Origin of the sequence: Litoreibacter janthinus (assembly GCF_900111945.1) — a bacterium.
Lineage (GTDB): Bacteria > Pseudomonadota > Alphaproteobacteria > Rhodobacterales > Rhodobacteraceae > Litoreibacter > Litoreibacter janthinus.
This window is the reverse complement of record NZ_FOYO01000001.1, coordinates 1,780,916-1,835,578: the sequence shown is the minus strand read 5'-3', so window position 1 is coordinate 1,835,578 and position 54,663 is coordinate 1,780,916. Positions and strand designations below refer to the sequence as shown.

Annotated in this window: 63 protein-coding genes and 1 tRNA gene (2 of these 64 only partly in view); 30 read left to right on the top strand and 34 right to left on the bottom strand. The window is 57.0% G+C overall.

What is annotated here, in order from left to right:
• Together BM352_RS09225 and BM352_RS09220 are read right to left on the bottom strand one after the other, a co-directional pair.
• Positions 1 to 210: the 5' portion of an MATE family efflux transporter gene (locus tag BM352_RS09225; protein WP_090215764.1), read on the bottom strand. It extends 1,140 nt beyond the left edge of the window; 210 of the gene's 1,350 nt are visible here — the first part of the coding sequence; its start codon is at positions 208 to 210; the stop codon falls past the left edge of the window.
• A gap of 211 nt (positions 211 to 421) precedes the next feature.
• Positions 422 to 904 (bottom strand): DUF1993 family protein, encoded by a 483-nt coding sequence (locus BM352_RS09220; protein ID WP_090215760.1) that lies wholly within the window; start codon positions 902 to 904, stop codon positions 422 to 424.
• 352 nt (positions 905 to 1,256) lie between these two features.
• Between BM352_RS09220 and BM352_RS09215 the strand changes: the two genes are divergently transcribed.
• Positions 1,257 to 1,532, top strand: coding sequence for a hypothetical protein (locus BM352_RS09215; protein ID WP_090215755.1), 276 nt, complete (start codon positions 1,257 to 1,259; stop codon positions 1,530 to 1,532).
• A 28-nt stretch (positions 1,533 to 1,560) separates the two neighbouring features.
• Here BM352_RS09215 and BM352_RS09210 read toward each other — a convergent pair whose 3' ends face one another.
• Complete coding sequence (locus tag BM352_RS09210; RefSeq protein ID WP_090215752.1) at positions 1,561 to 1,920, bottom strand: hypothetical protein; 360 nt, start codon at positions 1,918 to 1,920, stop codon at positions 1,561 to 1,563.
• 406 nt (positions 1,921 to 2,326) lie between these two features.
• Between BM352_RS09210 and BM352_RS18970 the strand changes: the two genes are divergently transcribed.
• Positions 2,327 to 2,464 (top strand): hypothetical protein, encoded by a 138-nt coding sequence (locus BM352_RS18970; RefSeq protein WP_175500576.1) that lies wholly within the window; start codon positions 2,327 to 2,329, stop codon positions 2,462 to 2,464.
• Positions 2,465 to 2,561: 97 nt separating this feature from the next.
• Here the strand turns inward: BM352_RS18970 and BM352_RS09205 are convergent, their stop codons facing one another.
• Positions 2,562 to 2,915, bottom strand: coding sequence for a hypothetical protein (locus BM352_RS09205; protein WP_090215749.1), 354 nt, complete (start codon positions 2,913 to 2,915; stop codon positions 2,562 to 2,564).
• A 247-nt stretch (positions 2,916 to 3,162) separates the two neighbouring features.
• Between BM352_RS09205 and parE the strand changes: the two genes are divergently transcribed.
• Positions 3,163 to 5,115: a DNA topoisomerase IV subunit B gene (parE, locus tag BM352_RS09200; protein ID WP_090215745.1), complete on the top strand. Its 1,953-nt coding sequence runs from the start codon at positions 3,163 to 3,165 to the stop codon at positions 5,113 to 5,115.
• Between the two features lie 49 nt (positions 5,116 to 5,164).
• On the top strand, positions 5,165 to 5,887 hold the full coding sequence (locus tag BM352_RS09195) for a hypothetical protein (protein ID WP_090215740.1): 723 nt from the start codon (positions 5,165 to 5,167) through the stop codon (positions 5,885 to 5,887).
• Between the two features lie 310 nt (positions 5,888 to 6,197).
• Here the strand turns inward: BM352_RS09195 and BM352_RS09190 are convergent, their stop codons facing one another.
• Positions 6,198 to 6,599 (bottom strand): c-type cytochrome, encoded by a 402-nt coding sequence (locus BM352_RS09190; protein ID WP_090215737.1) that lies wholly within the window; start codon positions 6,597 to 6,599, stop codon positions 6,198 to 6,200.
• 91 nt (positions 6,600 to 6,690) lie between these two features.
• The gene (locus BM352_RS09185) at positions 6,691 to 7,077 is read right to left on the bottom strand and encodes a c-type cytochrome (protein WP_090220042.1); all 387 of its coding nucleotides are present in this window, start codon (positions 7,075 to 7,077) and stop codon (positions 6,691 to 6,693) included.
• Positions 7,078 to 7,184: 107 nt separating this feature from the next.
• Here BM352_RS09185 and BM352_RS09180 point away from each other — a divergent pair, with 107 nt between their 5' ends.
• The 4 genes from BM352_RS09180 (at position 7,185) to BM352_RS09165 (ending at position 9,730) form a co-directional block, all read left to right on the top strand.
• Positions 7,185 to 7,868 (top strand): hypothetical protein, encoded by a 684-nt coding sequence (locus BM352_RS09180; protein ID WP_090215733.1) that lies wholly within the window; start codon positions 7,185 to 7,187, stop codon positions 7,866 to 7,868.
• A 23-nt stretch (positions 7,869 to 7,891) separates the two neighbouring features.
• On the top strand, positions 7,892 to 8,611 hold the full coding sequence (locus tag BM352_RS09175; RefSeq protein ID WP_090215731.1) for an SDR family NAD(P)-dependent oxidoreductase: 720 nt from the start codon (positions 7,892 to 7,894) through the stop codon (positions 8,609 to 8,611).
• Positions 8,612 to 8,689: 78 nt separating this feature from the next.
• The gene (locus BM352_RS09170) at positions 8,690 to 9,103 is read left to right on the top strand and encodes a DMT family transporter (protein ID WP_090215728.1); all 414 of its coding nucleotides are present in this window, start codon (positions 8,690 to 8,692) and stop codon (positions 9,101 to 9,103) included.
• Between the two features lie 102 nt (positions 9,104 to 9,205).
• A complete protein-coding gene (locus BM352_RS09165; protein ID WP_090215725.1) occupies positions 9,206 to 9,730 on the top strand; it encodes a hypothetical protein in 525 nt (174 codons plus the stop codon).
• 1 nt (position 9,731) lies between these two features.
• Here BM352_RS09165 and BM352_RS09160 read toward each other — a convergent pair whose 3' ends face one another.
• From BM352_RS09160 to BM352_RS09145, 4 genes are read right to left on the bottom strand one after another with little or no spacing between them, the layout of a single operon-like run.
• Complete coding sequence (locus BM352_RS09160) at positions 9,732 to 10,715, bottom strand: Ldh family oxidoreductase (protein ID WP_090215721.1); 984 nt, start codon at positions 10,713 to 10,715, stop codon at positions 9,732 to 9,734.
• A 3-nt stretch (positions 10,716 to 10,718) separates the two neighbouring features.
• The gene (locus tag BM352_RS09155) at positions 10,719 to 12,536 is read right to left on the bottom strand and encodes an ABC-F family ATP-binding cassette domain-containing protein (protein ID WP_090215717.1); all 1,818 of its coding nucleotides are present in this window, start codon (positions 12,534 to 12,536) and stop codon (positions 10,719 to 10,721) included.
• Between the two features lie 41 nt (positions 12,537 to 12,577).
• On the bottom strand, positions 12,578 to 13,348 hold the full coding sequence (locus tag BM352_RS09150; protein WP_425434520.1) for a GNAT family N-acetyltransferase: 771 nt from the start codon (positions 13,346 to 13,348) through the stop codon (positions 12,578 to 12,580).
• Positions 13,349 to 13,407: 59 nt separating this feature from the next.
• Positions 13,408 to 13,881: an outer membrane protein assembly factor BamE gene (locus BM352_RS09145; RefSeq protein ID WP_090215714.1), complete on the bottom strand. Its 474-nt coding sequence runs from the start codon at positions 13,879 to 13,881 to the stop codon at positions 13,408 to 13,410.
• A 103-nt stretch (positions 13,882 to 13,984) separates the two neighbouring features.
• Here BM352_RS09145 and BM352_RS09140 point away from each other — a divergent pair, with 103 nt between their 5' ends.
• From BM352_RS09140 to BM352_RS09100, 8 genes are all read left to right on the top strand, one after another.
• A complete protein-coding gene (locus tag BM352_RS09140; protein WP_245780946.1) occupies positions 13,985 to 14,527 on the top strand; it encodes a YceD family protein in 543 nt (180 codons plus the stop codon).
• A 184-nt stretch (positions 14,528 to 14,711) separates the two neighbouring features.
• Positions 14,712 to 14,918, top strand: coding sequence for a 50S ribosomal protein L32 (rpmF, locus tag BM352_RS09135; RefSeq protein WP_073140558.1), 207 nt, complete (start codon positions 14,712 to 14,714; stop codon positions 14,916 to 14,918).
• Between the two features lie 48 nt (positions 14,919 to 14,966).
• Entirely contained in the window at positions 14,967 to 16,058 is a 1,092-nt protein-coding gene (gene plsX / locus BM352_RS09130) for a phosphate acyltransferase PlsX (protein WP_281245110.1), read from the top strand.
• Positions 16,059 to 16,060: 2 nt separating this feature from the next.
• A complete protein-coding gene (locus BM352_RS09125) occupies positions 16,061 to 17,032 on the top strand; it encodes a beta-ketoacyl-ACP synthase III (protein WP_090220030.1) in 972 nt (323 codons plus the stop codon).
• Positions 17,033 to 17,143: 111 nt separating this feature from the next.
• Positions 17,144 to 17,446 carry an integration host factor subunit alpha gene (ihfA, locus tag BM352_RS09120; RefSeq protein ID WP_090215710.1) on the top strand — a complete coding sequence of 101 codons (303 nt, stop codon included), beginning with the start codon at positions 17,144 to 17,146 and terminating at the stop codon, positions 17,444 to 17,446.
• Between the two features lie 24 nt (positions 17,447 to 17,470).
• Positions 17,471 to 18,571 (top strand): MerR family transcriptional regulator, encoded by a 1,101-nt coding sequence (locus BM352_RS19120; protein WP_245780945.1) that lies wholly within the window; start codon positions 17,471 to 17,473, stop codon positions 18,569 to 18,571.
• Between the two features lie 96 nt (positions 18,572 to 18,667).
• A tRNA-Pro gene (locus BM352_RS09105) sits at positions 18,668 to 18,744 on the top strand.
• Between the two features lie 58 nt (positions 18,745 to 18,802).
• Complete coding sequence (locus BM352_RS09100; protein WP_175500653.1) at positions 18,803 to 19,894, top strand: 2'-deoxycytidine 5'-triphosphate deaminase; 1,092 nt, start codon at positions 18,803 to 18,805, stop codon at positions 19,892 to 19,894.
• A gap of 136 nt (positions 19,895 to 20,030) precedes the next feature.
• On the opposite strand, the gene BM352_RS09095 is transcribed toward BM352_RS09100, so the two are convergent.
• The 7 genes from BM352_RS09095 to BM352_RS09065 form a co-directional block, all read right to left on the bottom strand.
• Positions 20,031 to 21,536 (bottom strand): aldehyde dehydrogenase (NADP(+)), encoded by a 1,506-nt coding sequence (locus tag BM352_RS09095; RefSeq protein WP_090215703.1) that lies wholly within the window; start codon positions 21,534 to 21,536, stop codon positions 20,031 to 20,033.
• Between the two features lie 64 nt (positions 21,537 to 21,600).
• The gene (locus tag BM352_RS09090; RefSeq protein ID WP_090215697.1) at positions 21,601 to 22,326 is read right to left on the bottom strand and encodes a ribonuclease activity regulator RraA; all 726 of its coding nucleotides are present in this window, start codon (positions 22,324 to 22,326) and stop codon (positions 21,601 to 21,603) included.
• A 50-nt stretch (positions 22,327 to 22,376) separates the two neighbouring features.
• Positions 22,377 to 23,417 (bottom strand): DUF475 domain-containing protein, encoded by a 1,041-nt coding sequence (locus BM352_RS09085; RefSeq protein WP_217642993.1) that lies wholly within the window; start codon positions 23,415 to 23,417, stop codon positions 22,377 to 22,379.
• Positions 23,414 to 25,045: an ABC transporter ATP-binding protein gene (locus BM352_RS09080; RefSeq protein ID WP_090215690.1), complete on the bottom strand. Its 1,632-nt coding sequence runs from the start codon at positions 25,043 to 25,045 to the stop codon at positions 23,414 to 23,416. Before BM352_RS09080 ends, BM352_RS09085 begins: the two co-directional genes overlap by 4 nt.
• The gene (locus BM352_RS09075; RefSeq protein WP_090215687.1) at positions 25,038 to 25,961 is read right to left on the bottom strand and encodes an ABC transporter permease; all 924 of its coding nucleotides are present in this window, start codon (positions 25,959 to 25,961) and stop codon (positions 25,038 to 25,040) included. The genes BM352_RS09080 and BM352_RS09075 overlap by 8 nt, the downstream gene beginning before the upstream one ends.
• Before the next feature lie 3 nt (positions 25,962 to 25,964).
• The gene (locus BM352_RS09070) at positions 25,965 to 26,879 is read right to left on the bottom strand and encodes an ABC transporter permease (protein ID WP_090215683.1); all 915 of its coding nucleotides are present in this window, start codon (positions 26,877 to 26,879) and stop codon (positions 25,965 to 25,967) included.
• Between the two features lie 62 nt (positions 26,880 to 26,941).
• The gene (locus tag BM352_RS09065) at positions 26,942 to 28,447 is read right to left on the bottom strand and encodes an ABC transporter substrate-binding protein (protein ID WP_090215678.1); all 1,506 of its coding nucleotides are present in this window, start codon (positions 28,445 to 28,447) and stop codon (positions 26,942 to 26,944) included.
• A 181-nt stretch (positions 28,448 to 28,628) separates the two neighbouring features.
• Here BM352_RS09065 and BM352_RS09060 point away from each other — a divergent pair, with 181 nt between their 5' ends.
• Positions 28,629 to 29,546: a LysR family transcriptional regulator gene (locus BM352_RS09060; RefSeq protein WP_090215674.1), complete on the top strand. Its 918-nt coding sequence runs from the start codon at positions 28,629 to 28,631 to the stop codon at positions 29,544 to 29,546.
• A gap of 138 nt (positions 29,547 to 29,684) precedes the next feature.
• On the opposite strand, the gene BM352_RS09055 is transcribed toward BM352_RS09060, so the two are convergent.
• Entirely contained in the window at positions 29,685 to 30,434 is a 750-nt protein-coding gene (locus BM352_RS09055) for a FadR/GntR family transcriptional regulator (RefSeq protein ID WP_090215671.1), read from the bottom strand.
• 367 nt (positions 30,435 to 30,801) lie between these two features.
• Between BM352_RS09055 and BM352_RS09050 the strand changes: the two genes are divergently transcribed.
• The 6 genes from BM352_RS09050 to BM352_RS09030 all read left to right on the top strand — a co-directional run bounded on the left by BM352_RS09050 (position 30,802) and on the right by BM352_RS09030 (position 35,836).
• Complete coding sequence (locus tag BM352_RS09050) at positions 30,802 to 31,776, top strand: TRAP transporter substrate-binding protein (protein WP_090215668.1); 975 nt, start codon at positions 30,802 to 30,804, stop codon at positions 31,774 to 31,776.
• 71 nt (positions 31,777 to 31,847) lie between these two features.
• Positions 31,848 to 32,342 (top strand): TRAP transporter small permease, encoded by a 495-nt coding sequence (locus tag BM352_RS09045; protein WP_090215663.1) that lies wholly within the window; start codon positions 31,848 to 31,850, stop codon positions 32,340 to 32,342.
• Complete coding sequence (locus BM352_RS09040; RefSeq protein ID WP_090215660.1) at positions 32,339 to 33,649, top strand: TRAP transporter large permease; 1,311 nt, start codon at positions 32,339 to 32,341, stop codon at positions 33,647 to 33,649. The genes BM352_RS09045 and BM352_RS09040 overlap by 4 nt, the downstream gene beginning before the upstream one ends.
• Entirely contained in the window at positions 33,636 to 34,844 is a 1,209-nt protein-coding gene (locus tag BM352_RS09035; protein WP_090215655.1) for an AGE family epimerase/isomerase, read from the top strand. Before BM352_RS09040 ends, BM352_RS09035 begins: the two co-directional genes overlap by 14 nt.
• Before the next feature lie 289 nt (positions 34,845 to 35,133).
• Positions 35,134 to 35,322, top strand: a complete 189-nt coding sequence (locus tag BM352_RS19320) for a GFA family protein (RefSeq protein ID WP_483869212.1) — start codon at positions 35,134 to 35,136, stop codon at positions 35,320 to 35,322.
• 109 nt (positions 35,323 to 35,431) lie between these two features.
• The gene (locus BM352_RS09030; protein ID WP_090215652.1) at positions 35,432 to 35,836 is read left to right on the top strand and encodes a hypothetical protein; all 405 of its coding nucleotides are present in this window, start codon (positions 35,432 to 35,434) and stop codon (positions 35,834 to 35,836) included.
• A 59-nt stretch (positions 35,837 to 35,895) separates the two neighbouring features.
• Here the strand turns inward: BM352_RS09030 and BM352_RS09025 are convergent, their stop codons facing one another.
• The 4 genes from BM352_RS09025 to BM352_RS09010 form a co-directional block, all read right to left on the bottom strand.
• Positions 35,896 to 36,618, bottom strand: coding sequence for a DUF4123 domain-containing protein (locus BM352_RS09025; RefSeq protein WP_090215648.1), 723 nt, complete (start codon positions 36,616 to 36,618; stop codon positions 35,896 to 35,898).
• A gap of 36 nt (positions 36,619 to 36,654) precedes the next feature.
• The gene (locus tag BM352_RS09020; RefSeq protein ID WP_139229812.1) at positions 36,655 to 37,530 is read right to left on the bottom strand and encodes a hypothetical protein; all 876 of its coding nucleotides are present in this window, start codon (positions 37,528 to 37,530) and stop codon (positions 36,655 to 36,657) included.
• A 64-nt stretch (positions 37,531 to 37,594) separates the two neighbouring features.
• Positions 37,595 to 38,833, bottom strand: coding sequence for a hypothetical protein (locus BM352_RS09015; RefSeq protein WP_090215639.1), 1,239 nt, complete (start codon positions 38,831 to 38,833; stop codon positions 37,595 to 37,597).
• Complete coding sequence (locus BM352_RS09010) at positions 38,830 to 39,618, bottom strand: hypothetical protein (RefSeq protein WP_139229811.1); 789 nt, start codon at positions 39,616 to 39,618, stop codon at positions 38,830 to 38,832. The genes BM352_RS09015 and BM352_RS09010 overlap by 4 nt, the downstream gene beginning before the upstream one ends.
• 426 nt (positions 39,619 to 40,044) lie before the next feature.
• Here BM352_RS09010 and BM352_RS09005 point away from each other — a divergent pair, with 426 nt between their 5' ends.
• Positions 40,045 to 40,896, top strand: coding sequence for a class I SAM-dependent methyltransferase (locus BM352_RS09005; RefSeq protein WP_217642991.1), 852 nt, complete (start codon positions 40,045 to 40,047; stop codon positions 40,894 to 40,896).
• 126 nt (positions 40,897 to 41,022) lie between these two features.
• Here the strand turns inward: BM352_RS09005 and BM352_RS09000 are convergent, their stop codons facing one another.
• The 7 genes from BM352_RS09000 to BM352_RS08970 form a co-directional block, all read right to left on the bottom strand.
• Entirely contained in the window at positions 41,023 to 41,223 is a 201-nt protein-coding gene (locus BM352_RS09000; protein ID WP_090215629.1) for a hypothetical protein, read from the bottom strand.
• A 36-nt stretch (positions 41,224 to 41,259) separates the two neighbouring features.
• Positions 41,260 to 41,907, bottom strand: a complete 648-nt coding sequence (gene scpB, locus BM352_RS08995; protein ID WP_090215625.1) for an SMC-Scp complex subunit ScpB — start codon at positions 41,905 to 41,907, stop codon at positions 41,260 to 41,262.
• Complete coding sequence (locus tag BM352_RS08990; protein WP_090215621.1) at positions 41,908 to 42,702, bottom strand: segregation and condensation protein A; 795 nt, start codon at positions 42,700 to 42,702, stop codon at positions 41,908 to 41,910.
• A gap of 3 nt (positions 42,703 to 42,705) precedes the next feature.
• Positions 42,706 to 43,698: a beta-N-acetylhexosaminidase gene (gene nagZ / locus BM352_RS08985; RefSeq protein WP_090215617.1), complete on the bottom strand. Its 993-nt coding sequence runs from the start codon at positions 43,696 to 43,698 to the stop codon at positions 42,706 to 42,708.
• A gap of 61 nt (positions 43,699 to 43,759) precedes the next feature.
• Positions 43,760 to 44,719, bottom strand: a complete 960-nt coding sequence (locus tag BM352_RS08980; protein ID WP_090215614.1) for an SPOR domain-containing protein — start codon at positions 44,717 to 44,719, stop codon at positions 43,760 to 43,762.
• Between the two features lie 87 nt (positions 44,720 to 44,806).
• A complete protein-coding gene (gene argS / locus BM352_RS08975) occupies positions 44,807 to 46,549 on the bottom strand; it encodes an arginine--tRNA ligase (protein WP_090215609.1) in 1,743 nt (580 codons plus the stop codon).
• A gap of 83 nt (positions 46,550 to 46,632) precedes the next feature.
• On the bottom strand, positions 46,633 to 47,805 hold the full coding sequence (locus BM352_RS08970; RefSeq protein ID WP_090215605.1) for a deoxyguanosinetriphosphate triphosphohydrolase: 1,173 nt from the start codon (positions 47,803 to 47,805) through the stop codon (positions 46,633 to 46,635).
• Between the two features lie 152 nt (positions 47,806 to 47,957).
• Between BM352_RS08970 and BM352_RS08965 the strand changes: the two genes are divergently transcribed.
• The gene (locus BM352_RS08965; protein WP_090215598.1) at positions 47,958 to 48,371 is read left to right on the top strand and encodes a SpoIIAA family protein; all 414 of its coding nucleotides are present in this window, start codon (positions 47,958 to 47,960) and stop codon (positions 48,369 to 48,371) included.
• Positions 48,372 to 48,446: 75 nt separating this feature from the next.
• Entirely contained in the window at positions 48,447 to 48,776 is a 330-nt protein-coding gene (locus BM352_RS08960) for a HesB/IscA family protein (RefSeq protein ID WP_090215595.1), read from the top strand.
• A 61-nt stretch (positions 48,777 to 48,837) separates the two neighbouring features.
• On the opposite strand, the gene BM352_RS18785 is transcribed toward BM352_RS08960, so the two are convergent.
• The 3 genes from BM352_RS18785 to BM352_RS08950 form a co-directional block, all read right to left on the bottom strand.
• Complete coding sequence (locus tag BM352_RS18785; protein ID WP_139229809.1) at positions 48,838 to 49,023, bottom strand: hypothetical protein; 186 nt, start codon at positions 49,021 to 49,023, stop codon at positions 48,838 to 48,840.
• 160 nt (positions 49,024 to 49,183) lie between these two features.
• Positions 49,184 to 49,387 carry a hypothetical protein gene (locus tag BM352_RS08955; protein WP_139229808.1) on the bottom strand — a complete coding sequence of 68 codons (204 nt, stop codon included), beginning with the start codon at positions 49,385 to 49,387 and terminating at the stop codon, positions 49,184 to 49,186.
• A 180-nt stretch (positions 49,388 to 49,567) separates the two neighbouring features.
• Positions 49,568 to 49,846 (bottom strand): hypothetical protein, encoded by a 279-nt coding sequence (locus tag BM352_RS08950; RefSeq protein WP_090215587.1) that lies wholly within the window; start codon positions 49,844 to 49,846, stop codon positions 49,568 to 49,570.
• Between the two features lie 230 nt (positions 49,847 to 50,076).
• Here BM352_RS08950 and xth point away from each other — a divergent pair, with 230 nt between their 5' ends.
• Positions 50,077 to 50,859, top strand: a complete 783-nt coding sequence (gene xth / locus BM352_RS08945) for an exodeoxyribonuclease III (RefSeq protein WP_090215583.1) — start codon at positions 50,077 to 50,079, stop codon at positions 50,857 to 50,859.
• Here xth and BM352_RS08940 read toward each other — a convergent pair.
• Positions 50,856 to 51,416 carry a LysE family translocator gene (locus BM352_RS08940; protein ID WP_342713600.1) on the bottom strand — a complete coding sequence of 187 codons (561 nt, stop codon included), beginning with the start codon at positions 51,414 to 51,416 and terminating at the stop codon, positions 50,856 to 50,858. The two genes, xth and BM352_RS08940, sit on opposite strands and share 4 nt — an antisense overlap.
• A 106-nt stretch (positions 51,417 to 51,522) precedes the next feature.
• Positions 51,523 to 51,945, bottom strand: coding sequence for an RNA polymerase-binding protein DksA (dksA, locus tag BM352_RS08935; RefSeq protein WP_090215575.1), 423 nt, complete (start codon positions 51,943 to 51,945; stop codon positions 51,523 to 51,525).
• A 185-nt stretch (positions 51,946 to 52,130) separates the two neighbouring features.
• Between dksA and BM352_RS08930 the strand changes: the two genes are divergently transcribed.
• From BM352_RS08930 to BM352_RS18965, 3 genes are all read left to right on the top strand, one after another.
• Positions 52,131 to 53,000, top strand: coding sequence for an AAA family ATPase (locus BM352_RS08930; RefSeq protein ID WP_090215572.1), 870 nt, complete (start codon positions 52,131 to 52,133; stop codon positions 52,998 to 53,000).
• A gap of 266 nt (positions 53,001 to 53,266) precedes the next feature.
• Complete coding sequence (locus BM352_RS08925) at positions 53,267 to 54,631, top strand: DUF2927 domain-containing protein (RefSeq protein WP_090215568.1); 1,365 nt, start codon at positions 53,267 to 53,269, stop codon at positions 54,629 to 54,631.
• Positions 54,632 to 54,637: 6 nt separating this feature from the next.
• Positions 54,638 to 54,663, top strand: the 5' portion of a protein-coding gene (locus tag BM352_RS18965) for a hypothetical protein (protein ID WP_090215562.1). 148 nt of this gene lie beyond the right edge of the window; only the first 26 of its 174 coding nucleotides appear in the window; it begins with the start codon at positions 54,638 to 54,640; the stop codon falls past the right edge of the window.

Below are 54,663 nucleotides of genomic sequence, written 5' to 3'. Positions count from 1 at the left end.
CATTGGCATGACCGCGAAAGAGAACCCTGCCCCCATAATGAAAATGACAAAGAAAAACGACGTCGCCAATACGCTCGCCGCAAGGGCCGTCACGTCGTACCAACCCAGCATGATCGTATCGACCACATGCACAGAGAACTGGGCCAAATGCGATCCGACCAAGGGCAGACCAAGAACCAAAACTGCGCGGAGATGCTGAGGGAATGTCATGAGGTCAGCCTTAGAAGCAAGGCTGCGCGGGGGCAATACTCTTGGCGCGGGGAGGTGATGCACAAACAATTCTGCTTTGATGTCGGGTGCGCGTGACAAAGTGTGACTTGGTTGCGTTTGCGTTACTGGCGGCTTTCACGGGTTCGCGACACCAAATAACGGTTCTGGCAGGCGCAAATGGAAATCAGTATCGCCTCGGCACCGCGTCACTTCAGTACTCGTGCAGTCCATCGAAATCTGCCTTTCCAAGCTTTACGCCAGCGTGCCGCAAACCGGCATAGGCCATCGTCAAGTGGAACAGCATGTTCGGCAGCGCGAAACGTGCAACGTAATCAGAGGTCAGTTGCTCAATTTGCGCTTGTCCCGCCACGTGACACACCTGCATCTCCCAATCCAATGCCGGTGCCTCGGCAATGCCGGCGGAAACCGCGCCATGCAGCGTGCGCAATGTGCTTAGACTGTAAGGCTCTACGATCTCGGGCACCGCCGTACCCGTTGGCAAACACAAGGCACGGGCGGCGAACTGGATCGCGACGGCGAGGTGGAACCCAGTGTCGAAGCTGTCCGGGGCGAGTTGAACCGCCATCAGCGCCTCAGACTCTGGCTCTTGCTCTAAAAGCGTAAGCAAGTGATTTGCTTGACCGAGATAGTGATCGACAGTGCGGACGAGTGCGGCCTCAGCGGTTAAGGTCATTGGCCGTCTCCTTTGTCGATGCTAGTTCGCGTCGCCTGCATTGGGGTTGAGCGGTCTAGGCTGTATAAAAAAGTCACTGTAGCCGACATTGATCCAAGGCGCAGCATCCGTCGATCTGGTTCTTCGCAGGCCTTCGCCACGCGCAAAGCGCGACCTATTTCTTGCTGTTTCGCGAGGCTGATCTCATCTCTGTGACGCGAGGCCCATGTCACCCCCCTTTGCCCCCTGCGGCCTTCAAACGCCGCATCTCAGTCAAATTTCCGCCAAGCTGCGGCTTCAATCATACGCGACTTATCGCGAGGGACACGTGGGTTTGTCTCAAGTTGTCACGATGAACAAGGTCATGAGTTAAATGAAGTTCGACACACAATTTACGGCGCTACGTCGCGCAGTTGCGCGATTTTCCAAAGACACTTCCGGTTCGGCCGTTGTCGACTGGGTTTTGCTGACGGCCGCGATCGCAGGGATCAGCATCGCCGTCGGCACGACCATCAACACCGGAATGGAAAACGCCTCCACCGACATCAAACGATGCATGAAAATTCAGGGTAATTTGTGGACGAAGGACAATGGCGACGACTACGCCAAGCGGATGAAGCGCATCGAAAATCGCTGTAGCAAATTGTAAACACGCGCGGCCGAAGCCGCGCGTCAGCCTAGTAGCCCATGCCCATTTCTTCGCGGGTCTTTTTGGTCGCCCCGCGAAGTTCTCTACCGAAAACCTGCTCGCAGGGTGTGGTCCCGCCGTCCCAGCACACGGCGCGAATATTTTCCGTGTTGATACTTGAGCCGGCAGTCCCCGCAGGAAACAACACCAGTCCGCTCCGCGTCGAGTCCTCGCCTTGGTACGTGGCGCTGGACGTGCCGCGGTAGACATCATAGGACTTGCCTTCGTATTCGTAGACTTGGCCCGTCGCTTTGAAGCCGCTCCAATATTCTTGAACACCTCTAAGTTGGTTAAACGTGGAGCAGCCCGAAACTGCTATCACGCAGGCCGCGCAAAGTATTTTCATCATAGTTCCGTCCCCTTCATACTTGGCATTGGTCGGTCAGATTATCCACGCCGCATTGTTCAGGTTGTTTGCCGCTTGCGGATGGCAGGCGCGCCGCCGCGGAAACCATGGTTCGGCCCGTAAAAATAGAGCACTAAATTACCTGTCCCTCCGATTGGATGAGGAATGCTACCACAAATCCGCTGTTTTGTCCCAAACAGGCCCTACGACAGCGCTTCCCCCTCCCTCGCCACTCTGGCATACTGGGCTGCAAATCAACAAAAACGAGCAGCGGTATGAGCGACCTTCTTTCCAGTGGGCCAGATGACTACAACGCCTCCTCAATCGAGGTGCTGGAAGGGCTGGAGCTTGTGAGAAAACGCCCGGCACGTATATCGGAGGTACGGACGAGCGTGCGTTGCACCAGCTGGTGGCCGAAGTCCTCGACAACTCCATGGACGAGGCCGTCTCAGGAATATACATCGCGGTAGGGTCCACAGTGAGTGCGGCGATGGAAACCGCCTCCACCGACATCAAACGCTGTGTGAAAATTCAGAGCAAGATGTGAACCCGCGACAGCAGCGACGGTCACGCCAAGCGGATGAAGCGCATCGAAAATCGCTGTAGCAAATTGTAAACACGCGCGGCCGAAGCCGCGCGTCAGCCTAGTAGCCCATGCCCATTTCTTCGCGGGTCTTTTTGGTCGTGCCGCGAAGCTCTTTGCCAAACTCTTGCTCGCATTTCTGAAGATCGAAGCCCCAGCACACGGCTTTGACGTCACTGTTCTTAAACCCGTTTTTTTCGGGATTAACATCGGGAAGAAAGAGGACATGGCCATAGCTTTTTACTAAACTGCCTTCTTCTCTGGCTTCCGAGACGGCTTTGTAAACATCATAGTCCTGCCCATCATACCTGTAAGTTTTTCCCGTCGGAGTCACACTTACCCAATTACCCAAACCCTCGGTCAAAGCGCAACCGGACATCGCAACCACGCTAATCACACACAATACTCTCATCATATCGTTGTCCTCCTCGAACTGATTAATTACGAGCTTGGTCGGGCATGCTTATTTCATCTCGGGCAAATCCATCTAGACTGGCGCACACGCCTACCGAACGCAGCGCACAGCATCGCTCACTCCTCCAAGCAGATACAGCATGCTAACACAAATTCCCCGTTTTGACCTAAACCATCCCTACGACAGTGCTTCCCCCTCCTGCGCCACTCTGTCATAATCGTGCAAACCAACAAAAATGAGCAGCTGTATGAGCGACCTTCTTTCCAGCGGGCAAGACGACTACAACGCCTCCTCCATCGAGGTTCTCGAGGGGCTGGAGCCCGTGCGCAAACGCCCCGGCATGTATATCGGCGGCACCGACGAGCGCGCGCTGCACCATCTGGTGGCCGAAGTCCTCGACAACTCCATGGACGAGGCCGTCGCAGGTCACGCCAACCGCATCGAGGTTTCGCTGAACTCGGATTATTCCGTCACCATTTCCGACAACGGGCGCGGCATCCCGATCGATCCGCATCCAAAGTTTCCTGACAAATCCGCGCTGGAGGTCATTCTTTGCACGCTGCACGCAGGCGGCAAGTTCTCGGGCAAGGCCTACCAGACCTCCGGCGGTCTGCACGGCGTCGGCGCCTCCGTGGTCAACGCGCTCAGCGACAGCATGGTTGTTCAGGTGGCCCGCAACAAGGAGCTGTTCGAGCAACGCTTCTCGCGCGGCGTGCCGCTTGGGCCGATACAGAAGCTCGGCCCGACCCAGAACCGCCGTGGCACAACGGTGACATTCCACGCGGACGCGGAAATCTTCGGCTCTCACCGCTTCAAGCCCGCGCGGCTATTCAAGTCCATCCGGTCCAAGGCTTACCTGTTCTCTGGCGTGGAAATCCGCTGGAAGTCCGAAATCGACGATGGCGAGACACCCACCACTGCGACCTTCCACTTCCCCGGCGGTCTTTCAGACTACCTCAAGGAAACGCTCGGCAAGTCGACCACCTATGCTGATACAGCCTTCGCAGGCACGGTAGACTTTAACGAGAAGTTCGGCGCGGCAGGCAAGGTCGAATGGGCCATCAACTGGACCCCTGCCCGCGACGGCTTCATCCAAAGTTACTGTAACACCGTGCCGACCCCCGAGGGCGGCACACACGTTACCGGCTTCTGGGCCGCGATCCTCAAGGGGATCAAGGCTTACGGCGAACTGACCAACAACAAGAAAGCCGCGCAGATTACCCGCGACGATCTGGTGTCCGGCGGCTGTGCGCTGGTGTCCTGCTTCATCGCGGATCCCGCTTTTGTAGGCCAAACCAAGGACCGCCTGTCGACCGAGGCCGCCGCCAAAATGACCGAAGGGGCCGTGCGCGACCACTTCGACAACTGGCTGGCCTCCGACACCAAATCCGCAGGTGCGATCCTCGACTTCCTTGTGTTGCGCGCAGAGGAACGCCTGCGCCGCAAGCAGGAAAAAGAGACGTCGCGCAAGTCCGCCACCAAGAAACTGCGCCTGCCCGGCAAGCTGACCGATTGCACCAGCAAAACCCGCGAGGGGACCGAGCTGTTCATCGTGGAGGGCGACTCCGCTGGTGGCTCCGCCAAGGGCGCGCGCAATCGGGTCAATCAGGCGCTTCTACCGCTCAAGGGTAAGATCCTCAACGTGCTGGGCGCGGCCTCCGGTAAGCTGCACTCGAACTCGGAAATCTCCGATCTGTGCGAAGCGCTTGGCTGCGGCATGGGCACCAAGTTCAACGTCGAGGATCTGCGCTACGACAAGATCATTATCATGACCGACGCGGATGTCGACGGCGCGCATATCGCGTCGCTGCTGATGACCTTCTTCTTCATCCAGATGCGCCCGCTGATCGACCAAGGCCACCTCTACCTCGCCTGCCCGCCGCTCTATCGCCTCACCCAAGGAGCCAACCGCCTCTATGTGCCGGACGATGCCGCGAAGGACGCTGCGATGGCCAAGGGCTTGGGCGGCAAGGGTAAAATCGACGTGCAGCGCTTCAAGGGCCTGGGCGAGATGGACGCGAAGGACCTGAAAGAAACCACGATGGACCCGACGTCCCGCCAACTCATCCGGGTGACGGTGCAGGAAGACGAGCCGGGCGAAACCTCCGATCTGGTCGAACGCCTGATGGGCAAAAAGCCGGAAATGCGATTTGAGTATATCCAACAGAACGCGAAGTTTGTTGAGGATGTGGATGTTTAGTTTTTGGGATTAGTGTCGGATGCGTATTTTAGTTACTTGCCATGGGTGCATGAGAGAACTGAAAGGTGACACTCTACAAAATGTACATCATGTTGAGCTCGAACTAACCGACGAATACTTGTACTTCCATGAGTGTCCAAATGGCCACAAGAGTGTCACTTGGCTTCAACAGCATCGGTTCGAGACACTGATTGATACAGGCGTCTGGGCGCTTCACTACGGAATGCCAGACTCTGCTTTCTTGAAATTTTATGCTGCGTTGGAAGACTTTAGAAGATTCTTCCTTCGAGCTTGGCTCCATAGAAGCGGGCTAACAAACGATTCTGTTCGCCTTAGATTAAAGAAACTAAGCAGATCAGAACTTCAAAAAGGGGCGTTCAACTTAGTTTTTGGAATAGAGAGCCAAGTCGGAAAAATTCCTGACACTCCTAAGCACAAAGATGATGACTGGACCAAAATAAGAAATGACGTTGCTCATAACGGTCGTTTTCTGACTGAAGAAGAAGCAAGAACGAACTGCCAAGAAATCCTAGATTTTATTGTCGAGAGCCTTATCTGGGCTCGAAGTTTCATGAGCAAAGATTTGCGCAGCGCTGACGTAGACATAATGCTCTTACAAAATCAGGCATTAGATAGGCTCGATCCTAGTATTCTTAATGGAACCATCTCAATTCCAAGCGTTATCCACTACACTCTCAAAGATTTAAAGAAAGTCACTATCGACGAAGCCATCGATACAATTACTAACAGTGGGTTGTTTGTTAAGCCTTAAGCTAATGTAAGGAGCGTACTTACGCGCCTCATCGACAGTACCTACTGCCCATTACACCCCGGGCAGCGCCCAACCCTCCTCACGAAGAGGCGCTTGCTTGCGCACCCCGCGCATCGCCGTCACGCGGGGTGGCGATCGAACCTCCAAGACATCCACATTATGGCAGCCAAACTCCTCCCCCAAAACTGACCACCCCCAGCATCAACCAAATCGCCGCCCCGTCAAACCACAGGTTTGCCTCCGGCAAAACGGGGCGTGACGGCGATGCGCGGCGGCCTGCGGCCTTGATTCCGCGCGAGGCGGTACGCGTCTACTCCTGCACCCCTTCCAGATAGGCCACCAGATCAATCACCGGCTGGCTGGTCATGATCATCACCCCGTCCTCGCCGCGGATGGTCTCGCCACGGCCCTCAAACAACTGGCCGAAGATCGGCATCGGGCTGCCATGCGACACCAGCGGGTCGCGTCCGTCGATGCGCCCGATCACGCGGATGCGGGGGAAGGTGCCATCATTCTCGGAGGCCAGTTTGGTCAAGTCCGTGGGCTGGATGATCAACACAGGCGACATCGGGCCATCGCCCTGCGCCGCTACGCCGTGGCAGGTGGCGCAATAGCGCGTGAACAGGGCCTCCCCCTCCGCTGCGTCCTGCGCCTGCGCTGCTGCGGCAAGCGGGGCAAGAATGGTGAAGGCCAAAGCGATGCGGGTGGTCATGGGGGTCACTCCTTTGCTGTTGAGCCAAGTCTACCCCCAATGGCGAGTGCGGGCCTTGATATGCGTCAACTGCCCCGCCTTGATGTCCCCGTTACTTCTGGATGCTGCGCAGATACTCCGCCACCGCCAACAAAGGCTGCGGCACAGGCGTCATCACCCCGTCCAGTTCGATCTGATCCATCGGCCCTCCGAAGAAGCTGCCGAATTCAGGCATGGCGGTCTCGAATGTCGGGTTGCGGTGGAACCCGTCAATGGTGCTCAGCACCCGCTCCATCGGGAACATGCCTTTATTGCGCGCGCTCAGGGTGGTCAGGTTCGCCGGCTTGCGCTTCAGCCCTGCTGCCACCCAGCCGCTGCCGGTGCCGTCCGCCCCGTGACATGCAGTGCAATTGTCTGCGAATAACTGCGCCCCCGTAGGCGGCTCGGGTGCGGTGCAGGCCGCCAGTGCCCCCACCGCCAGAATATATGCGAATTTCATCAGCGCCTCCTTGGTGTTTTGATCGAAGCTTAGCACCATCCGCGCGGCGCGTCTTGCGCCATGTCAAACGACTTGCCCCTGCCGCCAAGACTTGCCACTGTGCGGCCATGCGTGCGTTTATTATCTTTGCGTTCCTTGGCCTTACGGCGTGTGGCAGGCCGCTCTCCGAGGCGGAGACGCGCTTTGCCGCCGAGTTCCACGGCCCCGCGCTGGACGCCAGCCAAGTGCGCATCCGGCAGGCGCCCCTCCTGAAGCTTTACAGCGCCACCTATCCCGCCCCGCCGCGGACCACCTGCGCGCAAAAGCTGCTGCCGCCGCCGGAAGGTCCAACCGTCTCTGGCGCGCCGGGGGCTACGGTTCTGTTCAACACGATCAACGTCAATCCCGACTTCATCGCCCGCGATTACCTGCCCGCCTATCCAGATGCGGCCCTGCTGCTAGCGTCGATGTTTCTGGCCCATGAACTGGTGCATGTCTGGCAATGGCAGAACCGCGATGTGACGGGATACCACCCGCTCAAAGCCGCGCGCGAGCACCAGACCCAACCCAACCCCTATCTGTTCGAGCTGGCGAACGCAGCGAAGTTTCTGGATTTCGGCTACGAGCAACAAGGCGCCATCGCGTCGGAATACGTGTGTTGCGCGGCGCTCGCCCCCAAGGCACCCCGCACCGCGCGGCTGGAGCGCTTGTTGAAGCCACATTTCGCACTTTCTGCGATGACCGCCCGCCTAGACCAATCCAGAATGCTGTTGCCTTGGAAAGGTGTAGAGTTGGACGGCATCTGTGACTAAGTTGGCTGTGTGGAGGAGCTTCAATGAACACATATGATTTGACGGGCCGTGTTGCGGTGGTCACCGGCGGCGCGCAAGGGATCGGGCTTGCCGTGACAGAACGGCTGAAAGCCTCGGGGGCGCAAGTCGCGGTCTGGGACATGCAGAAGGCCGCCAGCGGCGATTTCAACACAAGCTGCGATATCTCGGATATGGCGTCGGTCAAGGCTGCACTGGCTGCCACCGAACGTGCGCTTGGTCCAGTCGATATCTTAGTAAACTCCGCAGGGATCGCCGGGCCGAATGCCCCGATCGAGGATTATGACGACGCGGCTTGGGCGCAGATTGTCGCCATCAACCTGACTGGCACCTACAACACCAACAAGGCTGTCCTTTCAGGGATGCAAGCGCGCGACTATGGCCGCATCCTCAACATCGCTTCGATCGCGGGTAAGGAAGGCAACCCGAACGCCTGCGCCTATTCGGCCTCCAAAGCAGGGGTCATCGGGTTCACAAAATCGGCTGGAAAAGAAAACGCAGGTCGCAACATTGCGGTTAACTGTGTCACCCCGGCCGCCGCCCGCACGCCAATTTTCGACCAGATGAGCGAGGAGCATATCGGCTACATGCTCTCCAAAATCCCGCGCGCGCGATTCTTGGAGGTTGAGGAAGCGGCCAGCATGATTGCTTGGATCGTCTCCGCCGAGAACTCATTCACGACAGGCGCAGTCTTCGATCTTTCGGGTGGTCGGGCGACCTATTGAGCGTCTCCATGCGCCGCTTTAATACCAACTCCGACGCTGGAGGCATCGCCATTGTCTACCCCTAGCTACGCTCTGATTATGCTCGCCGCGGGCATCGGCATTCCCGTGCTCGCAGCCCTGAATGCACAACTTGGCAAAATGATTGGGGCGCCTGCTGCGGCCTCCGTGGTGCTGTTTGCAGTGGCTTTCGTGACCGCACTGGTGGTGACCTTAATAACTGGCCCCACGGCCATCGCAAAGGTTGCACATGCACCGAAACACTTGTTGTTCGCAGGCGTGCTCATCGCCTTTTACGTGCTGACCATCACCTATATCGCACCACATTTTGGCATCGGCAACGCGGTGTTCTTCGTGCTGCTCGGCCAGCTCATTTCCGCCGCATTGATTGATCATTTCGGGTTGTTCGGCGCGGTGCAATCCCAGTTAACGCTGACCCGTGCGGCAGGCATTGCGGTCATGGCCTGCGGGGTCTTTTTAACCCAGAAGATCTAGACAGGCAGCCCCGACGGCTGTGCGGTTTTTGGAGTTTTCGGCCTTTCGATCTATAATCCCCCCCTGTTTGCGAGTTCAGCACGCGTTTTAGGGGAAGCGAAAATGAGTATCACCACATCAAGAACCAACCGTCGCGGGGCATTGGCTATGCTCGCTGCGATAGCAGTATTCAGCCATCCAGCCATTGCTAAAACAGACGAAGGCCGCGCCGGCTCGATCTTAAAACCGCGCTACACCCAAAGCGCTTTCAGCCGGCTCGATAAACTTACGGTTCAGGATCTCTACGGCAAACGCAAATTCAAAGTCGTCGTGGACGGGTTCTCACCGGCAATGTCCAGAACGCTCATCAACTTGGCGCATAATGAACTACGATCCACACAGCGATTGGTCCGCGATCTGGGAAAGATCAAAAACCGAAATGCCCGTATCAATCGGATCACAAAGGAGATCTTAAAATTTCAGAAACTGGAGCAAAATCTTTGGAAGTCCGTCCAAAGACTAGAAAAGAAAAAGGGAGGCCTCTCGAGACTGACGCTTGCATCAGAAAAATCCCGCCTGAACCGAACCGTCTTTACGATCAAGTATCTCAGACAATGGCAGGCGTCACCAATGGAGGGCACTCGATAGATTACGCCCGAGCGGCCAGCGCCGACAGCTTAGTCCAAAGCTCATCGGCGACCTGAACCACTGTGGCCTGCGCCCGCGCAGCACCTGGGATGCGTGCGCCTGGTTGGTCCGACACAGCGTTGACAACCCGTTCGACGCGGGCATCGAAAGCCTCTGTGTAGGTGCCTGGGTCTAGCAACAAGTAGAATTGACCCAACCCGTGCGGTGGCCCGTCAGGCAACTTCAGCCCGCCCACATCAAGCGAGTTGACCGATCCGGTCATCGCCGCTGCCAAGACTTCCGCCATCAGCCCGAAGCCCCAGCCTTTGTAGCCGCCAACCGAGACCAGAGCCCCCGACAGCGCTGCTTCGGGGTCTGTTGTCGGCAGGCCCTCTGCATCCACGGCCCAGCCCAATGGGATGCTCTCGCCCGCCGCCTTCGCCATGGTAATTTTGCCCAAAGCTACGGCAGAGGTTGAAAAGTCGAAATGCATCGCGGGGGCTTTCGGCCCCGGAACGGTCATGGCAATCGGGTTAGTCCCAATCGCGGCCTTGTTGCCGCCGGGCGGGGCGACAACGGGCGACGCATTGGTAAAGCCGATCCCGACAAGGCCTGCTGCGGCAATCTGCTCGGTGAAATAGCCAAGCGACGTACAAGTATGCGCGTGGGCCACGGCCAGCGACGCAGTGCCGTTTTCTTTCGCCGCAGCGATAGCCTTTGGCAGCGCACGGGCGAAAGCAGCTTGGGAGAAACCGAATTTTGCATCCGCCTTCACCGACCCTGGGCGCGGGCGCGTCACCTCGGGCTCCACGCTGCCTTTGACGCGACCAGAGGCCAGTTGCAGGCAATAGCTTTCGAGATAATAGAGCCCGCAGATCACGTTGCCGGTTTCCTCGGCACGACGTATGGCGCGGGCAACTTCGGTGGCCACCCAAGGGGCCGCCCCGTGGCGGGTCAGGGCCGCGACACTCAGGGCTTCAATTTCGTCCAGTGTCGCTGCAACCATGTTCTATCCCGCCTTTTCTTCCAGACTCAGCCATTCTTCTTCAGCGGCATCCAGCACCGCCTGACGTTCTACCAGCGCATCCGTAGCCTTTTGGAACTTGGCCGGATGGTCGGTGAACAGGTTTGGATCAGACAGGAACTCGACCAGTTTGGCAATCTCTGCCTCCAACCGTTCCATCTCGGAAGGTAATGCCTCCAACCGGTGCTTTTCGGTGAAGGACAAGCCCGCATCTGCTTTCTTCTCTGCCGCGGCCTCACGTCCTTTTTCGCGCCGCGTTTGCGCTGGCTTATCGGACAAGACCGCGTCATCGCCCCCCTCCGCAGCCTGCGCCTCATAGTCGGACCAGCCGCCTGCATAAACTGTCGCCTTGCCGTCTTTCAGCGCCACCGTGGTCGAGGCGACGCGGTCCAGAAAATCACGGTCGTGGCTGACCAGAATGACCGTTCCGTCATAATCGCTGATCAGCTCCTGCATCAGGTCCAGTGTTTCGATATCCAAGTCGTTGGTCGGCTCGTCGAGGATCAGCAGGTTGCTTTCGCGCGCCATGATGCGCGCCAGCAAAAGCCGCGCCTTTTCGCCGCCCGAGAGCGAGCGCACCGGCGCACGCGCCTGCGCCTCGTCGAACAGGAATTCCTTGAGGTAACCCACCACGTGTTTTGGCGTGCCGCGCACCATGATATGGTCGCCCTGCCCGCGCACGCGCGTCGTCGGGTCTTCTGTCAGGGACGCCCATAAGGTGGCCTCAGGATCCAAGGCTGCACGGTTCTGGTCGAACACTGCCATTTCCAGATTGGTGCCGATTTTCACGCTGCCCGAGTCCGGCGCGAGTTCGCCAGTCATCAGTTTCAACAACGAGGTTTTGCCCGCACCGTTCGGTCCAACCAGCGCGATGCGGTCTCCGCGATTCACTTTGAGCGAGAAATTCTTGACGATGATCTTGTCATCAAATGCCAGCGACACGTCGTCCATCACGAAGACCTGTTTGCCGGACTTGGGCCCAGCCTCCAGTGCCATCGCGGCAGAGCCTTGGCGTTGGATCTGGCTGGCGCGCTCGGCCCGCAAATCCTGCAAGGCCCGTACGCGACCTTGGTTACGCTTGCGCCGCGCCGAGATTCCCTCGACGGCCCAACGCGCCTCCGCCTTGATCTTGCGGTTCAGCTTGTGGCGTTGCTGGTCTTCCTCGTCCCACATCTTGTCACGCCATTCCTCAAAGCGATCGAATCCCGTCTCCTGTCGGCGCACTTGGCCGCGGTCCACCCACAGCGTGGCGCGGGTCAGCGCGCGCAGAAAGGCACGGTCGTGGGAAATCAGGATATAGGCGGCACGGGTCGAGGACAGATGCCCCTCAAGCCAAGCGATCGCCTCGATATCAAGGTGGTTGGTCGGTTCGTCCAGAAGCATCAATTCCGGCGCTTCGGCGAGCAATTTAGCCAAGGCCGCGCGTCTGCGTTCCCCGCCAGACGCGGCGGAGACCTCTGCTGCAAGGTTCAGTTTCAAACCTTCAGCCGCGCTCAGCAGCTTGTATTCCTCGCTCGGGTCCATCTCGCTCAGCGCAAAATCGCCAAGCGTCGCAAAGCCTGTTAGGTCAGGGTCCTGCTGCATATAGCCGGTGGTGACACCCGGAGCGAGGAAGCGCGCGCCCGCATCCGGCTCCACGAGACCGCCCATGACTTTCATCAACGTCGATTTACCCGACCCGTTGCGCCCTACAAGGGCCACCCGATCGCCGGGCTGAACAATAAGGCTCAGGTCTGAAAACAGGGGATCACCGCCGAAAGTCAGCGAGATGTCGGTCAGTTGAAGAAGAGGTGTACGTGCCATGAGACCACCCGCTACGGCGTCACGGCAATGGCGTCAACACATCACCCCGCGACGGCGCGCAAAAGCTTCTTGCGGGCGGGCGGAATCGCACGAATTTCCAGCCCCGTGAACACGTGCAGCGTGTTTAGATCACGGTCCACAACCGCATGATCACTGACCCAGCCACCCATCATCAGGTAGGTGCGTAGCAATGGTGGCATCGCTTTCATCGCGGCCTTAAGATCTGGGCGGCGCAGTCGAAGCTTGCGCGCGAAGGGGAACACGGACGGGGCTTTAACCCGTGGCAACCAGCGCTTCGGGGCCAAATGCCGCTCTTTCAACAGCGAAAACGCATCAAGATACGCCTCCTCTGACGTGCCTTTGAAGGATGAGCAGCCAAAAAGCATCTCGATCCCCGCCTCATCAACATAACGCGTCATCGCTCCCCACGCGACCCGCAGGATGTCGGGGTCATGGTGGTCGGGGTGGACGCAAAAACGGCCCATCTCGACCATTGCGCCATCGAATTTGGCCAACCGAGCAAGGCCGTAATGCTGGGCGGAATAGCTTTGTTCTATCGCTCGCCCGTTATCGAGGGGCATAAGGCGAAAGCAACACACCAGCGCACCGCTGGCGTCGTCTTCGACCAGCATATGCAGGCACTGGTCATCATAGGTGTCGGCATCCAGTCCGGTGGGGGCATCGCGAAACGCCAACGCTCTCAGCCGTTGGGCTGCCAGAATGTCGTCGGGCCCCTGCGCAAAGCGGGCAGTGTAGCGGCCTTTGCTCAGCACTGACATGGTCGGCCCTCCGGCGTGCGCGGCCCCGATCATGAGGCCGCATCCTTGTCTTTACCTAAGTATCATCTGGTGCGATGCGCAAGCGTGCCGTGTTAGCCGCCTGCCAATGCCTCGCCCACATTGATCCGGCCGAAGTTGCGAATGATCTGGCGGATGAATGTAACGTCACGCACGGTGGTTTCGGTCACACGACGCGACAATGTGACGACACGACCATTCTCCAGCCCGAACCGTTCAACGTTTTGCAACACATCGTCATCACTAAAGCGCAATGCCACGACCTGCCGGTCAATCTCTTGCGGCTTCTTATAGGCAAAATGGCGCATCTTGCTGCCGACATAGAACCAGTCGCCACCGCGCAGCACGCCGGAAGCCGACGGCTTGCCGATCAGATCTTCGACCGTACCGCGTGTGTCAACGCCGACGGTCAAGGACTGCAAGTCCTCTTCAATTGGCACATAACCATGATTGCGGATGATTTCGGAGCAGCCTGCCACGATCAGCAGCGCCGCCACAGCGACCAGCTTAACCAGCCGCGAGGCCTGCTTGTTCTCAACGTGCCGCATGCGCGACCCCCGTTTCTTGTTCGTGTCTTGCTCTACTCGGGCCCTAGGGCTTACAGAAGGGCTTACAGAAGGACGCGCAAGTGATCAAGAAAGATAGCTCCCCATGGCCCAGACAACCGTGATGCGACTGGCAGACCTGCCCACCCGAAAAGCCACCGAGATAAATTACACGCCAGATGCGGGCACGATGCAGCAACTGGCAGAGGAGATGGGGCTATCTGCCCTGCGCAAGATGCGCCTCGAAGGAACGCTTACGCCGCTCGGTCGCAGCGACTGGCGGCTGGACGCCAGGCTTGGTGCTACCGTCGTGCAACCTTGCGTCGTGACGCTGGAACCCGTCACGACACGCATCGAAGAGCCGTTTGCGCGCCAATACCTTTCGGATTGGCAGCCACCAACCGAGGCAGAAGCTGAAATGGATGGCGACGACACCTCTGAGCCTTTGCCAGAAAGCGTAGATATCGCCGAGATCGCCGCAGAAGTTCTTGCTTTGGCCGTGCCTCCTTACCCGCGAGCCGAGGGTGCATCGCTGCACCAAGTTGATTTCACCGAACCCGGATCGGACCCTTTGACAGACGACGATGTGAAGCCTTTTGCGGCCCTAGCGGCCCTCAAGGCCAAGCTTCAGAACCCCACCGAGAACTGATCCGCGCGGCGCGTCACGCGAATCCCCTTGCCAAACGCTGCGGAATGCGTATTTTCCGCGCTTCTTGAGATTATGGCTCTGGACGGGCCGCGTGGGACGCGTTAGACGCCCTCGGAACACCGTCTACAGACGCTTGAACTGACACACGGGCCGCCGATGGCCCCCAAACACCGAAGGTTGAGACATGGCCGTCCAGCAGAATAAAGTATCCAAGTCGCGCCGCAACAATCGCCGCGCCCATGACGCGCTGGTGGCTGCGAACCCTAACGAGTGCAGCAACTGCGGTGAGCTGAAACGCCCACACCACGTTTGCCCATCTTGCGGCCACTACGCAGAACGCGAAGTCGTTGCTTTGGCAAACGAAGTCGATCTGGACGACGACGCCGCTTAAGCCTAGGCTGCGTCGCAACAATAGTGCGGCAAACAGGCAGGCTTCCCGGTGGGTTCATCTGACACAGTCATTTCCATCGACGCTATGGGCGGGGACTTGGGCCCCGCCGCTGTCGTTGAGGGCATGGCAAAATCTGCTGAAGTAAATCCGAACATTCGCTTCATCGTGCATGGCGACCGCGCCGAGCTGGAAGCACAGATCGCCAAGCGTCGCATCGCCGACCGCTGCGAGATTCGCCACACAGAAGATGTGGTGACCATGCATGAAAAACCCAGCCATGTGATGCGCCACGGTAAGGGCACCTCTATGTGGTCCGCCATTGACGCTGTGCGCGCGGGCGAGGCCACAGTCTGCGTCAGCTGCGGCAATACCGGAGCTCTAATGGCCGTTTCCATGATCCGGCTTCGCAAAGTTCCCGGTGTGAACCGCCCCGCTATTGCCTGCCTCTGGCCGTCGCGCAATCCGTCCGGGTTCAACGTCATGCTCGATGTGGGCGCAGACATTCGTGCGGATCAGGACGATTTGCTGCAATACGCTTTGATGGGTCTCAGCTACGCACGCAACGGCTTTGGCATCGCACGCCCTCGTATTGGACTTCTGAATGTTGGCACCGAAGAACATAAAGGCCGCGCCGAGCTTAAAGTCGCCAATGAGATGATCGAAGCCGCCGCAGAATTTAACGATTTTGACTATGTCGGCTTTGTTGAAGGCGGCGACATCCCGTCCGACCGCGTTGATGTAATCGTGACCGACGGATTTACAGGCAACGTGGCGCTTAAAACCGCTGAAGGCACCGCCAACCTGATCTCCGAAGGTCTGCGCGAGGCATTCAAGTTCTCTCCCCTGTCGCGCATTGCGGCTTTGCTGGCCTACACCTCTTTGCAACGCCTGAAAAAGCGCATTGATCCGCGTCAAGTTAATGGCGGGGTTTTCTTGGGGCTGAACGGCACTGTGGTGAAGTCACATGGTGCGGCAGATGCCACCGGAGTGTCCGCCGCCATCAAACTGGCGTTCCAGCTCGCTCAAACAGGTTTTAGTGAGAAGCTTGCAGCGCGGGTTGCATCCGCAACAGATGCGGGCCAAATTGCGAAACCGGCCAAAGAGACGCCGGACGCGGAAAAGGGCAAATCCAGTACATGAGCATGATCCGTTCCGTTTTGCGTGGCATGGGCCACGCCCTACCCGAGCGCGTGGTAGAAAATGCCGAATTCGAAAACTGGGTGGATACAACAGACGCGTGGATCAAGTCCCGCTCCGGCATTGAACGCCGTCATTTCGCCGCTGAAGGGCAAACCACCTCTGATCTGGCCACCGATGCCGCGCGCGCGGCTCTTGCTGACGCAGGCATGGAAGCCGCGACGCTCGACGCAATTATTGTGGCAACTTCGACGCCGGATACCACCTTCCCGTCTGTTGCGACCATGGTTCAAGGCAAGCTTGGAATGACAAACGGGTTTGCGTTTGATGTGCAGGCCGTGTGCGCGGGCTTTGTCTTCGCAATGTCCAATGCCGATGCGCTGATCAAATCCGGCCAGGCCAAACGGGTTCTGGTTATCGGTGCTGAAACCTTCTCTCGGATCATGAACTGGGAAGATCGCACCACCTGCGTTTTGTTCGGTGATGGCGCGGGGGCGGTGGTGCTTGAAGCCGCCGAAGGCGAAGGAACGGCTCAGGACGCCGGGATTTTGGCCACCGACCTGAACTCCGACGGCACCTATCGCGATTTGCTCTACGTTGATGGCGGCGTTTCAAAGACCCAAACCACAGGCGTGCTGGTGATGCAGGGCAAAGAAGTCTTCCGTCATGCCGTCGACAAGCTGGCCAAGACCGCCGAAGCCGCGCTCGAGAAAGCCGGATTAAGCGATGCAGACGTAGACTGGGTCGTGCCCCATCAGGCCAACCTGCGCATCATCAAAGCGACGGCAACAAAGATGAATGTGCCAATGGATCGGGTGGTTGTGACCGTTCAGGATCACGGCAATACCTCCGCCGCATCGATTCCCCTAGCCCTGTCTGTTGCCAAGTCTCAGGGCAAATTTGCACCCGGCCAGCTTCTCGTTATGGAGGCGATCGGGGGTGGTTTGGCGTGGGGCGCCGTGGTTTTGCGCCTCTAAGGGGGGAAAACCCGCTCAAACTGTGCATAAAGTGCGCAATACAAGCCCTTGATATTGACTCGGAAATTCCCCCAAGCCTATCGTCTTGAAAATAAAATCAAGGGGGACGACATGACTGCCAAAACATTGACCCGCATGGATTTAAGCGAAGCCGTGTTCCGAGAGGTCGGATTGTCGCGCAATGAAAGCGCTGATCTGGTCGAAAGTGTGCTCAAGCACATGTCCGACGCGTTGGTCTCGGGGCAGCAGGTCAAGATCTCCTCCTTCGGGACATTTTCGGTACGCGAAAAGTCGGCTCGCGTTGGCCGCAATCCGAAAACCGGTGAAGAGGTTCCGATCCACCCTCGCCGCGTTTTGACGTTCCGCCCGTCTCATCTGATGAAAGACCGCGTGGCCTCCGGCAACAAGTCCTGACCGACCTAAGGGAGGTCTGAGTATATGGCGACCAAAGCGCGCGATGCGTTCCGCACCATTTCTGAAGTGGCCGATTGGCTGGATGTGCCAGCACATGTGCTGCGCTTTTGGGAAAGCAAGTTTAGCCAGATCAAACCCGTGAAGCGCGCGGGCGGTCGTCGGTACTATCGCCCCGACGATATGCTGCTGATTGGTGGCATCAAAAAACTGCTGCATGACGACGGCATGACTATTCGTGGCGTCCAAAAGATGCTTAAGGAAGACGGGATCAAAACCGTCAGCGCGATGTCGCCGTCTTTGGACGGGGTCGACGAAGCCGCCACCCCACGTACTCTGCGCCGAAAGGCCGACGTCCCTGACGTCGAGGACGCCGTAGAAGACACGAGCGACGACGCGGCGACGCCCGACGCGCAGGACATCGACGTCGCCGCGTGGGAAGCCGATGCCGAGCAAGAGGTCGCCCCACCTCAGGAGCGCCCGACGCTCGATTTGGGCAACCCAGCGGATCAACCGGACGTCGCCACCACCGATGAAGCAGAGCCGGACGGCGAAGACGATGCAGAGGCGGAGCAAGACGACGCGCCAGAAGCGCCTTTTATCAATGTTTCAGAAGAACCGCTGTTCGGTGGCGACAACGTGGTAGAATTGCCAAGCCGCACTGAGCCCGAGCCGGAAATCGCCGCTGAGCCTGAGCCTGAGCCTGAGCCTGAGCCTGAGCCTGAGCCTGAGCCTGAGCCTGAGCCTGAGCCTGAGCCTGAGCCTGAGCCTGAGCCTGAAACGGTCAGCGCGGAACCTTCCGAAGACCAGAACAAAATCGATGCGTCGCCGGAACCAGCCGAAGCTGCCCCAACTGAGCAAACGGTCGAACCGGAGCAGCAACCGGACCACGAAGCCGCAGCTGAGTCAGAACCCGAGCCTGTGGCCCCTCCCCCCGTCGCACAGCCTGCAGAGCCGACGCCCGAGGTCTTCCAACTTTCGGAAAAGCAACTTGCGGCGCAAGCCCTCAAGCGCAAGTTGCGCGGTGTGGATCCAAGCAAGCTAGACGCAACAGACTCTCTGGCGGCGCATGCAGCCCGCCTTCAGTCACTGCGCGACCGCCTCGCGCAGGATCTGTCCGGTCAGTAGAACCTTTCTCGCAGCCATGTTTGCTTCGGCCCCGCAATATTCTACCCAAGGCCCTTGCCACCGCTTGGAATTTGGCTATGACATGACGCCATTAGTCGGGCTATGGCGCAGCCTGGTAGCGCGTCCGTCTGGGGGACGGAAGGTCGCAGGTTCGAGTCCTGCTAGCCCGACCAATAACAAAACGCCCGTGTGCAGCAGCGCCGGGCGTTTCGTGTATCCAGGGGGACGATGATGGCATATTTCAATCCCGGCGTGCTTGCCGATCACCAAATGCAGGTGCTGCTTGAGCGTGGGGCGATCACCGCCGACCAGCCTGTCACCGACGGTCAAATCCAGCCTGCCTCTCTTGATTTGCGCCTTGGCACCAAAGCTTATCGCGTGCGCGCATCTTTCCTGACGGGTCGGGGCCACACAGTGAAGGAGCGCCTCGCCGACTTCACCATGCACGAAATCGACTTGTCCTCCGGCGCCGTGCTGGAAAAAGGCTGCGTCTATGTCGTGCCGTTGCTGGAACAGCTTGCCCTGCCCGATGACATGGTTGCGGCGGCGTCCGCCAAATCCTCCATCGGACGGCTGGACTTGCTAACCCGAGTGATCACTGACAACGGCGTCGAATTCGATCGCGTCCCCGCTGGATATACGGGCCGCCTTTATGCCGAGATTTGTCCCCGCTCGTTCTCGGTCGTCGCGCGCACAGGACAGATGCTAAACCAGATCATCTTCCGCACTGGAAAAACCGTCATGGATGACGACGAGTTGCGCGCCCTTCACGCCGAAAGCGCAATCGTATCCGGCGAGGCCGTGATCTCTGACGGGCTGGGCTTCTCGGTCGATTTGAAGCCAGAGCACGGCGATCTGGTGGGCTACCGCGCCAAACCGCATACCGGCGTGATCGACCTCGACAAGCTCGGGCATTATGACCCATCCGAATATTGGGAAGAATTGCGCACGAAAGACGCCCGCCTGATCCTCGATCCCGGCGCATTCTATATCCTTGTCAGCCAGCAAAGTATTGTTATTCCACCTAATTGCGCGGCAGAGATGGCTCCATATTTGGCCATGGTCGGCGAATTTCGCGTCCACTACGCGGGCTTCTTCGACCCCGGTTTCGGCTACTCCGGAGCTGGCGGCACAGGGTCCCGAGGCGTGCTGGAGGTGCGCTGCCACGAAGCCCCCTTTGTGCTGGAACACGGACAAACAGTTGGGCGCCTTGTCTATGAACACATGTCCGAGGTGCCAACGCAGCTCTACGGCATCGACATAAAGTCAAACTATCAGGGCCAAGGGCTGAAACTATCGAAGCATTTTAAGATGCCTGCCTAGACCGAAAGCTTTCCGATGACTTCGTACCCGAGATCGATTGCCGAGGCGCAATCGGCGTAAAACCGTATTCGGAGCGACCCGAGTTGAGATTGCTCAGGCTGCTTCGCGCTGAACATACCGTCGATACAAAAGCGCGCTATTCAGGAACCAGATCGTCTGGAATGTTTTGGAAACAAACCGGTCGCAAGAACCGGCGGATTGCCAGCGTCCCCACAGATGTTGCACCAAAATTGGTGGATGCAGGGTAAGGACCGCCGTGGACCATCGCGTCGCTCACCTCGACACCTGTCGGGAAACCGTTCGCAAGAATACGCCCCGCTTTGCGTTCGAGCACCGGCATCAGCTTTTGTGCAATGTCGGTGTCTGCGGCATCCATATGCAGCGTGCAGGTCAGTTGTCCTTCAAGAGCTTTCGCGACCTCCAGCATCTCGGCTTGGTCTTTGACACGAACGATTAGGCCAAGCGGGCCGAACACCTCTTCGCCAAGAGCCTCATTCGCCAGCCATGCCTCGCCGGTGGTCGCATAGAGGTAGGGTGTGGCATTTCGCAGGTTGCACGTCGTGGTCAGCAACTCCGTAATCCCTTTGGCCGCAGAGACACGGTCGCGGCCTTTGCGATAGGCCTCGGCTATCCCATCGGTCAGCATGGTTTGCGCGCTCGTTGCCTCAAGCGCCTGAGTTGCAGCCTCGGCGAATGCGTCAGCATCAGGGCCGTCAATCACAACTGCAATCCCGGGATTGGTGCAGAACTGTCCCGCCCCCATTGTCATCGAGGCGGCCCATCCCGCGCCGATATCTTGGCTCCGGTTGGCAATTGCAGAGGGCAAGAGGAACATCGGGTTGACGGAGCCGAGCTCACCGAAGAATGGAATAGGATTGGGGCGCTGAGCGCACAGATCGAACAACGCGCGCCCACCCCCGAGCGATCCCGTAAAGCCGACTGCATTGATAAGCGGGTGTTGCACAAGTGCGGTCCCAACATCACGCTTGCCTCCCTGTATTAACGAGAAGACACCCGGGTGAACCTTGCAGCGTGCAATCGCCGCGTTGATCGCCTCCGCAATGATCTCGCCTGTCCCCGGATGGGCGCTGTGGCCCTTCACGACAACAGGGCAACCTGCGGCCAACGCAGATGCGGTGTCGCCACCTGCTGTGGAGAAGGCGAGCGGGAAGTTTGACGCACCGAAGACGGCAACGGGGCCAATCGGGCGCTGCACAAGCTTCAGGTCTGGTCGCGGGATCGGAGCGCGTTCTGGCAGCGCCGCGTCATGGCGCTTGTCTAGGTAATCACCTGCGAGAATGTGGCTGGCGAACAGGCGCAGCTGGCCAATGGTCCGCCCGCGCTCACCTTCAAGACGCGCTTCTGGCAATCCGGTTTCCTGAGTTCCAATTTCGGTGATTTGCGCCCCGCGCGCGTCGATTTCATCGGCAATCGCATTCAGAAAATCGGCGCGCTCCTGACGTGTAGAATATCCAAAGGACCAGAATGCCTCTTCGGCGGCCTGACAGGCTGCATCGACCAGTTCCGGAGTTCCCACCGAATAGCTATGGCTTGGGCCATGAGCAGGCTCGGACGCAAAGGTTGCGGTTCCAGCTACCCATTTTCCTGCGATCAAGTGTTTTCCGTGGGGTTCGAATTTCATCTGGGCACTCTCTTCTCGAATTTTTGGATGTTGTATGGCTTAAGCAGTTTCGCCGAAATGCTCACTAGCGACCGTGTTCAGCGCGCCAGTTTTTGAATTCTTCAAGGTTCTCTTCTTTGGTCGCGGGGTAGAGGCCAATGATCGACGCGCCAGCCTGAACCTTGCTCAGAACAAAGTCCTCGAAGGCGGTCATTTCTACGGCTTCTTTTGCCACTTCGTCTGCCAAGTGAGCCGGAATCACGATAACACTGTCGTCATCGCCGACCAGAATGTCGCCAGGAAACACTGGCGCATCCCCGCAACCGATTGGCCCGTTAATTTCGATCGCTTCGTTTAGCGTTAGGTTCGTCGGACTGGAGGGCCGGTTGTGGTAGGCGGGCATCTCTAACTCACCGATGTTCATGGCGTCACGAAACCCGCCATCGGTGACAACGCCAGCCGCCCCGCGCATCATCAGCCGCGTGATCAGAATGTCCCCTGCCGATGCTGCATTTGCGCTTTTGCGGCTGTCCATAACCATCACGTGACCCGGAGGGCATGTCTCAACCGCGAGACGCTGGGGGTGCTTTGGATTTCTGAACTCGACCAGCTGGTTTCGGTCTTCGCGGGCGGGCATGTATCGCAGCGTAAAGGCAGGTCCCACCATGTTGCGACCCTTCCGGCCGACGGGCCGGACGTCCTGTATCACCTGATTGCGCAGTCCACGTTTGTAGAGCGCCGTGGCCAGCGTCGCGACGGACACCGCTTCCAAAAGTTCTTTGGTTTCTGGCGAAAGTGTGTGCTCGGACATGGGATCTCTTTCTCTGTCTTAATGAATTGGTTGTTCGCGGCCCGGACGTGTCATGCCTTCTGGTCCGCCTTGTTGTGTCGAATTGAAGAAATAAGGGACAAGCTGATCAGCGCGGCACCGATCAGGCCTGTAACAAGCTCTGGGATATGCCAAAGCGATTGAGCGTACATGATGATCGACAGAGCCAGTACCGAGTAGAACGCACCATGTTCGAGATACCGAAACTGAGACAGCGTTTTCCGTTCAACCAGCATGATCGTCATGGATCGCACGTAAAATGCACCGATGCCGAGGCCGATTGCGATCAAGAACAGGTTCTGCGTCAATGCGAATGCGCCGATGACGCCGTCGAACGAAAAGCTGGCATCCAGAACTTCTAGGTAAAGAAAGGCGCCAAACCCGCCTTTTGCAGCCATAGTTTGTGCTTCTTTCTGGGCATCCAGAAAATGCGCCACCAATTCTACAGCTAGGAACGTTAGAAGTCCGCAGACTGCAGCAAAAAGGAAGGTCGCGCCGTCGACTTCGGGTAGCAGAATGGAGAGTATCAGAGCAGCGCTCAGCACCGCGGCGATTTCAAGGCCGCGAATGGAGGCCCAGCTTCTCAGGCGGCGTTCGATCATCCTGATCCAGTCGACTTCCTTCGACTGGTCAATGAAATACGTCAAGGCGACCATCATCAGGAATGTGCCGCCAAACGCAGATATCCCGATGTGGGAGTCTTCCATGATCCGCGCATATTCTTGGGGGTCCGTTGCCGCGAGAACAATCGCCGAGATGGGTCCGATTTTGGCGGCAATCGCCACGACCGCGAGCGGGAAAATGATGCGCATCCCGAAAACGGCGATCAGAATGCCCCACGTCAGAAACCTGTGTTGCCACTTCGGCTCCATGGTCTTGAGGATATTGGCGTTAACGATGGCATTGTCGAAGCTCAACGAGATTTCAAGCACTGCTAGAATGCAGCCAATCAGAAAAAACGACAGCGCGCCCGTGACGGTCCCCGTCATTTGGTAGCCAAGCCAATAAGCTAGGACCAACCCGAGGGCGGTAAATGCAAACGGCCACAGGAAGTATTTCAGTGTCTGGCTCACGTTACTGCTCCTTGCAATTTTCTAAGTGCCACGCGCCGTTCCGCCTGTATCTTTGGGTCCGGACTTAAGCTGGCCGCAATAAGGTTGCGGGTGTAGTCCTCGCGCGGAGCGTCAAAGATTTGTGCGACTGGCCCCTGCTCAACGATTTTACCATTTTGCATAACGATGACCCTATGGGCAAAATCCCTGACCAAAGGAAGGTCATGGGCGATAAAAAGGAAACTCAAGCCTAGGTCATCCTGCAAGCCAGTCAAAAGCGACAGAACTTGCGCTTGGATTGAAACATCTAATGCGGAAACCGCTTCGTCACAAACAATCAGTTTCGGCTCCAATGCCAAAGCCCGCGCAATGGCGATACGTTGCCTCTGCCCACCAGAAAACTGATGGGGGTAGCGGTACATATGATCTGCTTGCAATCCGACCTGCTCCAGTAATTCGCAGACCCGCGATTTCCAGAGTTGCTTGGCAAGTATTTCGGGATGAATGACGAACGCTTCGGAAACGATCTCGTAGATCGACATTCGTGGGTTGAGCGATTGGGTTGGGTCCTGAAACACCATCTGAATATCGCGGCGGACGTTGAACAGGTCCTTTGCATTCATGCTGATAAGATCCTGACCGTCGAATAGGGCCTGACCACTTGTTGCCTCTTCCAGCCGCAGTATTGTCTTCGCCAACGTAGACTTCCCAGAGCCAGACTCACCAACGATGGCGACGGATTCCCCCGGCAAAACCGTCAAACTGACGTTATCCAGCGCGGCGAATGCACCGTAATGTTTGGTCAACCCAGAGATTTCAAGAATGGGTTTGATCCCTGGCCCCAATTCTTTCGCCATTTCACCACTGCCCGGAATCGCCGCGATCAGCTTCTTGGTGTAGGGATGAGTCGGGTTGTGATAAACCTCGCTGGAGGTGCCGGTTTCAACGATCTGGCCGGAGTTCATGACAACCACTCGGTCCGCTACTTCGGCCACCACCCCTAGGTCGTGGGTGATCAGCAAAAGACCCATGCCCGTTTCTTCCTGCAGCTCCTCCAGCAAGGCTAGAATTTGGGCCTGCACGGTGACATCGAGAGCGGTAGTCGGTTCATCTGCGATCAGGATATCGGGCTTAAGTGCCAAGGCCATCGCGATCATGATCCGCTGACGCTGCCCGCCAGAAAACTGGTGGGGATAGGCGTCGACTTTGGTCGCTGCGTCCGGAATTCCCACCCGTTCTAGTAGCTCGACCGTCTTCGCCCGCGTTTGCGAATTGTCTACGCCATGCGCGGTCATCGTCTCCGCAATTTGAAAGCCGACCGAATAGACTGGGTTCAAATGGCTCAGCGGGTCTTGGAAGATCATCGCGATCCGGTGCCCGTTCAATGCACGCCGTTCCTCGGAGGACATCTTAATGACGTCCCTGCCCTCAAACAAAATCTCGCCAGACGTTATCTCGCCTGGGGGCATGTCGATCAAGTTCAAGACCGCCGAAGCAGATACCGACTTACCAGAACCGGACTCGCCAAGGATGGCCAGCGTTTCGCCACGATCCAGATGCCAACTCACATCGCGGACCGCGTGGACCGTTCCATGCGACGTATGGAAGTCTACCGAGAGGTTCCTCACCTCCAAAAGACGATCACCCATTTTTCGTCCTCACATTCTCGAGGCGCCAGCGTTGAGCGGGGTCAAGAGCAGTCCGCATCCAGTTCGACAGCAGGTTAAGCGATAGGGTGGTCAGGATGATGGCCAGCCCGGGCCAGAATGACAGCCCCCATGCGGTGGTCAGATAGGACCGGCCCTGCGCGACCATGAGACCCCAAGTGATCTCTGGCGGCTGAATGCCGATACCAAGAAACGACAGCGACGACTCTGCCAACATGACAAAGGCGAAATCCAACGTCGCGATCGTCACCAAAGTCGGAAACACGACAGGCAAGATATGGCGGAAAATAATCCTTCGATTTGAAGCCCCCATCACGCGGGCGGCTTGGACGAACATCCTTTCACGGACCTCAAGCGTCTCTGCGCGTGCGGTCCGCAGGTAGACTGGGATGCGCGTAATCGCGAGAACAATCACCAAGTTGAACACGGAGCTATCCAGCATGAAAAGGACAATCACAGCCAGCAATAGCGACGGGAATGACATGATGATATCGGCGAGGCGCATGATGACCTGGCTCAGGGTTTTGGACGTGTAACCGGCAATCAAGCCCAGACTTGTCCCGATGGTCAGGGAAAAGAAGACCGCGCCAGCCGCCACAAAAATAGTGTTCTGAGCGGCCACAATAATCCGAGCGAGTAGCGGGCGCCCAAGAGCGTCGCCGCCCAGCCAGTAAAGCCAGTTGGCGGAAAAATCGAACGGCGGCGCATTTCGTCCACGCAGGTTCTGTTTGGTCGCAACATCTTCCAGCAATAGCGGTCCAAACAAGGCGCAAAACAAGACGACCAGCAGGAAAAGCACCGAAACGAATGCGAACTTGTCATTCCAAAGCATCCGCAGCAGCTGCGCAGATGGACTGGGTGCTTCGGGGGTATCCGGAACAAGGTCAGAGTTTGCCATGGGTCAATACCTAATGCGGGGATCGAGGACCGAGTAAAGGATATCGATCAGAAGGTTCATGATGAAAATCGCCAATGCAGTGACCATGATCGCGGCCATAACAACGGTGAAGTCACGTTGCAGAATCGAGTCGATCATCAATTTTCCAACGCCGGGGAAGCCAAATATTGACTCGATCACCACCGCCCCGTTCAGAAGTGCTGCGGCCTGATCGCCTATGACCGTGATGACAGGCAACAATGCGTTGCGCAGCGCGTGAACAAAGATAATCGACCGGTTCTTGATCCCTTTGGCGCGGGCGGTTTTGACATAGGCAGAGCTGAGCGCGGTAATCATCGAGCCGCGCACAATCTGCAGCACAAGCCCAAAAGGTCTGATGAAGAGCACCGAGACGGGTAAAATCCAGTGCCATATGCTGCCTGTGCCAGAGGTCGGAACCCACCCCAAATTCACAGAAAAGATAACGATTGCGACGATGGCAATCCAGAAATCCGGAGCGCTTGCCCCGATCAGCGAGAAGAACGTCGCGATACGATCAAAAACCCCGCCGACGTGAAATGCTGCCAAAGACCCGACGACAATTGCCAGCGTGACGACCAGCGACATCGTGATCAATGCAAGCTGTAAGGTCCAGACAAAGCCCCGTAGGACCACATCAATGGCAGGCTCGGAACGTCGGATCGAGTCCCCGAAGTCGAGGCGCGCAAGATCACCCATATAGTTAAAGAACTGCACGATCAGCGGATCATTCAGACCATGAATTTCCCTGAACTGGTTCCGGCTTTCTTCCGAGGCGTCGAGCGGCAGGTACAAGCCTGTTGGGTCGCCTGATAGCCGGCTCAGGAAAAATACCAGCAACATGAGGCCGACAAGAGAAATGGCGCTTGCAACAGCCCGTTTTCCCAAGAACTTCATCATAGCGACAGACCTTTGCATTGATGGCTACAGGCAACCAAAGCTGCCCGTAGCCCGAGTTCAGTTTACTTGAACTTGATCTGCGAAAGCTGCAGTTCGCTGTTGGTGCGGATTGTCGGCACGAAGTCCAGCCGCTCGTTGACACGACTGAATCCGACCATGTGGAATAGCATGACGTCCGCAATGATATCTTCGTGAAGGTAGCCGAACAACTCTTTCCACTTGGCGGCTCGCGCGTCACCGGTGGCAGCGGTCGCCTCGGCAATCATAGTATCAACCTTGGGATCGGTCAGGCCGGATTGCTGGCCCTCGGAGTGATACTTGAAATACATGGAGAACACTGGGTCACCGTTGGCATTGTCGTGTTGCGCCTCAATCAGCTCTGGGCCTCGGTTTTCCGGGAACGGCTTGGCATAGCGTTCAAGCCATTCAGCCACTTCCACCATTTCAAGCTTCATGTTGAAACCCACGTCTTGGTACATGCCCAGCAACGCTTCCATCGTCTCGAGCACGTTTCCGAAGTTATTGGTCCGTCCGATCAGCGTGATCTCGGTGTCAATCGGGACACCATCAGCCTTTGCCTCCTCCAGCAATGCGCGGGCGCGATCCGGATCGTAGGCGTAAGGCTTAAGATCAGCATCATAACCGATCGTAGACGGAGGTGTGATGCCGGTTGCCAGAAGCGTGCCATTGGCAAGGATGGTGCCAACGAAAGCTTCACGATCAACAGCTACGTTTAGGGCTTCGCGAACGCGACGATCATTAAGTGGTGCTTGTGCGTGCTCAATGCGAAGGAACACTGTTTCCGAGTTGGGATAGGAAAAATCCATCGCCGGATCAGTTGCATCCTGAAGTGCGATGCTTGGCGAAATGTCGGCCTCCCCCGCCGCGACCATGGCGGCACGAACGGCGCTGTCTGCACGGAACACGTAGGTCGCCGACTGGACGGTCGGCTTTTCACCCCAATAATTCGGGTTCGCAGACAGTTTTATATACTGACCACGGGCATACTCATCAAATGTGTAAGGCCCTGTTCCGATAGGCTGATCGACAAACTTGTCCAGCGGGGTATCAGACGGCGTCACCGTCACGGTAGACATCAGCATCGGCAAAATCGGCTGAGCCGGATCAGCGGTAACGTCAATCGTATGCGCGTCAATAATGTTAGAGGTGATGTCGATACCACCAAAGAATTTCGCACCTATTTCACATGCGATAGCCGGTGACTTCATGCGCACAAGTGAATGCGCGACGTCGTCCGCTTCCATCGCGGAGCCATCGCTGAACGTCACGCCTTTGCGCAAGGTGAAGCGCCATGTGCCGTTGCCCATGTCCTCCCAGCTTTCCGCAAGACGTGGTTCGAGGCCAGTCGCGGGGTCCATCTCAGTTACGGTTTCCGAGATGTTTTGAAATAGGACGCGGCCCACGTTGGATTTGGTGGCCGAGCATGGTTCGACAATCTCAAGTTCCTCCGACAACACGACGGTGACGGAATTGTCCTGGGCATAAGCCCCGAGCGCGGCTGTCGATGAAAACGCTGACGCTGCGATGAGGTAAGTAAATCGGTTCATTCTGTCCTCCCTAAATGATGTCGCAGCTACGCGCCTTCGTTCAAAAGGCTGGTTGGTGGCTCCGACTTCGTCTCACCAAACTTGATAAGTCGTCACAATTTGTAAATTCCAAATTTGGATAACTGTGATACAATATCTGTATCCACGAACCGAGATGGCGCGCTGAGGCAGGAGAAGTTCCATGGCCCAAGGGCAGTTTGAATACTTCCAGATGAGGTGCTTTGTTGCCGTTGCAGAAGAGTTGAGTTTTCGCCGCGCGGCGGATCGGTTGAACATGACGCAACCTCCCTTGTCGCGGCAAATCAAGATACTTGAGGAACGAGTGAATCTGCGACTTCTGGAACGGAGCAATCGACATGTCAGCCTCACCTCAGCCGGTGAAAGCTTCTACAAAAGTGCTGTCGATATAATTCAACGATCTGAACATGCTGTCCTTAATGCCCGTCAGGCTGAACGTGGTGATACCGGAAGCATCGCCTTAGGTTTTGTGCCTTCGGCGGCGTTCAGGTTCATGCCGCTTATCGCTCAACGCATGGCTGCGGAAATGCCCAAAGTGTCGCTCACTCCGATAGAAATGATGGGCTATGAGGTGATCGAGGCGCAGCGTTCCGGCCGGATCGATCTGGGGTTAACCCGGATGGAGAACCCAAGAGGTGATATCGAACGCACAAGGGTCATCCATGAACCGTTCGTTCTTGCCATCCCGAAGCGGCATCCCCTCGCTAAAAAAGTGGATCTCACGATCTCGGACTTTGATGGAGAGCCCTTTATCTCGTTCGCAAAAGACCGCGGCGGGTATCTCAAAGAGACACTCGACGCACTGTTTTATGCGTGCAATATCTTGCCAGATACGGTGCTGGGTGCCAGCCAGACACACGCGGTGATCAGTTTGGTGAATCACGGTCTCGGCTTCGCGCTCGTTCCCCGATCTGCGCAGGTCATTCAGATGGAAAACATAGTATATCGCGAGATCGAACTTCCCACACAGTTCCGTTCGGATATGTACTTGGTATCTAGGTCTGGACGGAATTCGGTTGTGCGTGATCGCGTAAAGCGCCTTATCATCGAAATTCTTGGACAGTTTCGAGAGGAGGATTAAGGGGGCGCTTAGGGCGTGCCAAATGCAGGATTTATATATTTTTCTATTTTATAACAGCTACTTAAGTAGACGTCTCCGACGACAACTGATCGCAACCTGGGAAAGCGAAACGCTTCGAAACTGCTGAAGCCGGGTTCGTTAAAGCGACGCGCCTTCAAAAACCCGCTTCCGTGCATTCAGCACATGAACGCGCATCGCCTCTCGCGCTGCGGGTGGGTCGCCCGCCACCAGCGCATCAAGGATCGCGTAATGCTCTTGTTGGACCAATGCTAAACGGTCCTTGGTTTTGGTCATCGACAAGCTGCGCGTTAAATTCATACCCGTCAGAATATTGGACTTCATCGAGCTTCGCGCAGCCAAGAAGTACTTGTTGTCAGAAGCGGTGCAGACTGCCTCGTGAAACGCCTCGTCTGCATCAACGCCAAGCTCCCCGGCCTGCACACAGCGGTCCAACTCGGCTAAGGCGGATCGCAAGCGCTTCAGATCGTTTTCATCGCGGCGTTGCGCGGCAATATAGGCAGCTTCCCCTTCGATGGCCGCCCGAAATTCGAATGTCCTCTGGATGTCCGCGATTGAGCCAATTGGCGCAAATTGCAGCATGACGCCTTCAGGTCGCCGCATGACGAATGACCCCGACCCTTGGCGCGAACTTATGACGCCATCCTCACGCAACTGCTTAAGCGCGCGGCGCAGGATCGGACGGGACACTTCCAGCTGCTGGCTCAACACCTCTTCGGAAGGCAATTTCGACCCAACGGCGAACTCGCCTCCGGCGATCATCGCCAAGACGCTTTCATATGCGGCATCCGAAAGTGTGCGATCGCCTGCTGTCCGGCTGTCACGGCTTTGCGCGCCGGGTCGAGGAGGCTTTTGGTTCGGTGATGTCATATCGTTTGCAGTTCCAACTCCAGCCAGAGCCAATTATCAATGGCAAGCATCCGTGCGTGCCGTAAATATTTAGCTTCGATCTTCGCCCCTGATACCCGTCGCAGAGTGTTAACAAAACCAGTCGCCTGACGCCAACATCCATCGGGCAACTGTCGTATGGCAAAATGACCCCACAGCGATCAACCAACATTCTCGCCTGAACCCGAAGAATGCACATTGCCAATCTGTAGCATCGTACGCGGGCTGTTTACAACTATTTACAAATCTTGCGGATTGTGAACAACTGATCGAATTGACCGATTCAAGTCTGCACCCCGCTTGCGGGTAACAAAGTTCTGGGAGGACTCTTGTGTTTCACTTTAAATCAATGAAGACCATCGCCATCACGGCCGTCTCGGCGGTTGCGATTTTGGCTACTCCGGTGTCTGCCGAAACCAAACTGCGCGGCGCGAGCCTGTTCGACGAAGATCACGCCTACACAAGAACTCTGCGCGAGTTTGAAAGGCTGGTCGGCGAAAAATATGATGGCGACGTCTCATTTGACATGAGCCTGAACGGCGAGTTGGGCGACGAAAGCGATTTCGTGACCTTCCTGCAGCAAGGCGTGGCGATCGATTACGCCATCATGGCCCCGTCGAACATGGCGACCTTCGCCCCGTCGATCCCGCTGATGGATATGCCGTTCCTGTTCCGCGATCTTGAGCATTGGGACACTGCACTCGCGAGCGGTGTGATGGCGCCTCTCGAAGCGGAGCTGCTTGCAAAAGCCAATATCCGCGTCATCGGATATGCCGGTGGCGGTGTACGGAACCTCGCCTCGGCTGAACCTATCGGCAATATGGACGAGCTGACCGGCCACAAAATGCGCGTCATGGGTGCCCCAATTCAGGCTCAGGTCTTTTCCGCGATCAAAGCCGCACCATCCGCTATCGCCTATAACGAAGTCTATAACGCGATCCAAACCGGCGTGATCGCTGGCTTTGAGAACGAAGCGGCGTCGATCCAGAACCTCAAGTTCTACGAAGTTGCTCCAAACATCACGCTCACACGCCATGCCATCACGGTGCGCCCGTTGGTCATGTCTGAAAGCTCGTTCAGCGCCCTACCCGCTGATCTGCAAGCAGCGGTTCTGGCCGCTGGTGCCGAAGCCGGTGCATTTGGACGTAAACTGGAAAGCACCCAGGACGGCGAAAAACTGCAAGAGATGGCTGACGCTGGCCAAATCAAAGTGCAGGAATTCGCTGGTCGCGACGAGCTGCTCAAACTCGTGATCCCGGTTCAAGACGCTTATGCTGCAGAGCTTGGCGCGACAGAATTGTTGGAAGCGATCCGCAGCAAGTAAGATACGGCCGACAAAGCTAACCATCGGCGTCATGATGGCGCCGGTGGATTTTTTACGGGGTGGGGAACATCATGATTGGACGTATGCTCGACCATTGCTGCAATGGTCTTAGAGTTCTGCTGGGTGTTCTCATCGCCGCACTCGCCATACCTGTCGGAATGCAGGTTCTGGCGCGATACACAGGGATCATACCGGTCTATCTTTGGACCGAAGAGCTTGCCACATTCATATTCGTCTGGGCCGTCATGATCGGTGCGATGATGGCAGTATGGGACGGGACACATTTCGATGTGCGCGTCATCCCCGACGCCACAAGTCCACTGATGATCCTGCTGCAAGACGGGTTCGTACTGGTTATGATCACGGCTTTCGCACTCATCTTTTTTTGGTACGGAATCGAGTATGCCAAGTTCGGCTACATTCAAAACTCGGTCATGATGCGTGCCAACATGCTGATCACCTACATTTCTGTTCCAATTGCGGGTGCGATGTGGACGCTGTTTGCCGGCTACAGGCTTTACGAGGCCGTCATGGTCTACAAAAACCGGACGGTGGCCGCTCAATGATTATTACAACCAGCCTGGCATGCGCTATTCTCTTTGGCGGCTTTATTTTTCTGGTCGCTATGCGCGTCCCCGTAGCCTTTGCACTGGCGATTGCGACGGTACCTATCGTGGTGTTGGAGTTGCGTCTGACCCCCTTCATTGTGCTGGATCGCATGTTCCAGTCCTACAACTCATTCATCCTGCTGGCCGTCCCTTTCTTTTTGCTCGCGGCAAACCTGATGAACTCGGGTAAGGTGACTGACAAGCTGATTGATCTGGCGCGGGTTCTGACCGGCTGGATGCCCGGCGGCCTTGGCCATGTAAACGTCGCGGTGTCGATGTTGTTTGCAGGTATCTCCGGCTCCTCGACAGCAGACGCTGCGGGTTGCGGTAAAATCCTGATCCCTGCGATGATCAACGAAGGCTACGACCGCCGCTTCGCCATCGCGATCACCGCCTGCTCCTCTGTGATGGGTGTGATTATCCCACCCTCGATCTTGATGATCGTCTGGGGCGGCGTGATGCAAACATCCGTCGGCGCGTTGTTTCTGGCCGGTGCCATTCCGGGGATCATGATCGGGTTGGCCCTGATGGCGACCGTCTATGGCTATGCCAAAGTATACGACTATCCGATCATTGGTCGGCCGACTCTCGCGGAGATCATTACAGCCTTCAAAGGCGCATTTCTTGCGATGTTGACCCCGATCCTCGTCATCGGCGGCATCGTGGGCGGCATCGTAACCCCGACGGAAAGCGCGATTATTGCCGCAGCGTATTCCTTGATCCTTGGCATGTTTGTGTATCGCACCGTTACGTTCAAAGACCTGGGCCACATCTTCTACGACACTGGTCGATTTGCGTCGATTTCACTGTTCGCGATTGGATCGGCCTCAGCGTTCGGATGGTTGCTCGCATTCTATCACGTGCCGCAATTGGTTGTGGACGCCATGACCAGCCTTGAGTTTGGCTCGTTCGGGACAGCTTTGGTGATCGCCGGATTGTTCTTGTTCTTTGGCCTGTTCATTGACGCCATTCCCACCATCATCATCTTGGGAACTGTTCTTTTGCCTGTCGCGACTGCAGCAGAAATTCATCCTATCGTCTTCGCGATCATCGGTATCGTGTCGCTTGCCTTCGGGCTCGTCACCCCGCCCTACGGGCTATGCCTGCTTATCTCCGCCTCCATCGGAGGAATGAACGTCGTACAAGTGATGCGCGAAGTGGTCATCATCTTGCTCCCGATGCTACTGATTTTGCTGTTGATCATCCTGTTCCCCGAGATATCCCTCTGGTTGCCGAAGGTTCTGATGCCAGATGCCGTCAAATAAGACTGACGCGATGGAAAGCCGCTCCCCCGACAAGCGCGACGCGACCGATTGGTCCAGATGGTTCTGGCAGGTCTTTCTGAAGGACTGGCTCGTTCGCGTGCAAGACGGGCAGTACGGCGTATTTGACGCGTTGGATGATACCGGCGCCCCTGACATCGCTGCGGGTAAGTCAGTCCTTGCACAGGCCCGCACGCTGTTCACGCTGTCTCATATCGCTCTCTTGTTCGGCGATCCGGAGATTGTGTCTGCCGCGCGCCGGCAAGTCGCGTTCTTGGACACATTCCGCAATGTGCGCGGGCTTTACCGGAACAGAACTCAGCGCGATGGCACGCCGACGGGGAAAGACGAGGACGACGTTGCGCGAAGCTATGATCAGACCTTCGTCATTCTGGGACTGGTGACATGGAACAATCTGTCGCCGTCGGACGAGGTGTCCAGACTCATCGATGACTGCTGGTCTGCGATCCAAACGCATCTAACCGACCCCGACACCGGGCTGTTGTTGAATGACGATACAGGCGAAATAAGTAACCCAGCCCAGAACCCGCACATGCATCTTTATGAAGCCTGCCTACAAGCCAACAGAATGACAGGCGATGCCCTTTGGCTCACCCGCGCGGCAGAGCTTCGAGGCTTGGGGTTACAGTATTTCATGGATCAAAGCAGCGGCTCCATCGCAGAGTTTCTAACGCCGGACCTGAGTCCCCTGCCCGGTGCAGACGGGCACCGCCGCGAAGTTGGTCATCAGTGCGAATGGGCTTGGTTACTGCTGGAAGAGGCCGACCTTGCTTCGACTCCAGCTCTGGCAGCGACCGCAATGCGCTTGTCCGACTTTGCGGACTCCCACGGCTTTGCGCAGGACGGCATCCTGAAGGGGGCCGCTTATTATGCCGTTTCAGATGAAGGCAAGGTGGCTGAAAACAGCTTCTTGCTGTGGCCGCAAACCGAAGCGATCAAGCTTCTGGCGCACCGATATATGGCGGGCGATCAAATCGCAGGAGACCGAGCGCGGGCGATGTTGTGCCTGATGTTTGAGCGCTGGTTTTCGGGGCGACCTAGCTACATCAATCAGCTGGGTTCAGACGGCCAAGTCCTTTGGCCAGCGGCGCTGACGCGACTGATGTATCATGTCGTCTTGGCCATGACCGAAGGCGCACGGGCCGGTTTGTGGGCTGGAAATACGAACTGCAAATAAACTGGAGTGCCGAGCATTCGCGCTTGCTAAAGCACCCACAGCACCAAAATCCGCTAAAACTCGCTACAATCCCCTTTCTTGAGTGAAGCAGCAATTCGATGGTTTGGTCGGAGCGGATTAAGCCGCTATTTTTTGCAGAACCAAAGTTCATGAAACGATCAGTGGCGACTGATCGCAAACGCCGGAGGGTTTTGCAGGCCGAAACACCGATAGAGATATTAATGTCCGCACTTCATCACGGCGGCAAGAAAGCCAAGAAGAGGGCGGAAAAATCATGTCGAACGAATAGATGGCTGCCCATGATCTTTGCTCAGGCCAATGTCTTTGTGGGCATAGCAAGATTGAGGTGTCAGGATCTCCTGAATTCGCTGTGTTGTGCTTTTGTCAGGATTGTCAGCGGATTTCCGGAGGGGGTCACCCGTATACAAAGCAACTTCGAAACTGCCCGACACCGTCTTTGTTTCGGTTGGGTTGCTGAACGATCAGGCCTTGTTTCGATCTCCTCATTTGGCGTTTGTTGAACGCTGCCAAAAATGGGATGCTCAGGGGCGCAGGCGTGTCGAACCGGAAGCTGAGGACAGGGATGAATGATGGACAACGATAAGACCGCTGGTCCGATAGGTGTGCTGTTCTGGATTGCGGGTGTTGTAGCCCTGATCTGGAATGGTCTTGGATGCATGAATTTCATCCAACAGCTCAGCCCATCAGGCCTCTCGGCATTGCCGCCAGAATATCAAGCCTACATTGAACTGCGCCCGACATGGGCGTTAGTCGCTTTTGCTGTGTCCGTCGGTGCTGGGCTCGTCGCCGCGATCCTGATGTTGATGAGGTTTAAGGGGGCAACGCCAGCTTTCGTCCTGTCTGGTGTCGGCGCACTTATTGTGACTGTATCGACCCTCAGCTCTGGTGTCACATCCGTCATCATCGGAAGCACCATGTCTGTCGTCTTTGCAGCCGCCTTCGCGTGGTACACGTCGCGAAAACTATCTTAAGAACACGGCGGGTAGAGTGTCAGCCGCCAGCAGTCCAAGCCAGCGCGGCATCACAAACGCTACCGAAGGCTTTTGACCATACCAACCTGCCCCAGTCGGTTTGTCGCGATAACGGCCGACAAAGGGTCCATGAAGCTTTGGAACTGCCTTGCTTCCATCGTTCGAAGTATTTGAATGATCCAACGGGGCTCCCAAAATCTGAAGTAGCAGATTTTGCCATCATCCAGCCGGACTTTGGTGAATTTTCGGAAGTGCTTGTACAGGTCGTCGAAACTCAGGCTCGACCGAAAGAACGCACCGGGCTCAAGGCGCCAAAGGTGCCACGGCACATCGCTTGATAAGAAAATGCTGCGGGTAAACTGGGATTTGGCGTCAAGCTGGACAAGCCATGGTGCGACATCACCCAGCTCTTCAAATGCCTCGCCTTTGAAAAGGCATGCATGCTTTAGACCCGAACCTGAAAGGATTTCTGGCAAGTACATCACACGCCCAGCATCCAGAACTGCGAATACTTCAGGGGAGTCGCCGTGCGATGTCTTGTTCGCTCCAAGCGCGGCATCGTTGGGCTGAGCTTCGTCTTCGACAAGCGGCTCGAAAAGAGCGGCGTATAACGGGCCGAGTGAGGTGAGGTCTCCGTCAAGGCTGTCGCTTTGGTTTAATGGTTCAATGCCATCAAACGTCTCGAACGCAAAATGCTCGTCAGCGCTAAAATGGGCGTCGTGTGTGTCGCCCTGCGGGCCAGAGGAGACCCAAACGTCATCGTGATTTTCATTGGGTTGCATGCATATTGTCCAGCAAATTGGGTTGCCAAATGAGGGCTAGTCAAAGCCAGTCATCGCAAGAATTGCAGAAAGTTTGGGTGCACTATTTTCGTATGGCTCAAACGCGGAGGCACTTTGCGACACCGCCTTAAGCGTCGCGTGTACAGACGCCAAATTTCCACCGGTTGGCAGCTGTAGCGCTGAATAGGCTCCCAAAGCCATAGCCTCGAGTTGCGAGACATTCCGAAGAAGTTGCGAGGCCCTTACCACTTCATCAACGGCCCGTTCCCCGCCAATGTCGAGTGCAAGGCGCGTCCGCAGTGCCAATGGCCAACCTGTGATCGCATCTAGTCCAAGGGGCGGCAAATCCTGCTTGATCATAAACGTGTGACGCCAAGCCCAAGCAGACAGGAACGGGTTGTTGGAATTACGCGCGTCAGGCAGTTGTTTGAGGATTTCCGGACTAGGGTTGGCCATCGCTGCTTCAGCGGGCAAACTCAACGCGTTCGCCCCTTCCACCGTATTCAGCCATTCGTCCAGCACAAGCACTGGGGTATCAAATTGACGATCGCCCTGTTCGGTCCAATTGGGCACAAACAACAGCTTTCCACCGGCGACAAACGGCGAATAGACATCCTCTGGGGAAAGCGCGCGTTTGTCCTCGTCCAAAGGATCGTACCAGCCAAAGTCGCCGGATTTTGTTTGCGCAGTGCCGCTAAGTCGGACCCATCGGCCAGATTTGATTAAGGATAAACGTGCGTCATCCGGAACGGATAGCGCGCCTGTTTCCGCTGAAATCGATCCTCCCGGTAAGGTCGCCGACCCGCTGTCTCCGGCAGGCTCAATGCGCGCCAAAATCCAACCGGCGTCTGAATTATACACGCCACGTTCCCAGCGGGCGATGTCGTGCAGCGCGCGAAGTTCGTAGTTCATCGACATCTCCAATAGTGGGTCAAGAATAAAGTCCAACTTCGTGTCCTCCTCCTGAACAGCGCGGTCACTTCGTGACAGTGATTGAACCGTTCCCGGTTGTTGTCGTGTTGGCAGGGTCCCTTGCGGCGTCGTTTATAAAGGGCGCTGTTGTGACGGCAGTCGTCGCGGGCGCGGTGGCGGCTCCTACGGTGGCACGTTGAGTACCAGTCGCGGCAGTGGATACATTCAAAGACCACGGGCGTTCTCGAAGCGTGCAGACGTCATTGGTTGTTGTGTTGAATATAACAGACCATGAGATGAATGAGTCATTCATCGTGATCAGCGATAACGTGTAATTGGCCCGACCGAGCACAGCGCCCGCCCCGCTGGTTACATCTAACACAAAGTTCGTCGTAGCCGAGCGGCTGGGTGTGTCGAATGTTGTTGCCGTCCCGCCTCCCGTGCAACCGATTGGTTTCCTGAGTGAATTTGGATCCAACATCGACGCAATACCGGGCCGGTCATAAACCGGTGAAGCGTTAGTTTCACTGTCATTGATTTGCGTAGAGACGCTCAGGGTAGATACAATTCGACTTGGAATATTTGCGGTGGTGCCGGCCGGAACGCCCGAATTCCATGTCACAGTCGGTGAGTCCCAACCCTTTGTACGGGTCGTTGACATCAGGTTTTGCAAAAGGCCGACACGAAGGTCGGAGATCTGCGGCGCACTACAATCCACGCCGCTGGGCCTGATGCGGGCTGACATCTCATAGGTGACCGCGCGGCCGCTTGCGACGGACAACGTCGTGACCGCGGTCCCGCTGCGAACCTCAGTCCCAACGACGTAGTTGCCGGGCGACGCGATGTCCATTTTGGGTTGGTCGAAATGCACCACCGTTACGGTCTTTGATCCGACCACCGGACCGTCTGCCGCCAAGCAATGCGCCTCGATCACCGCGTCGTTCATTGCAGCGCTGCCCGTCTCGCCCGATATTTCGAAGGCAACCCAGTTCCCATCGTCCGGCACGGTCAGAATACGTGTTGTGTCCGCGGCCCCTGCAAAGCGCAGCCGTCCGTCGGGGTTTGTGAGAACAATCGTGTGGTTGCTGCCAGCGCTGGTGGATTTGATGCGGCACTGTACCCGTGACCTCCGGGTTGGCCGCTCGCATTTAACAACCACCAGATCATCGTCGGTAGTTGAAGTGTTGTTGATCTCGATTTCGACCGATGGACAGTTGTGCCCGCAGGTCGCACAAGGCTCATCGTTCGGCGTGTTGTCTCCCGAATTCTGATCGGGGGACGTGGTTGCGCCACGGCAGCTCATGCACTTGCATCCTCAGCGAAGTAAGCAAGTACATGGTCGAGCCATATCAGCGCCTTTCGCTCCAACTTGTCGGCCCTGGCGTCGGGATTGCCGAGCTGGTCGTTTGTCAGAGTACGATGGATCCACGGGTACAATGGATCGGTGTCACAGCGATGCCCGAAGGCATATATCAGCGTAACCATTAGCATTTGACCGCGCAGAGCCCCGATCCCGTATCGCGTTGCAGTCTCTATGCCATGCGCGATCAAACCCTGCAGAGCGGGCGGATCGATACTTGCAGCTTTTTCGGGATAGATTTCTGTGAGGGAGGCGCTCGCAACTCTATAAAAATTACTGGGTGTAAGTTCAGGCAAAGCCTCAACACTGGGCCTGATCCGCCCAAGCGCCGCGAGGGTTAACGCGTCCTGCTCACCTCCAACTGAGGATCGATACGCCAACGTTTGGTAATACAGATTCTTGGCCCGTTGCATCTGCGCGACCTCACGATCACCAAGGGCCTCTCTTACCCAAGGATACTGGGGATCAGTGTCAAAATCGCTACCAAAAAGGAGCGCATTCTCCAACCAGAGCCGGGTTGGTCCCCGCTGATCGAACCCTTGCGACTTGGCTCGGTACATACCGTATTGAATGACCGTCAACAATTCTGCGTCGGAAAGACTCTTGCAAAGGGGCGGCGAAAACTCACGCAAATGTTCAGCCATTGAACCTTCAAAAACCCTGACACTTTCAGAGCGCAACTGTTCCATCTGAAGATTAGAAAAAGAAATCATTTCAATTAGATCCACTTTCTAAATAGCCGTGCATAGTCGCAATGGCGACCAAAGCAATTAAGAAAAACTATAGTTCTAAAAAAATATATTATTGAGAGATCATACGCCAATGCAGCTAGACTTCCTAATAACTTTTATTGCCTCGTATTTTCATAAGCTTACGAAAATGATGTAGCCAAGAGTGCTTGGACAGCACCGCAGCTACCGCGATCAACAGATCGAAAAGGAAAAACAGGCGAGGGCAGGAACTTCAGTTGCCGTTGATATGCCAGCGCTTGGGTTGCATGGCAGTGCCAAAGATATTCAACTGCCGTTCTCGCAATCCACGGCATCTATAGAACTCTAGACGACCGCTTGGCGGACAAAGCGCGCTTTCGCTGCGTCTGCGCCAATGACGGCTTAGGCTATGCAGTGAAACGTGTTAGGGTCGCAATTCACAAATTGGAAAAATTAATTGTCATGAATAGCGATAAGAAAATTTCCGCCCACTATCACCACGGAAACCTGCTGACCGCGATTCAGGCAGGCCTCGAAAGACAGGGTATTAAACCTGAAAATGCCAGTGTTGAGGATCTTGGCCCAGTAGATGAATTTCACATTGGTGGTCGGGCAGCGAGCATTCATTTCCTAGATCAGCTAAAGATATCGCCGTCCCAAACCATACTCGATATCGGCTGCGGCTTGGGAGGTTCGGCGCGTTTTGCTGCGAAAACTTACGGAGCAAGGATTGCTGGAATTGATCTGACACCTGAATACGTTGAGGTTGGACAGCAGCTTTGCGATTGGGTCGGCCTGTCGGATAGCATTAAGCTCCGACAAGGTAGCGCACTTTCGCTTCCTTTTGAGGACGCAAGTTTTGACGGCGCATTCATGATGCATGTCGGTATGAACATCGAAGACAAGCATACTCTGATTTCTGAGGTTTCCCGTGTTCTGAAATCCGGTGCAAAGTTTGGTATTTACGATATTATGAAGGGCAATGACGAAGAGCTTGTTTACCCTGTTCCTTGGGCAACTACTTCTGAAACAAGCTGGGTTGCGGAGCCTAAAGACTATCGAATGGCATTGGAAGCCAATGGGTTTGTCGTCGCTGAGGATAACAATCGCCACGACTTTGCTATGGAGTTCTTCAAGAAAATGAAGGCCGAAAGCGAAGCTGCTGGAGGACCACCCCCTTTGGGTTTGCATGTCCTTATGCAGCACAGCACCGCAGAAAAAATTCCAAATATGGTAGCAAATTTGGCTGCAGGGCGCATCTCACCTATCGAAATAATTGCGATTAAAGACCCGTAGAACTTTGGGCTCTAGCGTTCATATGAAACCGGTTGGATTAACGTTGACGCCTAGAAACTAGAAAACAGACCTCCATGCAGTGCGCAGCATCCAGTAGCCTTGGACTCAAAAGCCGGCCAATGACCGTTAAAACCGCCCGATCCGACGGCTCATGCGCACGGCCTGCTTGGCGCGTTTGGCGTTCTTTCCTGCGGCTTGGCGTTGCTCGGAGGTCAGCTCCTTACCGCCCTGCCCTCGCTTGGCTGCCACGTCGATCCCTTTATTGATCCCCATATTGACCAAGCGGCGCATCACCATGCGGGTCACCATATTGATAATCTGGTTCATCTCGCCTCTCCTGTCCTGCCCTTTGATATATAGGGCTTAATCCTCGAAAAGCTCGTTCTGGCCTTCCGGGCTTTCATCATCCTCGTCGTCTTCGTCGCTGCTCATCATCGCGCCAGGCAGCGGGCGGTTGTCCAGCAATCCGGCCGAGCGGAGTTCCTTGATCCCTGGCAGGTCGCGGGCATTTTCCAAGCCGAAATGGTCAAGAAAGTTCTGCGTGACCACAAAGGTCACTGGTCGGCCGGGTGTCATGCGTCTTCGGCCGAACCGGATCCACTCCATCTCGATCAGTTGGTCCACGGTGCCACGGGACACCGACACCCCGCGGATTTCCTCAATCTCGGTGCGGGTGACGGGCTGATGGTACGCCACAATCGCCAAGGTTTCTATCGCCGCACGCGACAGCTTGCGCGTCTCGACGGTTTCCTTTTGCATCAGGAAGCCCAAATCGCCCGCTGTGCGCATCGCCCACGCATCTCCGACCCGCACCAGATGCACGCCACGCCCGTCATAGCGTTTCTTAAGGTAGACCAGTGCCTCCGCAGGGTCGGAGCCGTGGGGCATCCTGTCGGACAGCTCCTTGATCGTCACAGGCTCGATCGAAGCAAAGAGAATGGCTTCCACCATCCGTTCCTGTTCGGCCATTGGCGGAGCCTCAAACAGGCTTTCTTCTTTTTGCTCAGACATTTACCTGTCCCTCTTACGTATCTGTATCGGCGCGAAAGCATCGCCCTGCCTCAGCTCAAGCTGACCCTGTTTGACCATCTCAAGCGAGGCCGCGAACGTCGCCGCCGTGGCGGAGCGGCGTTTGGCGGGGTCTGTTTCCCACCCCTCCGGCAGCCACGAGGTCAGGTCCGACCAATCCCCCGCATAACCGATCAGGCTGCGCATCCGGTCCAAGGCCTGCTCCATAGTGAACACCTTTTCGCGGTCCATCACGAACGGGCGGAACTCGTCCTTGGTTTTGATCCGCGCATAGCCCTGCATTAGGTCCAAAAGCGTGGCGGTATAGGTGACTTTGCGCACGCGGGTGACATCTTCGGGCAAGCCACGGGCAAAGAAATCACGCCCTAGCTGGTCGCGTGCCATCAGTTTGGCGGATGCCTCGCGCATCGCGCTCAATCGTTCCAACTGGAACGCCAGATGCGCGGCCAGCTCTTCGCCGGATGGGCCGTCTTCGGTCGGATCAGGTGGCAACAGCAGACGTGATTTCAAGAAAGCGAGCCATGCCGCCATCACAAGGTAGTCCGCCGCCAATTCAAGCCGCAGCGCCTTGGCCTGCTCGATAAAGATCAGATACTGCTCTGCCAGTTGCAGGATCGAGACTTTGCGCAGGTCAACTTTCTGGGTCCGCGACAGGGTCAGCAACAGGTCCAGCGGACCTTCAAAACCATCGACATCGACGATCAACGCTTCAGCGGCCAAGCGCGCCTCTACGGTGCCCTCGTCCCACTCGCTGTCTGTCTGATCCTGATCGCTCATACGCTACCCTGCAACTAGGGTGCGAAACTCCGCTTCGAGCGCCGAAATGTCAATATCTGTTGGGGTTTTGCGGTGTGACAGGGCATGCGCGGCCCGCTCTTTCATGGCGGCTGTCATCGGCCCGCAAATATCTGCGATCTCGGTCATCTCGTCCATCCTGCCATTGCAATGCAGCGCAATATCGCAGCCCGCGTCCAGTGACGCCCGCGCACGTTCGGCCACCGTGCCAGACAAGGCTTCCATCGAGATATCGTCGGTCATGATCAGATTGTCGAACCCGATATCCTCGCGGATCATTTTCATCGCCCGTGGCGAGGTCGTCGCAGGCAGATCATCAATGCAAGGAAAAACAATATGCGCCGTCATACCCATCGCCATATGGGTCAACTGCTTGAACGGGGCGAAATCCAGCGCGTCCAGTTCGCTGCGCGGCACGTCTACCGTCGGCAGGTCCTTGTGTCCGTCCACAATCGCACGGCCATACCCCGGGATATGTTTGAGGACAGGCAGCACTCCGCCATCCAGCAGCCCCTGCTCGGCCGCGAGACACATCTGAACCACCGTATCCACGTCAGAGCCGTAGCAGCGGTTGCGCAGCACAGGATGGCTTTCGGGCCAGATCACATCCGCAAGGGGCGCACAATTCACATCAATGCCGACTTCCAACAGCTCTTCCGCAATCATCCGGTTGCGCAGATACATCGCCCGCTTCGCATTGACCCCAGCCATTTCCATTTGATCCAGCGCTGGCGGATATTCCCGCCAATGCGGCGCGCGCATCCGCTGAACGCGCCCGCCTTCTTGATCAATCAGGATTGGCGCATCCCACCCCACGCTTGCCCTCAAATCCGCAGTCAGCGCGGATAATTGAGCGCGATCTTCGACATTTCGGGCAAAAAGGATGAATCCCCAAGGCTGAGAACTTGCAAAAAACCGACGTTCCGCCTCGGAGAGCTTGAGCCCTTCGCAACCGAAAATATATGCACCTGAGGGCATTGCGAAGACCTCTTAAAGTAAGCCCGTCTTGCGCGGTTGCACAATCCGAACATGCAGCCCTTTAGCGGGCCAAAACAGGGATACAGGCGGCTTTTCCGGCGACTAGGACCGCACAAAAGCGCCGCGAGGCGTTCAAATCCTCAAATCCGACGGCGCGCAGGCGGTAAAACTTGCGCCCGCCAGAGGTCGCCTCTTGGATCACCCGCGACTTGCCATCGATATAATCTTCGAACCGAACGGCGATTTTTTCCCATTCTGCGCGTGCTGTTTCGGCGTCATCAAACGCCCCCAACTGCACCAAGCGCGTGCCTGAGGCGATCGTATTCGGATCAATCTCTTGCACCGTGTCGCCGCCAACCGCAGCCGAGGCAGACGCCACAGCAGCCTGCGCCTGCAACGCAGCCAAATCGATTTGCGGCTTCCGCGCTGGCACCGGAGAGCGCGAGACACCCGGAATTTTGGGATCAAGGATCGGGCGGGCAAGGTTCATCGCCACTTGCTCTTCGGCCGGGCTGGTGTCGTCCAGCGGCTCTACGCCGTCGGCCAAACGGTCAGCCAACGCCAGCGCTTGCTCGACTGCGTCGTCGGTATTGATCTCTTGGGTCAGCGACACCATCGTGCCAACGGCCTCTTCAACTACACCTTCGGCATCCACTTCGATCTCGTTCGTGGACGGAACAATCGCGTCTTCCTGCGTCAGGTCGATCGGTGCAGGGGCAAGAATAACTTGCGGCGTCGGCCCTTCGGCCTCGCCTTCGGATTGGACAGAATTCACTGCAAGACCAGTATGTTGCGCAAGCTGGCCACCCGGGTCGGTGGGCTGCACACGGGCGGGGCCTTCAAGCGCGCGGATCACTGGCACATCGGTGACGTCGCGTGTGGTCAGCTGGTAACCCCAGACCGCCAACCCAAGCACCAACACCACGGAGCTGCCTGCGCCCACAAGGTTCATCAAACGGGAGAATGACCCTTGCTGCGGGGTCCCTGACGCATCAAATGCGCCGAATTCCAGATCTGCCATACTCGCCTCTCTGCCCCCGAATTGGTTTCGGGTGGTCTGTCTTTAAGCCTGCTCGTGGCTCCTAGACCGGGCGCGGATCATTAGACGTCAGCGCATCTCTTCGGCAGGAGCTACGCCTAGAATACCAAGACCTGAGGAAATAACAATCGCCGTGGCACGCGCGAGGGCAATTTTTGGCAAACTCGCGCCTTCACTGTCTTGCATAAAGCGCAAGTCCGGCACTTCGTTGCCGCGGTTCCACAGCGCGTGCAGCTCTCCGGCCAGCTCATAAAGATAAAATGCAATACGGTGCGGCTCGTTCGTGCGTCCGGCGATTTCCACCAAACGCGGCCATTCTGCTAGCTTGGTGACCAGCTTCAGTTCTGCCTCGTGTGTGTTGCCCGACAGATCGGCTTTGAGCAAAGTCGCGTCGGACACGTCCCAGCCTTCTGCCTGCGCCTTACGCAGCACGGAACAGATCCGCGCATGGGCATATTGCACATAGAAAACAGGGTTATCCTTCGACTGTTCCAGCACTTTGGCAAAGTCGAAATCCAGCGGCGCATCTTGCTTGCGCGTCAGCATGACAAAGCGCGTCACGTCAGGGCCGACAAGGTCGACCACGTCGCGCAAGGTCACGAATGTCCCTGCCCGCTTGGACATCTTGAACGGCTCGCCGTTTTTGAACAGACGCACCAGTTGCGTCAGCTTGATGTCTAGTGACACCTTCCCGTCAGACAATGCCGAGACAGCCGCCTTCATACGCTTCACATAGCCGCCGTGATCGGCACCGAAGACGTCGATCAACTCGTCAAAGCCGCGCTGAATTTTGTCGTAGTGATAGGCGATATCAGGGGCAAAATAAGTCCACGCCCCGTCCGACTTCTGGATCGGACGATCCACATCGTCGCCATGCGCGGTTGAGCGGAACAGCGTCTGCTCACGCGGCTCCCAATCCTCAGGCACTTTGCCCTTCGGCGGCTCCAGAGTTCCGCGATAAATCAAGTCCTTACTCTTGAGGTCCGCGATCGCCGCCTCAATCTGGCCGGTGCCATAGAGCGACTTTTCGGAATAGAACTTGTCCATCTCGACGCCTAAGGCTGCCAGATCGGCGCGGATCAGATCCATCATCGCGTCGGTGGCGTAGTCGCGCACCTCTTCCAGCCAGACCTGCTCGCCCTTGCCGACATAGGCGTCGCCGACTTTGGCCTTTAACGCCTCACCCACTGCCACCAAATAGTCGCCGGGATAGGTGCCATCCTCGAAAGCAACCTCTTGGCCGTGGGCTTCAAGGTAGCGCAGATAGACAGAACGCGCCAAAACGTCGACCTGCGCCCCGCCGTCATTGATGTAATACTCACGCGTTACGTCATAGCCCGCGTAATCCAGCAACGACGCCAGCGCGTCGCCGAACACCGCGCCGCGGGTGTGCCCAACATGCAAAGGCCCGGTGGGGTTGGCGGAGACGTATTCCACGTTCACCTTCCGGCCCGCACCCATGCCGGAGCGCCCGAACGCCTCGCCATTCGACAGGGCTGCCGCCACGACGCCGGCCCAAACACCTGTTTCCAATCTCAAATTCAAAAACCCGGGGCCTGCAACCTCGGCCAGTGCCACACGGTCGTCGGCCATGAGCTTGCCCGCTAGAACTTCCGCAATCTCGCGTGGGTTCTTCTTGGCGGGCTTGGCCAACACCATCGCCGCGTTGGTTGCCATGTCGCCATGGGCTGCGTCACGAGGGGGCTCAACCGCCACATTTGCGAAGTCCAAACCCTCGGGCAGCGCGCCCTCGGAGACCATCGCCTCAAGTGATGTGATTACAACTGCGCGAATGTCAGAAAACAGGTTCATCGTCTTACCTCATTAGTCTTGCGCGGTTTATCACGCCCGTGGGCCTCGTCCACCCCCGCAAGGGCATAATCAGCCACGACATGCTAACCGCGCTCGATCACATAGCTGTCGGCGGCAACGCCGCCGATCAAGCGCTCATGCTCTTGCAGCGCGAAACGGTCTGTCATGCCGGCGATGTAATCCGCGACGATGCGCGCCAAGGCGGTTTCGTCCTCGGCGTCTTCCACATCCTTGCGCCACTGTTTGGGCAGCAAATCTGTTTGCGTCATGAACAGCGGGAACAACTCATTCACGACCTGAGTGACCTGCACGCGCATCTCGACCACGGCAGGGGCGCGATACATGCGGGTGAACAGAAACGCGCGGATCACTTTCAACTGCGACCAAACCTCCGGCGAGAACTGAACCATCGCCCGCCCTGCTCCACGAATGTCCGATACCGATGTCGGGGCCAAGTCGTCCAAGCGCCGTTGCGCAACCGCGATAACATCCTCAACCAGCACGCCAAAAAACCGTCGCAACGCTTCATGTCGGCGGCGGTAATAGTTCAGCCCGGGATAGAGTTCGTCTACCCGCGCAAAACACGGGCCCACCAATGGCAATTCTGCCAGCTCGTCGGTCGAGAACAATTCCGCCCGCAGCCCGTCATGCAAGTCGTGGTTGTTGTAAGCGATGTCATCCGCCAAGGCCGCCACTTGGGCCTCTGCGCTGGCATAGGTGCCCAACTCCAGATCGTGGCGCGCGGAATATTCCGACAGTGCGAATGGCAGCTTTCCGGTCACCGGACCATTATGTTTGGCAATGCCCTCCAGCGTTTCCCATGTCAGGTTCAGCCCGTCCCATTCAGCGTAGTGTCGCTCCAGCGAGGTCACGATTTTCAACGCCTGCGCGTTGTGATCGAACCCGCCATAGGGCGCCATCAGCGCGTCCAGCGCCTCTTCGCCGGTATGGCCAAACGGCGTGTGACCAAGATCGTGGGCCAAGGCGACAGCTTCGGTAAGCTCTTCGTTAAGTCCCAGCACCCCAGCAATGGTCCGCGCGACTTGCGCTACTTCGATGGAATGCGTCAGTCGCGTGCGGAAATAGTCGCCCTCGTGTTCGATGAACACCTGTGTCTTGTGCTTGAGACGGCGGAAGGCGCTGGCATGGATGATCCTGTCACGGTCGCGCTGGAAACAGGACCGAAAGGTGCTTTCGTCCTCGGGATATAGCCGTCCTCGGCTCTCGCTGGGGTGGCAGGCATAGGCGGCCAGCATGTGGGTATCCTCGTTTCGGTGCGTCTTTGTGGTGTCCTACACCACCCCGCCCGCCGTGACGAGAGGGCGCACCCCGTTGCACATCCGTCGTTCGCCCCCCAAATATAAGGGGCGAACAGGACTCCCCGACCCCAACCAAAAGGACGCAGACCATGTTCACCGTAGAGAAGACCGGCAAAAACCTCATCCAGATCGAAATCGGCGGCAAAATCACGGCCGAAGAGATGGCGGCAGGCCTTGATGCCCTGCTGCCCCTGACCAAGCAAATGGAAGATGGCCGCATGCTCGCGATCTATCACGACATCGAATTTCCAGAGGCTGGCGCCATTCTCGAAGAAATGAAGCGTCTGCCCCAGCTTTTCGGAGTGATCGGGAAAGTAAAAAAGGTAGCCCTAGTCTCCAACCAAAAATGGATCCGCGACATGGCTGTGCTTGAAGGCAAAATCCTTCCCGGCACCACGATCCGCAGCTTTGAATTCAAAGACCGCGCGCAAGCCGAGGCTTATGTGGGCTCCGAAGGAGCGACCAATGACGAAGGTGACGACTTCGAGAATTTTCCCGTCTGACGCCGCTGTGACTTGAGATCGCACTTGGGCCGCCTTACGTTCTGAACAAACGCGCACTCATAGAGGATGCGAGCGATGGACCTTGCCCTGCCCCCAAAAGTCACCGACCGCGCCTTTGCGCGGCTGGCCGAGATCGGTGCGTCCCAGCAGGGGCAAGCCTTGCGCGTTGCCGTCGATGGCGGCGGTTGCTCGGGATTTCAGTATGATATCAAGCTTGATACCGCCGCTGAGGATGATTTGATCTTGTCGAAAGACGGCGAAACGGTCGTGGTCGACTCCGTTTCCTTGCCGTTTTTGTCCAATGCGGTGATCGACTTCTCGGAAGAGTTGATCGGCGCACGCTTCGTCATAGAGAACCCGAATGCCACATCCTCTTGCGGGTGTGGCACGTCGTTCTCGATGTAGCAAAACGCAAAAGGGGCGCCGCTTTGCCAGCGCGCCCCGCATCTCTAGAGTGTCTTCACCCTCACATTTCGCGTTTGTATTCTTCCAAAGCGGCGTCCCAAGCTGGCGAATTCTCCAGAACTTCAGGATCGAAAGGGATGAAATAGAGCCCTTGAATGGCCCCACGGGAAGCCTGAACGTCCTCAGATTCGGGAACGCCACAGGCTGTCAGCGCCAATACGGCACCCAACACCAGTACTACTCTCATGGTCTGCCTCATGCAGTGTTTTGTTTTTTATTAATTATTGATTTCGTTTGTAGAAACAGAACACAGAAAAGGGGCGCAATTATGACATTGCCCCCCGAATCAGCAGATCGGTTGTGTCCTTTCAGCCACAAAGACGGGCTGTAAGGCTATGTTTTACCGTTTAGCGCAGGTTGGAGCGCAACAGCGACCGCTCAAGAGATGCGCGGGTTACAACGATATCGGACGGCATAAGAACCGTCGTGATCGTGACAATCCGCGATCCGTCCGCACGGGTGACGGTTTCAACGTATTTCACCGTTTTGGCGCTTGCTGCGCCAGCCAGCGCCATCGTGGCGGCCAGGGCGAGGGGTATCAGGCGGTTCATGGCGTTCCCTTTCAAATTGGTCGCCTTATGAAATGATCTGGAATCGGGGCGCGAATAGGGCAGGCGCGCGGTCATTTTGGGTTCTGAGTCCCCAACTCAGCACAAAATATTGACACAAAAAAACGGCCACGCCGGTGCACCCTGGCGTGGCCGCTCAGACGTCACTTGCAGAATTACCTGTCAGGCGACCTTACTTTCCGCCGTGTTCTCGGGTTCGGCGGTTTCTTCTGTGACCTGCTCGGCCTCGTCCGTTGGCGCTGGCAAGGCCAATGCCTCATCGGGCAACTGTTCGGGCAAATGCAGATCAACATGTCCGGTAGCGGGGTCCAAAGTGATGCGCGGTTTGACCGACAGCCCGTCAATGGCTGCGTTCAACTCCGACACAATGCGCTCGAAGCTTTGACGCTGGGTTTCCACCACAACATCTTTTTCACGACCTCGAAACAAAAACTTCAGCATTGCGGACTCCCGAATTGGCGGATAGCGATTCCTAACGACCTTATACTGGTTGCGCGCCTGTGACACTGCGGGGAAAACTTGCCATATCGGCCCATATTGAACGGCCTCGCAAGCCGACTGCTCAAAAATTGTGCAGATGTGGTGCCTTCGTTAGGTCCCAAGGGCAGGCTCCCCTCTTGCCCCTGCCCTTTGCATGCTTGATACCAGTGGCGCTAAAGGGGGCCTGAACCATGAAAATTGCGACATTCAATATCAACGGCATTAAGGCTCGCTTCAACGCTCTGACGGATTGGTTGTCAGAAACGCAGCCCGACGTGGCGCTGTTGCAGGAAATCAAAACCGTCGACGAAGGCTTCCCGCGCGAGCACTTCGAGGACATGGGCTACAATGTCGAAACGCACGGCATGAAAAGCTTTAACGGGGTCGCGATCCTGTCAAAACTGCCCTTGGAAGACGTAACACGCGGCCTGCCCGGCGACGACAGCGACGAACAGGCCCGCTGGATCGAAGCCACGGTAATGGGCGAGACGCACCCCGTCCGCCTTTGCGGACTCTACCTGCCCAACGGCAACCCGCGTCCCGGCCCCAAATTCGACTACAAGCTTGCATGGATGGAGCGGATGCACTCCCGCGCGCAAGAACTGCTCGCTTCAGAAATACCTGCGATGATGGCGGGCGACTACAACATCATCCCTCAAGCCATCGACGCCGCCCGCCCCGATGCGTGGCGCGATGATGCCCTGTTTCATCCCGAAAGCCGCGCGGCCTATCGCCGTATCCTGAATCTCGGCTTTACCGAAGCGTTCCGCACCCGAAACCCTGCGCCAGAGCAATACAGCTTCTGGGACTACCAAGCCGGTGCGTGGAACAAAAATGACGGCATCCGCATAGACCACTTGCTGCTCACCCCACAGGCGGCAGACCTGCTCAAGGACTGTCAGATCGACAAGGAATACCGTGGCCGCGAAAAGCCGTCGGATCACGTGCCGGTCTGGGTGGAGCTTGCAGCCTAAAACGCACTCCATGCGGCCAGCCCGACCACGACCAGCATCGCCAGCGCCATGCCCACATTGATGATCCGTTGGGTTCGTGGCGGCAGCGCCATTCGTTTCACAGCGCTCCCCGCCCAAAGCCACAGGAAGTGGATCGCCAGCCAGATCACATTGATGATCAGGAACTTGGTCGCCACTTCCAGACCGTAGGCCTCTGGGAAGATCGGAAAACCGGAAAACAGCGTGGTATTGACCACATAGGCTTTGGGGTTCACGGCCTGGAGCAGCAACCCGTCCCTCACCCCGGGTTTGCGCGTTGCGGGTGAGAAGGCGATGTTGGACCCTGCCAACGCGATCCGGGCGGCAAGATAGAGCAAATAGCAAGTAGAAGCGCCAAGAAGCACCAGCCGGATCACCGGATTGGCCAGAACCAGCGCGCCAAGGCCCGTGACCACTGCCAGCGCGACAAGGTTGGTGCCGATGAACAACCCCGTCAGGTAGCGCAGGCCGGACCGAAAGCCGAACGCCGCCCCCACGCCGGCAAGAGACAGAACCCCCGGCCCCGGAGTGATAATCAACAAAAAGATGGCGGCGGCAAAATTCAGCACGGCAAGCTCTCAAAGAAAAACCGCCGGCGCGTTGCGGCACCGGCGGCTTTCACACTGAACAACTGTTCAGAAATTATCAATCGTCGCGGTGGATTTTCTCGCGGCGCTCATGACGCTCTTGGGCTTCAAGGCTCATTGTGGCGACTGGACGCGCATCAAGGCGCTTCAGCGAAATGGGCTCGCCCGTCTCGCTGCAATAGCCATACTCACCTTCGTCGATGCGGCGCAGGGCTGCGTCGATCTTCGAGATCAGTTTGCGCTCGCGATCGCGGGTGCGCAGTTCCAACGCCATGTCGGTCTCTTCCGAGGCACGGTCAGCGACGTCCGGAATGTTGCGTGTGCCGTCTTTCATGCCTTCGATGGTCTGGGCGGTCTCTTCCATAATGGAAGCCTTCCAATCCAACAGTTTGCGGCGAAAATACTCGGTCTGACGCTCATTCATAAATGGCTCATCTTCGGCCGGGCGATAATCATCGGGCAGAAATGCTTCGGCTTTCATCCCAGTTCCTCACTCTCACGCTGTAAGTGGTTTTAAGTGCGACTCAAAAACACGTTCAGCTTAAACTTCCCTGCGTCCTCGTAACCGAAGCTCCCCCCCTTGTCACGCAGATAAGGGGAGTTAAAAGAGGGAGCGCGATCACTTTTTTCTTTCTCAACCCCGCGTCACAGAGGCTTGTTTTGCTTATGGATTCCACGACGACACCTGCACGCCCCCTCAAGTTCACCGGAACCGACAGCTATGTCGCGACCGACGATCTGACGGTGGCCGTGAATGCCGCTGTAACTCTGGAGCGTCCTTTGCTGGTCAAAGGCGAGCCTGGAACCGGCAAGACGGAACTGGCCCGTCAGGTCTCCGACGCGCTTGGGCTGGAAATGATCGAGTGGCACATCAAATCTACCACCAAGGCGCAACAGGGCCTTTACGAATATGACGCGGTCTCGCGGCTGCGCGACAGCCAGCTCGGGGATGCAAAAGTGCATGATGTGGCGAACTACATCAAGCGCGGGAAACTCTGGCAAGCCTTTGAACGCGAAGAGAAATGTGTTCTCTTGATTGATGAGATCGACAAGGCCGACATTGAATTTCCCAACGACCTTCTTCAAGAACTCGACCGGATGGAATTCCACGTCTATGAGACTGGCCAGACGGTAAAGGCGCGGCAGCGACCCATCGTTATTATCACCTCGAACAACGAGAAAGAACTGCCGGACGCCTTCCTGCGCCGTTGCTTCTTTCACTACATCCGCTTCCCCGATATGGACACCATGCGTGCCATCGTCGAGGTCCACTTCCCCGGCCTCAAGCCAGCCCTGCTGACTGCTGCGCTCACCCAGTTCTATGAGTTGCGCGAAACCAGCGGGTTGAAGAAAAAGCCCTCCACCTCCGAGGTTCTGGACTGGCTAAAGCTGTTGCTGGCCGAGGATCTAACTGCCGAAGATTTGAAACAGAATGGAACGTCTGCGTTACCCCGCCTGCACGGGGCCTTGTTAAAGAACGAACAAGACGTACATCTATTCGAGAGATTGGCTTTCATGGCCCGCGGCCAACGCTAAAACTTCGGAACCGGCAACAATAGCCCGCAAAATGCCCAATTCGCCACAAAATGGCGCCTTAATAGGACTATTTATACAGACCCAATCGAGCACAGGCGGGAATACACCGTGGAAATAAGAGTAACGCTGCCTTTGCGGCACAACGTCATTGGATACGGTTTCGACCCATTGGGCTGCCGTGCACTTGATTGTGTCCACAACGCCACGAATTCATCGGGTTATGTAAATTTCGCACCAAGTTGCGAAAACCTAGGTATAACCGTCTGATGCGCCGCTTAGCTGTTCCGATTCTGTGCCTCTTGGCCGCCTGTGTGCCAACCACCGATAACGAGGTGGCTGGACGCAACTCGGCCGTCGCAACGTCGCTCCCCCCGATGAAAACATTCTCCAGCCAACGGGCCGGTGGGGTGAGCAGACCAAATTTACAAATTGCTCAGGACTTTCTGGATCTGACGTTCCAAATGGAAAGCGGTCGCCCGCTGCCATGGCTCACCAGATTTGAAGGCCCGATCAAAGTGGCCGTCGCCGGTCAAGCACCCGCCTCGCTCGAAGGCGATCTGGCGCGGTTGCTGGGGCGCCTACGCTCTGAGGCTGGCATCGATATCTCGCGCGCCAAGCGCGGCGAAGATGCTCAAATCACTGTCGAGGCGATCCCGCGCAAAACCCTGCAAAAAGCTGTCCCGCAAGCCGCGTGTTTCGTGGTTCCAAATGTCACCGGATGGTCGCAGTTCAAACGCAATCGCGGCAATGGCACAACCGACTGGACGCGCCTGTCCAACCGGACCAAGGCAACCGTTATCATCCCAAGCGACGTCTCCCCTCAAGAGGTGCGCGACTGCCTGCACGAGGAAATCTCGCAGGCTCTTGGCCCGCTGAATGATCTTTACCGGCTGCCCGACAGCATCTTTAACGACGACAATTTCCACACGATCCTGACCGGCTTCGACATGCTGATCCTGCGCGCATACTATTCGCCGGAGCTGCGCAACGGCATGACTCGTGGGCAGGTCGCTCGTGTTCTGCCCGGGGTATTGAGCCGACTGAATCCTCGTGGGAACCGCGCGACGAATGCAGGGGCAAATCGCACGCCAAAGCAGTGGAATGACGCCATTACATCCGCACTGGCGCTCCGCACATCGCAATCGCAACGCGCTGCTCAGGCCGCCAAAGCGGTGAAAATCGCCCAAGCGCAAGGCTGGAAAGACAACCGGTTGGCCTTCTCGCTCTTCGTGCAAGGCCGCGTGTCGCTGGCAACCAAACCTGAAACCGCGATTTCCGCGTTTGTTCAATCCGGCAACATCTACAAACAACTCTACGGCGCCTCCGTTCATGCCGCCCATGTCAACACCCAGATGGCGGCCTTTGCTCTGTCCTCTGGTCAGCTTGATGTGGCAATCCGGTTAACCGACGAAGGCATCCCCGCCGCCCGCAACTCTTCCAACGCCGCCCTTTTGGCAACGCTTCTGATGATCAAGGCCGAGGCACTACAAGCCGCTGGCCGCGACGAAGAGGCCCACAGCGTCAGGCTCGACAGTCTGGGATGGGGCCGCTATGGCTTCGGCTCGGAACGCAATGTGCGGGCGCGGTTGAATGAGATCAAAGCATTGGCCCCCCGCCGGGTACGGAGCTAGGCACTTATGGCCCCTCTAATTGGTATGCTCTT

Bases quoted from the DNA above. Each gene is read 5' to 3' on its own strand.
- BM352_RS09220 (WP_090215760.1), bottom strand. From the start codon at position 904: ATGACCTTAACCGCTGAGGCCGCACTCGTCCGCACTGTCGATCACTAT.
- BM352_RS09215 (WP_090215755.1), top strand. From the start codon at position 1,257: ATGAAGTTCGACACACAATTTACGGCGCTACGTCGCGCAGTTGCGCGA.
- BM352_RS09210 (WP_090215752.1), bottom strand. From the start codon at position 1,920: ATGATGAAAATACTTTGCGCGGCCTGCGTGATAGCAGTTTCGGGCTGC.
- BM352_RS09205 (WP_090215749.1), bottom strand. From the start codon at position 2,915: ATGATGAGAGTATTGTGTGTGATTAGCGTGGTTGCGATGTCCGGTTGC.
- parE (WP_090215745.1), top strand. From the start codon at position 3,163: ATGAGCGACCTTCTTTCCAGCGGGCAAGACGACTACAACGCCTCCTCC.
- BM352_RS09195 (WP_090215740.1), top strand. From the start codon at position 5,165: ATGAGAGAACTGAAAGGTGACACTCTACAAAATGTACATCATGTTGAG.
- BM352_RS09190 (WP_090215737.1), bottom strand. From the start codon at position 6,599: ATGACCACCCGCATCGCTTTGGCCTTCACCATTCTTGCCCCGCTTGCC.
- BM352_RS09185 (WP_090220042.1), bottom strand. From the start codon at position 7,077: ATGAAATTCGCATATATTCTGGCGGTGGGGGCACTGGCGGCCTGCACC.
- BM352_RS09180 (WP_090215733.1), top strand. From the start codon at position 7,185: ATGCGTGCGTTTATTATCTTTGCGTTCCTTGGCCTTACGGCGTGTGGC.
- BM352_RS09175 (WP_090215731.1), top strand. From the start codon at position 7,892: ATGAACACATATGATTTGACGGGCCGTGTTGCGGTGGTCACCGGCGGC.
- BM352_RS09170 (WP_090215728.1), top strand. From the start codon at position 8,690: ATGCTCGCCGCGGGCATCGGCATTCCCGTGCTCGCAGCCCTGAATGCA.
- BM352_RS09165 (WP_090215725.1), top strand. From the start codon at position 9,206: ATGAGTATCACCACATCAAGAACCAACCGTCGCGGGGCATTGGCTATG.
- BM352_RS09160 (WP_090215721.1), bottom strand. From the start codon at position 10,715: ATGGTTGCAGCGACACTGGACGAAATTGAAGCCCTGAGTGTCGCGGCC.
- BM352_RS09155 (WP_090215717.1), bottom strand. From the start codon at position 12,536: ATGGCACGTACACCTCTTCTTCAACTGACCGACATCTCGCTGACTTTC.
- BM352_RS09150 (WP_425434520.1), bottom strand. From the start codon at position 13,348: ATGATCGGGGCCGCGCACGCCGGAGGGCCGACCATGTCAGTGCTGAGC.
- BM352_RS09145 (WP_090215714.1), bottom strand. From the start codon at position 13,881: ATGCGGCACGTTGAGAACAAGCAGGCCTCGCGGCTGGTTAAGCTGGTC.
- BM352_RS09140 (WP_245780946.1), top strand. From the start codon at position 13,985: ATGGCCCAGACAACCGTGATGCGACTGGCAGACCTGCCCACCCGAAAA.
- rpmF (WP_073140558.1), top strand. From the start codon at position 14,712: ATGGCCGTCCAGCAGAATAAAGTATCCAAGTCGCGCCGCAACAATCGC.
- BM352_RS09125 (WP_090220030.1), top strand. From the start codon at position 16,061: ATGATCCGTTCCGTTTTGCGTGGCATGGGCCACGCCCTACCCGAGCGC.
- ihfA (WP_090215710.1), top strand. From the start codon at position 17,144: ATGACTGCCAAAACATTGACCCGCATGGATTTAAGCGAAGCCGTGTTC.
- BM352_RS19120 (WP_245780945.1), top strand. From the start codon at position 17,471: ATGGCGACCAAAGCGCGCGATGCGTTCCGCACCATTTCTGAAGTGGCC.
- BM352_RS09100 (WP_175500653.1), top strand. From the start codon at position 18,803: ATGGCATATTTCAATCCCGGCGTGCTTGCCGATCACCAAATGCAGGTG.
- BM352_RS09095 (WP_090215703.1), bottom strand. From the start codon at position 21,536: ATGAAATTCGAACCCCACGGAAAACACTTGATCGCAGGAAAATGGGTA.
- BM352_RS09090 (WP_090215697.1), bottom strand. From the start codon at position 22,326: ATGTCCGAGCACACACTTTCGCCAGAAACCAAAGAACTTTTGGAAGCG.
- BM352_RS09080 (WP_090215690.1), bottom strand. From the start codon at position 25,045: ATGGGTGATCGTCTTTTGGAGGTGAGGAACCTCTCGGTAGACTTCCAT.
- BM352_RS09075 (WP_090215687.1), bottom strand. From the start codon at position 25,961: ATGGCAAACTCTGACCTTGTTCCGGATACCCCCGAAGCACCCAGTCCA.
- BM352_RS09070 (WP_090215683.1), bottom strand. From the start codon at position 26,879: ATGATGAAGTTCTTGGGAAAACGGGCTGTTGCAAGCGCCATTTCTCTT.
- BM352_RS09065 (WP_090215678.1), bottom strand. From the start codon at position 28,447: ATGAACCGATTTACTTACCTCATCGCAGCGTCAGCGTTTTCATCGACA.
- BM352_RS09060 (WP_090215674.1), top strand. From the start codon at position 28,629: ATGGCCCAAGGGCAGTTTGAATACTTCCAGATGAGGTGCTTTGTTGCC.
- BM352_RS09055 (WP_090215671.1), bottom strand. From the start codon at position 30,434: ATGACATCACCGAACCAAAAGCCTCCTCGACCCGGCGCGCAAAGCCGT.
- BM352_RS09050 (WP_090215668.1), top strand. From the start codon at position 30,802: ATGAAGACCATCGCCATCACGGCCGTCTCGGCGGTTGCGATTTTGGCT.
- BM352_RS09045 (WP_090215663.1), top strand. From the start codon at position 31,848: ATGATTGGACGTATGCTCGACCATTGCTGCAATGGTCTTAGAGTTCTG.
- BM352_RS09040 (WP_090215660.1), top strand. From the start codon at position 32,339: ATGATTATTACAACCAGCCTGGCATGCGCTATTCTCTTTGGCGGCTTT.
- BM352_RS09035 (WP_090215655.1), top strand. From the start codon at position 33,636: ATGCCGTCAAATAAGACTGACGCGATGGAAAGCCGCTCCCCCGACAAG.
- BM352_RS19320 (WP_483869212.1), top strand. From the start codon at position 35,134: ATGGCTGCCCATGATCTTTGCTCAGGCCAATGTCTTTGTGGGCATAGC.
- BM352_RS09030 (WP_090215652.1), top strand. From the start codon at position 35,432: ATGATGGACAACGATAAGACCGCTGGTCCGATAGGTGTGCTGTTCTGG.
- BM352_RS09025 (WP_090215648.1), bottom strand. From the start codon at position 36,618: ATGCAACCCAATGAAAATCACGATGACGTTTGGGTCTCCTCTGGCCCG.
- BM352_RS09020 (WP_139229812.1), bottom strand. From the start codon at position 37,530: ATGAACTACGAACTTCGCGCGCTGCACGACATCGCCCGCTGGGAACGT.
- BM352_RS09015 (WP_090215639.1), bottom strand. From the start codon at position 38,833: ATGAGCTGCCGTGGCGCAACCACGTCCCCCGATCAGAATTCGGGAGAC.
- BM352_RS09000 (WP_090215629.1), bottom strand. From the start codon at position 41,223: ATGAACCAGATTATCAATATGGTGACCCGCATGGTGATGCGCCGCTTG.
- scpB (WP_090215625.1), bottom strand. From the start codon at position 41,907: ATGTCTGAGCAAAAAGAAGAAAGCCTGTTTGAGGCTCCGCCAATGGCC.
- BM352_RS08990 (WP_090215621.1), bottom strand. From the start codon at position 42,702: ATGAGCGATCAGGATCAGACAGACAGCGAGTGGGACGAGGGCACCGTA.
- nagZ (WP_090215617.1), bottom strand. From the start codon at position 43,698: ATGCCCTCAGGTGCATATATTTTCGGTTGCGAAGGGCTCAAGCTCTCC.
- BM352_RS08980 (WP_090215614.1), bottom strand. From the start codon at position 44,719: ATGGCAGATCTGGAATTCGGCGCATTTGATGCGTCAGGGACCCCGCAG.
- argS (WP_090215609.1), bottom strand. From the start codon at position 46,549: ATGAACCTGTTTTCTGACATTCGCGCAGTTGTAATCACATCACTTGAG.
- BM352_RS08970 (WP_090215605.1), bottom strand. From the start codon at position 47,805: ATGCTGGCCGCCTATGCCTGCCACCCCAGCGAGAGCCGAGGACGGCTA.
- BM352_RS08965 (WP_090215598.1), top strand. From the start codon at position 47,958: ATGTTCACCGTAGAGAAGACCGGCAAAAACCTCATCCAGATCGAAATC.
- BM352_RS08960 (WP_090215595.1), top strand. From the start codon at position 48,447: ATGGACCTTGCCCTGCCCCCAAAAGTCACCGACCGCGCCTTTGCGCGG.
- BM352_RS18785 (WP_139229809.1), bottom strand. From the start codon at position 49,023: ATGAGAGTAGTACTGGTGTTGGGTGCCGTATTGGCGCTGACAGCCTGT.
- BM352_RS08955 (WP_139229808.1), bottom strand. From the start codon at position 49,387: ATGAACCGCCTGATACCCCTCGCCCTGGCCGCCACGATGGCGCTGGCT.
- BM352_RS08950 (WP_090215587.1), bottom strand. From the start codon at position 49,846: ATGCTGAAGTTTTTGTTTCGAGGTCGTGAAAAAGATGTTGTGGTGGAA.
- xth (WP_090215583.1), top strand. From the start codon at position 50,077: ATGAAAATTGCGACATTCAATATCAACGGCATTAAGGCTCGCTTCAAC.
- dksA (WP_090215575.1), bottom strand. From the start codon at position 51,945: ATGAAAGCCGAAGCATTTCTGCCCGATGATTATCGCCCGGCCGAAGAT.
- BM352_RS08930 (WP_090215572.1), top strand. From the start codon at position 52,131: ATGGATTCCACGACGACACCTGCACGCCCCCTCAAGTTCACCGGAACC.
- BM352_RS08925 (WP_090215568.1), top strand. From the start codon at position 53,267: ATGCGCCGCTTAGCTGTTCCGATTCTGTGCCTCTTGGCCGCCTGTGTG.